The sequence below is a fragment of the Kitasatospora sp. NPDC001095 genome (genome assembly GCF_053598615.1).
Window position 1 is genome coordinate 1 of sequence record NZ_JBSFKQ010000032.1, and the last position, 55,111, is coordinate 55,111.

The following is a 55,111-nucleotide window of genomic DNA, read 5'->3' on the forward strand; positions in this document are numbered from 1 at the left end:
CGGTGACCAGCCAGGGGGCGTCGCCGTCCAGGCCGCCGGAGTCGATCACCTGCGCGGTGTAGAGCCCGTGGATGCGCTGGGCGTTGCTGACCTCCTGGGCGAAGCGGCGGCGGAACTCGCCGTCCTCGGCGAACTCCGGGCGCACCACCTTGAGCGCCACCGGGCGCCCGCCCGGGGTGTACGACAGGTAGACCCGGCCCATGCCGCCGGCGCCCAGCCGGGCGAACAGCCGGTAGCCGCCGACCTCCCGCGGGTCGTCCGGGAGGAGCGGCTGGAAGACCGGTGGGAGCTTTCCGGCGTCCCGAGGCGTGTCGGCGGTCATGTGGTGGTCCCCCTGGGAGAGCGGTGAGGCGGTACGGCCGTGGCGGTCGGGCGCGTGGACGGGCACCGGGGCCGCCGGACGGCGAGGCATAACCTACCGACCCGTCAGGAGCTCGCGCACCGCGGTTCCGCTTTGGTTGCAGAGCTGGGACCAAAAGGTCAGCGCACACGGACCCCTGACGGGCGGACGGGAGCGCCCGACCGGCGCGCGGGAACGCCCGCGGCCCCGCCCTCCGGTGGGAGGACGGGGCCGCGGGCGTGGAGAGTGCGGGCTTCAGCGCGTCAGAGCGCGAAGACCTCCTCGACCAGGGCCTGCTGCTCGGCGGCGTGCCGCTTGGCCGAGCCGACCGCCGGGGACGAGGCCGCGGTGCGGGCGACGCGGCGCAGACGGGCGTCGCCGCCGCTGCGGCCGATGACGACCTGCAGGTGGTCGACCAGGTTCATCGCGATGAACGGCCAGGCACCCTGGTTGGCCGGCTCCTCCTGCGCCCAGACGAACTGGACGTCGTCGCCGTAGCGGGCCAGCTCCTCCTGGAGCTCGGCCACCGGCAGCGGGTAGAGCCGCTCGACCCGGACGATCGCGGTGTCGGTGACGCCGCGCTCGGTGCGGGCCGCCTCCAGGTCGTAGTAGAACTTGCCGGCGGTGATGACCACCTTGCGGACCTGCGCCGGGTCGACGGTGTTGTCGCCGATGACCGGGCGGAACGAGCCGGACAGGAACTCCTCGGTCGCACTCGCCGCGGCCTTCAGGCGCAGCATCGACTTCGGGGTGAAGACGACCAGCGGCTTGTGGTGCGGGTTGTGCGCCTGCCAGCGCAGCAGGTGGAAGTAGTTCGACGGCAGGGTCGGCATGGCGACCGTCATGTTGTTCTGCGCGCACAGCTGGAGGAAGCGCTCCGGGCGGGCGGACGAGTGGTCCGGGCCCTGGCCCTCGTAGCCGTGCGGCAGCAGCAGGGTGACGCCGGAGTGCTGGCCCCACTTCTGCTCGGCGGAGGCGATGTACTCGTCCACCACGGTCTGCGCGCCGTTGACGAAGTCGCCGAACTGCGCCTCCCACATGACCAGCGCGTTCGGGCGGGTCAGCGAGTAGCCGTACTCGAAGCCCATGGCCGCGTACTCCGACAGCAGGCTGTCGTAGACGGTGTAGCGGGCCTGGTCCTCGGTGAGGTACTGCAGCGGGGTGTAGTCCTCGCCGGTCTTGCGGTCGATCAGGACGGCGTGCCGCTGGCCGAAGGTGCCGCGGCGGCTGTCCTGGCCGGCCAGGCGGACCGGGTGGCCCTCCATCAGCAGCGAGCCGATGGCGAGGGTCTCGCCCATCGCCCAGTCGATGGTGTTGTCCTCGACCGAGGCGGCGCGGCGCTGCAGCTGCGGCATCAGGCGCGGGTGGACGGTCAGCCAGTCCGGCAGGTTGACCTGCGAGGCGGCGATCCGCTTGACCATCTCCTGGGAGATGCCGGTCTGGATGGAGACCGGGAAGTCGGCGACCGGCTTGCCGGCGGTAGCGGCGGCCGGCGCCTGGGCCGCGTCGCGGACCTCGGCGAAGACCTTCTCCAGCTGGCCCTGGAAGTCCTGGAGCGCCTGCTCCGCCTCTTCCATGGTGATGTCGCCGCGACCGATCAGGCCCTCGGTGTACAGCTTGCGCACCGAGCGCTTCTTGTCGATCAGGTCGTACATCAGCGGCTGGGTGAACGACGGGTTGTCGGCCTCGTTGTGACCGCGGCGGCGGTAGCAGATGAGGTCGATCACGACGTCCTTGTGGAACGCCTGGCGGAACTCGAAGGCGAGCCGCGCGACGCGGACCACGGCCTCCGGGTCGTCGCCGTTCACGTGGAAGATCGGGGCCTCGATCATGCGCGCCACGTCGGTGGAGTACATCGAGGAGCGGCTGCTGGCGGGGGCGGCGGTGAAGCCGACCTGGTTGTTGACCACCATGTGCACGGTGCCGCCGGTGCGGTAGCCGCGCAGCTGCGACATGTTCAGGGTCTCCGCGACGACGCCCTGGCCGGCGAAGGCCGCGTCACCGTGGATCTGGATCGGCAGCACCGGGAAGGTGGTGCCGCCCTGGTCCAGGATGTCCTGCTTGGCGCGGGCGATGCCCTCGAGGACCGGGTCCACGGCCTCCAGGTGGGAGGGGTTCGCGGCGAGCGAGACCTTGATGGTCTCGCCGTCCAGGCCGGTGAAGGTGCCCTCGGAGCCGAGGTGGTACTTGACGTCGCCGGAGCCGTGCATCGACTTCGGGTCGAGGTTGCCCTCGAACTCGCCGAAGATCTTGCCGTACGGCTTGCCGACGATGTTGGCCAGCACGTTCAGGCGGCCGCGGTGGGCCATGCCGATGACGACCTCGTCGAGGCGGTGCTCGGCGGCGGCGTCGATCGTGGCGTCCAGCAGCGGGATGAGCGACTCGCCGCCCTCCAGCGAGAAGCGCTTCTGCCCGACGTACTTGGTCTGCAGGAAGGTCTCGAAGGCCTCGGCCGAGTTCAGGCGGCGGAGGATCCGCAGCTGCTCCTCGCGCTCCGGCTTGGTGTACGGCTTCTCCAGGCGCTCCTGCAGCCACTGGCGCTGCTTCGGGTCCTGGATGTGCATGTACTCGACGCCGACGGTGCGGCAGTACGTGTTGCGCAGCAGGCCGAGGATGTCGCGGAGCTTCATCATCTTCTGGCCGCCGAAGCCGCCGACCGCGAACTCGCGCTCCAAGTCCCACAGGGTGAGGCCGTGGGTGGTGACGTCCAGGTCGGGGTGCTTGCGCTGCTTGTACTCCAGCGGGTCGGTGTCGGCCATCAGGTGGCCGCGGACCCGGTAGGAGTGGATCAGCTCCATGACGCGGGCGGTCTTGTTGACCTCGTCGTCATGGGTGGTGGCGACGTCGGTGGCCCAGCGGACCGGCTCGTACGGGATCCGCAGCGACTCGAAGATCTCGTCGTAGAAGCCGTTCTCGCCGAGCAGCAGGCGGTGGATCTCGCGCAGGAACTCGCCCGACGCCGCGCCCTGGATGACGCGGTGGTCGTAGGTCGAGGTCAGCGTCATGATCTTGGAGACGCCCAGGCGGGCCAGGGTCTCCGGGGCGGAGCCCTGGAACTCGGCCGGGTACTCCATGGCGCCGACGCCGACGATGGTGCCCTGGTTCTGCATCAGGCGCGGCACGGAGTGCACGGTGCCGATGCCGCCGGGGTTGGTCAGCGAGACCGTGACGCCGGTGAAGTCGTCCATGGTCAGCTTGTTGGCGCGGGCCCGGCGGACGATGTCCTCGTAGGCCTGCCAGAAGCCGAAGAAGTCGAGCGTCTCGGCCTTCTTGATGGCCGCGACGACCAGCTGGCGGTCGCCGTTCGGCTTGACCAGGTCGATGGCCAGGCCGAGGTTGACGTGCTCCGGCTTGACCAGGAAGGCCTTGCCGTCCTCCACCTTGTAGCTGTGGTTCATGCCCGGGGCGGCCTTGATGGCCTGGACCAGGGCGTAACCGATCAGGTGGGTGAAGGAGACCTTGCCGCCGCGGGCGCGCTGCAGGTGGTTGTTGATGACGATGCGGTTGTCGATCAACAGCTTCGCCGGGACGGCGCGGACCGAGGTCGCGGTCGGCACCTCCAGCGAGGCGTCCATGTTGGTGGCGACGGCCTTCGCCGGGCCGCGCAGCTGGATCAGCTCGGGGCCGGTGGCGGCGGCGGGCGCGGCCGGCGCCGGGGCGGCGGCCTTGGGGGCCGGGGGCGCGGCGGGCGCGGCGGCGAGCGGAGCCGGGGCGGCCGGAGCAGCCGGGGCGGCGGGCGCGGCCGGAGCAGCAGCAGCGGCGGGCGCGGGGGCAGCGGCAGGGGTCGGCGCGGAGCCGGCCTGGGTCGCGGCCTGGGTCACTGGGGTCACCTCGGTACCGGGCTTGTAGTCGGCGAAAAAGTCCCACCAGGCTCGGTCGACCGAGTTCGGGTCCTGGAGGTACTGCTGGTAGATCTCGTCGACGAGCCACTCATTGGGGCCGAAGCCAGTGGAACTTGCCGAGCTGTTGGGGGTTTCAGGGGACTGTGGCGACACGGCGGCAACCGCCCTCTTCCGCTTCCTTTTGGGATGTTTGGACAGCGGGGATTAAGGCTACGCCCCTGACCAGTGATCGCGCAGTCCCCGAGGCCCAGGCGTCGCCCAGATCACAGTGTTGACCTGCACTTTGGCTGAAAAAGTGCGTTAGGAAGCCGCATCTGAGGGGAAGCGGTCGGCGCCGAACAGGGCCCATACCCGGACCAAACCGGACAAAAACTCGGTCGAATCCTTTAACGATCTTCGCATGCGTCTGTGTCGGATCTGTGACAAATGTCCCGACCGTCACCCTGGCGCTGCCCGGGCAGCCGGACCTCGATCCGGCAGCCGCGCGGGGACTCGGCCACCGCGATCCGCCCGCCGTGCAGGTCCACCGCCCAGCGGGCGATGGCCAGGCCCAGCCCGGTGCCGCCGTCCGCGCCCGGCCCGGCGGCGGTGGCGGTGCCGCTGCGGCCGAACCGCTCGAAGACCCGGGTGCGGTCGGCCGGCGGGATGCCGGGGCCCTCGTCCTCGACCTCCAGCAGCAGGCCGCCCGGCCCGCCCTCCGGTCTCGCCCGCACCGTCACGGTGCCGCCGGGCGGGGAGTGCTTGCAGGCGTTGTCGACCAGGTTGGCGACCACCTGGTGCAGCCGTTCGGGGTCCGCCACGCCGGTCAGGCCGGTCGGGCTGACCTCCAGGGCCAGCCGGACGTCCCCGCGCCGGGAGAAGGCGCCGCCGGCCGTCGCGCCGTCCACGGTGACCCCGCGCAGCACGCCGTCCAGGAACTCGCGCACCTCGAAGGGGCGGGCGTCCAGGTCGACCACGCCGTCGTCGATCTTCGAGAGGTCGAGCAGGTGGGTGACCAGCCGGCCGAGCCGCTCGGTCTGCTCCAGCGCCGCCTCCAGGGTGGCCGGATTGGGCTGGACGACGCCGTCCACCACGTTCTCCAGGACGGCGCGCAGCGCGGCGATCGGCGTGCGCAGCTCGTGCGAGACGTTGGCGACCAGCTCGCGGCGGTGCCGGTCGGCGGCCTGGAGGTCGGCGGCCATGGCGTTGAAGGCGGCCGCCAGCTCGCCGATCTCGTCGCGTGAGCTCGCCTCGACCCGGCGGCTGTAGTCGCCGGAGGCCATCGCGCGGGCGGCGGCCGTCATCTCGCGCAGGGGGGCGGTCAGCCCGTGCGCGAGGAACTGCATGAAGAGCAGCGAGGCGATCATGGAGAAGACCACGATGATCCGGATCTGGGTCTCGGACCGGATCGCCACGACCACCATCCCGGTGGCCAGGAACACGGAGACGATCACGAGCAGGGCGAGTTTGCCCTTGATCGAGCGGACCGGGTCGAGCGGCCGGATGTCGGCCCAGACCCGGCGGGCGGCGCGGGCGGCCAGGTTCTGCTGCCGCGTGCCGTCGGATTCCCCGTTGCGTTGCTGTGGAAAGGTCATTGTCCCCTGTGGTCCCGCGTTGTCCCCGCGTGGTGGCACGGCGTCGTCCGGACACGGGCCCCCCGGTGGCCCGTCGCCCGTGAGGCGAACGCTAGGAGAGCGGGGCCTCCAGCGCGTAGCCGACGCCGTGGACGGTGCGGATCCAGCTGGCGCCGATCTTCCGGCGCAGCGCCTTGACGTGGCTGTCGACGGTGCGGGTGCCGGAGGCGTCGGTCCAGTCCCAGACCTCGGCCAGCAGCTGCTCGCGGGTGAGCACGGCGCGCGGCTGGGCGGCCAGGCAGGCGAGCAGGTCGAACTCGGTCGGCGTCAGGTGGACGTCGCCCGAGGCCAGCCGGACCCGGCGCTGCACGTGGTCGATCTCCAGCTCGCCGAACCGCAGGCTGCCCAGGGCGGGCGTGCGGGCGGCCTGCTGGGCGCGCTCCACGCGGCGCAGCAGGACGTTGACGCGGGCGGCCAGTTCGCGCATCGAGAACGGCTTGGTCATGTAGTCGTCCGCGCCCACGCCGAGGCCGACCAGCAGGTCCGTCTCGTCGTCGCGGGCGGTCAGCATCAGGACGGGCACCGGGCGCTGGGCCTGGATCCGGCGGCACACCTCCAGCCCGTCGAAGCCGGGCAGCATGATGTCGAGGACGACCAGGTCCGGCTGCCAGGTGTGGAAGCCGTCGACCGCGCCGGGGCCGTCGTGGGCCACGGCGACCTTGAAGCCCTCGGCGCCCAGCCGGGCGGCGATCGACTCGGCGATCGTGGGCTCGTCCTCCACCACCAGTACTCTGCGCTGGCTGCTCACAGTGCCACCGGTGTGCTGGTTGTCCTGCTGGATTTCTGTCACGGTCACGCCACCGCCCCCAGGGCTGCGGGCCGGCCACCCGTGGGGATGGCGGGGCTCCGCTCGTAGTCTTGTTCCGTCGTGGACTGTGCCGGGTCCGCCGTCCCGCCGCGCGATCGGGAGACGGGGACGGATGGTCGGCCGCCCACTTCTCCCGCGCACTTCGCAGCGTACGGACAGCGGATGCTTCCCGGCAGGTGGACCGGACGTTTCCGGCCCGTGGGCCGGCTCTCGGGCCGCCCTCGGACCCACTGCACGAGTGGGCACGGGCCGATACCTTACCCGGCGAATTTTCTCTGCGTAACGGTACGTATGCAGTCCAGTTGACGCCGAGGCGCCGGTCAGAGGCCCTGCGCCTCCATCGAGGGGGAGAAGGTCTGGACCAATATCGGGAATCCGGCGGTCCGCCGCGGCGACGGTCTTCACGGGCTTTTCCCAGGTGTCTCCCAGAACCTCGACGTACCGTGGCCACGACAAGGCCCGACCGGGCGGAATCCGCGGCGCGCGCCGGTACGTTGGGCACCTGACGAGGAGTCGGTGGCTGCGGCGTGGAGCGGAGGCGGCATGGCGGGACTCGGGCGGGGCGCCGAGGGGTTCGGGGCCGCGCGGGCGCCGTACGGAATGCTCCGCCTGGGGCTGCGCGCCGGCGTCGTGGAATGGCTGATGGAACGGGTGCCGACACCCCGGAGAACGCCCTTCACCATCGGATACCTCGCCGTCGTGGGAGCCACCACGACCTTCGCCGGGCTCGCCGATCCTGAACTCGTCCAGCGTCTGCAGGAAGCCTCCAGTTCGGACGGGCACAACCTGCTCCAGCACCCTTTGCGCGCTCTTGTGCTGAGCGGATTCTGGGTGGCCGGCGAGGTGTGGATGCCGTACCTGTGGGGATTCGCCCTCACCCTCGCGCCGCTGGAGCGCAGGGTCGGTCCGGCCCGGGCGGCGGCGGTGTTCGCGGCCGGGCACGTCGCCGCGACGCTGCTCTCCCAGGGCGTGGTGATCACCGCGGTGGAGACCGGGCGGATGGCGCCCGAGGCGATGGACCACCTGGACATCGGGGTCAGCTACGGCGTGCTCGCCTGCCTGGGCGCGGTGGCAGGGCTGCTCTCCTGGCGCGGGCGGCTGCTGGCGCTGGGCGGTGCCGGGCTGATGATCGCCGAGCAGATCGCCTCCGACCGGGACGTGGTCACCGGGGTGGGGCACCCGGCCGCGGTGCTGACCGGGGTCGCGCTGTGGCGCTGGCTGCGCCGGGTCGAGCGGCGCCCGTCCAGGCCGCGTCCGGTCGCCGCGACGGCCTCCGGCGGTGCGCCGGCCCGGGTGCGGGCAGTGCGTTGACGCCGTCGCCCGGTCGGGGTTCACCCGGGGTCGGGCGCTCGGCTGTCAGGGCTTCCCCAGGAGCCCTCGGCCTCCTTTTGACGCGGTCACGGGAAGGGCCTTCCGCACCGAATCCCGTTCGCTCGCGGCGAACAGGCCGTCGGGAACATCCGGCGACCGCCAGGCCTTAGTCAGGTCGACTCAAGTTCGCTGACTGGGGAGAGATCATGGCATCGACGTCCACACCGCTCACCCTGCCCGTGCTGCCGCTCGACGACGAGGTCGTCCTGCCGGGCATGGTGGTCCCGCTGGACCTGAAGGACACCGAGGTGCGCGCCGCGGTCGAGGCCGCCCGGGCCGCCGCCACCGGCAAGCCGCAGGTCCTGCTGGTCCCGCGGGTGGACGGCTCGTACGCGGCGGTCGGCACGCTGGCCACCGTGGAGCAGGTCGGCCGGCTGGCCGACGGCCCCAACACGTTGTTGCAGTCGGCCGCGCTGGTGCGCGCCGTGCGCCGGCTCCGGATCGGGGTCGGCACCACGGGCCCCGGCGCCGCCCTCTGGGTGGAGACCACGCCGTTCCGGGAGTCCTCGGTGGGCACCCCGGTGGCCGGCCGGACCGCCGAGCTGGTCAGGGAGTACAAGGCGCTGTCCACCCAGTGGCTGCGCAAGCGCGGCGCCTGGCAGATCGTCGACCGGGTCGACCGGATCGAGGGCGTCGGCGAGCTCGCCGACAACATCGGCTACGCGCCCTTCGCCACCGCCGAGCAGAAGCTCAAGGTGCTGCTGGAGGCCGACCAGGTCGCCCGTCTGGAGTACGCGCTCACCCTGCTGCGCGACCACCTCGCCGAGGAGGAGGTCAACGACACCATCCGCAAGGACGTCGAGGAGGGCGTGGCCAAGCAGCAGAAGGAGTTCCTGCTCCGCCGCCAGCTGGAGGCCGTCCGCAAGGAACTGGCCGAGCTGAACGGCGAGGCCGCCGACGAGGAGGGCGACTACCGCGCCCGGGTCGAGGCCGCCGACCTCCCCGAGAAGGTCCGCGAGGCCGCGCTCAAGGAGGTCGACAAGCTGGAGCGCGCCTCCGACCAGTCACCCGAGGGCTCCTGGATCCGCACCTGGCTGGACACCGTCCTGGAGCTGCCCTGGAACGAGCGCACCGAGGACGCGTACGACATCGCCGGCGCCCGCGCGGTGCTGGACGCCGACCACGCCGGCCTGGCCGACGTGAAGGACCGGATCGTCGAGTACCTGGCCGTCCGCAAGCGCCGGGCCGACCAGGGGCTCGGGCCGGTCGGCGGCATCAAGGACGTTCGGGGCGAAGCCGTTCCCAAGAAGGGCGGCGGTGGGCGGCGGGCGGGAGGAGGCGCGGTGCTGGCCCTGGTCGGCCCGCCCGGCGTCGGCAAGACCTCGCTCGGCGAGTCGGTGGCCCGCGCCATGGGCCGCTCCTTCGTCCGGGTCGCGCTCGGCGGCGTCCGGGACGAGGCGGAGATCCGTGGCCACCGGCGCACCTACGTCGGCGCGCAGGCCGGCCGACTGGTGCGGGCGATCAAGGAGGCCGGCTCGATGAACCCGGTCGTCCTGCTGGACGAGATCGACAAGGTCGGCTCCGACCACCGGGGAGACCCGGCGGCCGCCCTGCTGGAGGTGCTGGACCCGGCACAGAACCACACCTTCAGGGACCACTACCTGGAGGTCGAGCTCGACCTCTCCGACGTCGTCTTCCTCGCCACCGCCAACGTGCTGGAGGCCATCCCCGAGCCGCTGCTCGACCGGATGGAGCTGGTCCGGCTGGACGGCTACACCGAGGACGAGAAGATCGTCATCGCCCGGGACCACCTGCTCCCGCGCCAGCTGGAGCGGGCCGGTCTGAACGGCGAGCAGGTCACCGTGGACGAGTCGGCGCTGCGCGGGCTCGCCGGGGAGTACACCAGGGAGGCAGGCGTCCGGAACCTGGAGCGCTCGATCGCCCGGGTGCTGCGCAAGATCGCCGCGCAGGCCGAGCTGGGCGAGCGCGAGCTGCCCGCCTCCGTCGGCGCGCAGGACCTGCGCGCCCTGATCGGCCGGCCGCACCACGTGCCGGAGTCCGCCCAGGAGCCGGCCGAGCGCCGCACCGCCGTCCCCGGCGTGGCCACCGGCCTCGCGGTGACGGGCGCCGGCGGCGACGTCCTCTACATCGAGGCCTCGCTGGCCGACGCCGAGACCGGCGGCACCGGGCTGACCCTCACCGGGCAGCTGGGCGACGTGATGAAGGAGTCCGCGCACATCGCGCTTTCCTACCTGCGCTCGCGAGGCGCCGAGCTGGAGCTGCCGGTCACCTCGCTGCGCGACCGCGGCGTGCACCTGCACATCCCGGCCGGGGCCATTCCCAAGGACGGGCCGAGCGCCGGCATCACCATGACCACGGCGCTGGCCTCGCTGCTCTCCGGCCGCAAGGTGCGCACCGACGTGGCGATGACCGGCGAGGTGTCGCTGACCGGGCGGGTGCTGCCGATCGGCGGGCTGAAGCAGAAGCTGCTGGCCGCCGACCGGGCCGGGATCACCACGGTGATCATCCCCAGGCGCAACGAGGCCGACCTGGACGACGTCCCGGCCGAGGTGCTGGAGCGGCTCGCCGTCCACCCGGTGGCGGACGTGCGGGAGGTGCTGGAGCTGGCGCTGGAGCCGGCCGGGGCCGCGGTGCTGGTGGCCGCCTGACCGGGAGCCCGGGCCGCCGCGGTGGCGGCCCGGGCATCCGGCGCGGGCCCGGGCGGACGGCGGCGATCTGACGGGCCGACGGCATCCCCGCGTGCGAGACTGCGGAGATGCCGTCACCCACGCAGCGCGCCCTGGCCCGGGTGCCCGACCGGCTGCGCCCCTTCGTGGTGCGGCACCGCCGGCTGGTGAAGTTCCTGCTGGTCGGGAGCGGCTGCTTCCTGCTCACCACGGTGATCAACCTGGAGCTCAAGCTCACCGTGCTGCAGCACAAGCCGGTGGTCGCGCTGACCGTCGCGACCGTGATCGGCACCGTCGTCTCGTACGTGCTGAACCGCCGCTGGGCCTTCCGGGCCGCCGGCAGCCGGCGCGAGGCGCTGATGTTCGTCCTGGTCAGCGCGGTGGCGATCGTCGTCAACGACGTACCGCTGGCGATCTCCCGGTACCTCCTGGACCTGCGCGAGCCGTACGTCGACCCGGTCGGGCAGGAGGCCGCGGACTTCCTCAGCGGAATCGTCGTCGGCACCTTCGTGGCGATGGTGTTCCGCTACTGGGCGATGCGGCGGTGGGTCTTCGCCCCGTCCGCCCGGACGACCCCGGGCCGGCCCGTCCCGGCACCGACGACGGCGCCCCCGGAACCCGGTTACGCTGCACCCGAGATGCCACGGGACGTGCCGTAGAGGGGCGAGGTGAGCCTTGTGCAGGAGCCGGACCCCGTTCGGACCGGGCCCGCCAGCCAGCAGGGGATGCGCCGGGCCAACCTGGCCCTGGTGCTCGGCACGATCGCGAGCGGACCGCGCTCGCGCGCCGAGGTGGCCGCCGGGACGGGGCTGACCAGGGCCGCCGTCTCCTCCCTCGCCGAACAGCTGATCGCCGCCGGCCTGGTGGTCGAGGAGGGCCCCGCCGCGCCCAGCGGCAAGGTCGGCCGCCCCGGCACCGCGCTCGGCCTCAACCCGGCCGGGCCCGGCGGCCTCGGGGCCGAGATCGGGGTGCGGCACCTGGGCGCCTGCGTGGTCGACCTGCGCGGGGAGGTCCGCGCCTGGCGGCGCCGGGAGGTCTCCAACCACGGCCGCGAGCCCGCCGCCGTGATGGCCGAGCTCGCCCACCTGCTGCACGAGGCCGTCGCCGCGTCGGGGCTGCGCCCGGCCGGACTCACCCTGGCCGTGCCCGGGCTGGTCGGCGGCTCCGGCGGGGTGCTCCGGCGGGCCGCCAACCTCGGCTGGCGGGACGTCCCGCTGGCCGCCGCGCTGCGCCCGGCGCTGCGGGGGGCCGGGCCGGGCCCGGTCGGTGACGGCCTGGCCGAGCTGCCGATCGAGGCGGACAACGAGGCCAACCTCGGCGGACTGGCCGAGCGCTGGCTGGGCGAGGGCCCGGAGGACTTCCTGTACGTCTCCGCCGAGGCCGGGGTCGGTGCGGCGATCGTGGTCGGCGGCCGGCTGCTGCGCGGGGCCGGCGGCTACGCCGGCGAGTTCGGCCACGTTCCGGTCCACCCGGACGGACCCCCCTGTGCCTGCGGGGCGCGCGGCTGCCTGGAGCAGTACGCGGGCGAGGCGGCGGTGCTGCGGGCCGCCGGCCTGACCGGAGCCCGGGGCGACTGGGTGACGCTGCTCGCCGACCGCGCCGGGGCCGGGGACACGGCCGCCCTCGCGGCGCTGGCCGGGGCCGGTGCGGCGCTCGGCACCGCGGCCGCCGGCGCGGTCAACCTGCTGGATCCGGCCGAGGTGGTGCTGGGCGGCGGCTACGCCCGGCTGGCGCCCTGGCTGCTGCCCGCGATGCGGGCCGAACTGACCGCCCGGGTGGCGGTGCGGCCCTGGTCCGGGGACCGGCTGACGGTCTCCCGGCTGGGCCGGCGGGGCCCGCTGCTGGGCGCGGCGGCGCGGGTCGTCCGGGCCGTCCTGGCCGACCCGGGAACGCTCGGGGCGGGCACGGGGGCCTGAACCGCAAGGGCCGGGAACGCGGGGCCCGGAAGACGGGGGCGGAACGCGTGCGAGCCCCCGGCTGTGGCGGCCGGGGGCTCGGTGACGATCAGTGGCGGGCGGCTCAGGCCTTGGCCGCGGCCTCGGTCCCGCTCTCGGTCCCGGTCTCCTCGGAGACCAGCTCGCGGCCGCCGGAGCGCGGGCCGCGCAGCACGGCCAGCAGGGCGACGCCGATGCCGATCAGCGCCCAGACCACCATGACCAGGATCGGCATCCCCAGGTTGGTGGAGTCGAAGTAGGCGATCGACTTGGTGGCGGTGGTGCCCGCGCCGTTCGGGAGCCAGGAGCCGATCGCCCGCCAGAACGGCGGCGTCATCGGAGCCGGGTAGACCCCGCCCGCGCTGGGGTTGCCGAGCACCACGAAGATCAGCACCGCGACGCCGATGCCGAGGATGTCGAACAGGCACTGCAGGGCCATGGTGAACGCGCCGACCGTGAACACCACCAGGGCGCCGATGGCGCTGAGGGCGAGGACCGAGCCGGGCAGGGCGTCCAGCACCGGCCCGGCGATCATCGTGCCGAGGGCGCCGGCCCCGATCGAGTACACCGCGAGGACGCCGAGTCGGATCAGCAGGCGGTGGACGTTGGCCGGCTTGGAGCCCGCGCTGATGCCGAGGATCGAGGCGACCAGGTAGCCGCCGACGCACCAGCCGATCACCAGGTAGAAGGAGGAGAGGCCGTTGTTGTCGCCCTTGGCGAGCGGCACCACGTCCTGGACCTTGACCGTACGGCCCTGGCTCTGGTCGATCGCGGTGGTGATGCTCTCGGCGGCCTTGGCGGCGGCGGTGCCGCGGGCGTTGGCCACCAGCAGGGTGTCCTGGGTGGAGGTCGGGTCCACGACCAGCGCGGCGTAGAGCTTCTGGTCCTTGATCTGCTGGATCGCCGTCTCGGCGTCCGGCGCGGTGACGGCCCGGACGGCGTCGTTCGGCACCGACTCCAGGGCGCCGACCAGCTTCGGGGTGACCTGCGGCGGGGCGACCACCGCGATGGAGAGGTTCTGCGGGGTCGGCTTGTGCAGCGCCCCGATGTAGGAGGTGATGAAGCCGAGCTGGAGCAGCAGCACGCCGATCACGAGCAGTGCCGCGCGCGGGGTGACCGCACTCTTCAGTTCGGCGACGAAACCCTGCCCCGGGGCTGCCATCCACATCTCCTTGCGTAACGGGGGAAAACGGTCCTTCCAGAACCGATACTTCATACCATGAAGTAGTTGGCTTGTCGCACCGGCCGCGCCGGACCGTGGCCGGTGCCACTGCGCGATACTGGCGCGGTGAGCGACGAGGAAGCCCTGGTGGCGGTGGAGCGCGAGGTCGCGCTGATGTTCCGGCGGGGCCGGGCCAGAGTGGCGGAACTCTCACGGCGGGTGCACCCCGGACTGGAGGGGATGGCGTACAGCCTGCTCGGCTACATCGAGCAGGCCGGGCCGGTGCGGGTGACCGACGTCGGCGTGCACTTCTCGATCGGCAAGGCGACGGTGAGCCGGCAGATCCGGACGCTGGAGGAGCTGGGCCTGGTGGCCCGGGAGACGGACCCGCTGGACCGCCGGTCCGCGCTGGTCTCGCTCACCGGGGACGGGCGGCGGCGCTACCTGGCCGCGCACGACGCCCGGATGCGGCGGGTGCGCGAGGTGATGGGCGGCTGGTCGCCGGAGGACGTGAGCCGCTTCGCGGGGCTGCTGCACCGCTTCAACGACGTGCTGGAGGAGCCGACGGCCGAGTGACCGGGCGGTCGTCGGCGGCGTGAGCGGGGTCCGCGCCCGCGGGCTTTACTTCCCCTTGAAGAAAGTTGCCTAACTCAACCATCTCGTCTTATGGTTGCTTACGGCAACGAAATTTCATGATCCGCGTATCCCGCGCGCCTCGCCGAAGGATCCAGATGACCGTGACCACCGAGGCCGCGAGCGGAACCGCCGCCGCGGCCGACAGTCAACAGATGACGCACCGGCAGGTGATGGAGGCCCTCTCCGGCCTGCTGCTCGGCCTCTTCGTGGCCGTGCTCTCCTCGACCGTCGTCTCCAACGCCCTGCCGCACATCCTGGCCGACCTGCACGGCGGCCAGTCCGCCTACACCTGGGTGATCACCGCGGCCCTGCTCAGCCTCACCGCCTCCACTCCGATCTGGGGCAAGCTCTCCGACCTCGTCAGCAAGAAGCTGCTGCTGCAGATCGCGCTGCTGATCTACGTCGGCACCTCGGCGCTGGCCGGCCTCTCGCAGAACACCGGCGAACTGATCGCCTGCCGCGCGCTCCAGGGCATCGGCGCCGGCGGTGTCGTGGCGCTCGGCCAGATCTGCCTGGCCGCGATGGTCCCGGCGCGCGAGCGCGGCCGCTACAGCGGCTACTTCGGCGCGGTCTTCGCGCTCGCCACCATCGGCGGGCCGCTGATCGGCGGCGTCATCGTGGACACCTCCTGGCTGGGCTGGCGCTGGTGCTTCTACGTCGGCATCCCGTTCGCGCTGGTCGCGATCCTGGTGGTGCAGCGCACCCTCAAGCTGCCGGTGGTCAAGCGCCAGGCGAAGATCGACTACCTGGGCGCGCTGGTCATCACCGCCTCGGTCAGCCTGCTGATGATCTGGATCACCCTGGCCGGCAAGAACTACGCCTGGCTGTCCTGGCAGACCGCGGCCATGGTCGGCGGCGGCGTCCTGCTGGGCGCCCTGGCCATCGTGATCGAGCGCCGCGCCGCCGAGCCGATCATCCCGCCGAGCCTCTTCAGGTACCGGACCGTCACCCTGGCCGCGGTCGCCAGCGTGCTGGTCGGCGTCGGGATGTACGGCGCGACCACCTTCCTCAGCCAGTACTTCCAGCTGGCCCGCGCCAAGTCCCCGACCATGGCAGGCCTGATGACCCTGCCGATGATCCTCGGCCTGGCGGTCTCCTCGGCGGTGGCCGGCCGACTGATCACCAAGTACGGCAAGTGGAAGGCCTACCTGGTCTCCGGCACCGCGCTGCTCGCCCTCGGCTTCGGCCTGCTCGGCACCGCCCGGGCCGACACCGACTACGTGCTGCTCTCCGTCTACATGGCGATCACCGGCGTCGGCCTCGGCCTGACCAGCCAGAACCTTGTGCTCGCGGTGCAGAACACGGTGCCCCGGCACGAGCTCGGCGCGGCCAGCTCCGTGGTCACCTTCTTCCGCACCATGGGCGGCGCGATGGGCGTCTCCGCGCTCGGCGCGCTGATGTCCGACAAGGTCGGCCACTACCTGGCCGAGAACCTGGCCGCGGCGCACGTCCCGGCGTCGCCCGCGGCCTCCGGCGGCGGCATCCCGGACCTGGCCAAGCTGCCGGCCCCGATCGTGCCGCTGGTGACGGACGCGTTCGGCCACGGCGTCGGCACCGTCTTCCTGTGGGCCGCCCCGTTCGCGGCGCTGGCCTTCGTCACCGTGCTGTTCATCCGGGAGACCGCGCTGAAGACCACCACCCAGGAGGGCTGACCGGCCGGCGGGACCGACCGGCCGTCGGGATACGCGAACGGGCCGGGGAGTGTGGAGACACTCCCCGGCCCGTTCTGCCGCGTCCGGCTGTGCGGTCAGTGGCCGGCGATCAGCGACAGCCCGTAGAGGACGGCCCCGCCGCAGAGCGCGAAGCAGACGTACGCGCCGGTCAGGGCGAGCTTGCCGCCGCCCGCTGCCCCCGCGGCGCCCTCGCACTCACGGGCGGCGCTCACCGCGGCCTCGCGGCGGGACAGCGCCAGGATGCCGAGCGCGAAGACGGTGACCACGGCGACGGTGATGCCGAAGCTGACCCCGGCGGTCTGGGCCAGGGCGTTCCACTTGATGTGCATGTGAGTGCTCCCTGCGCTCAGGCCGCGACGGTGGTCGAGGCGGGGGTGGGGACGTTCGCGGTACCGGCCGGTGCGACCTCGACCGGGGTGACGTCGACGTCGTTGACGTTGTCCGCGCCGACCGGCTGGCGGCGGGAGATCAGCCACATCGCGCCGGCGCCGGCCACCAGCACGGCGCCGACCAGGGCGACGCCCCAGCTGCCCTGCTCGGCCAGCAGGGCCGCGCCACCGGAGACCAGCGCGGCGGCCGGCAGGGTCAGGCCCCAGGTGTAGACCATGCGGCGGACCAGGCTCCAGCGCAGCTCGCCCTTCGGGCCGCCGAGGCCGGCGCCCATGATGCCGCCGGAGCAGACCTGGGTGGTGGAGAGGCCGAAGCCCATGTGCGAGGAGGTCAGGATGACGGTCGCGGCGGCCGACTCGGAGGCGAAGCCCTGCGGCGGGCGGATGTCCGCCAGGCCCTTGCCCATCGAGCGGATGATGCGCCAGCCGCCCATGTAGGTGCCGAGCGCGATCGCGGCGCCCGCGGAGACGATCACCCAGGTGGGGGGCAGCGCGCCGTGCGGCAGGGCGCCGACCGAGACCAGGGTCAGGGTGATGATGCCCATCGTCTTCTGGGCGTCGTTGGTGCCGTGCGCGAGCGAGATCAGGGAGGAGGAGAAGACCTGGCCGGTCTTGAAGCCCTTCTCGGTGGCCGCGGTGTTGCCCTTGCGGGTGATCAGGTACGCCATCTTGGTGGCGCCCCAGGAGGCCAGGCCGGCGACGAACGGCGAGGCGACGGCCGGGATGAGGATCTTGGTGATCACGGTGTCGAAGTTGACGCCGTTCATGCCGACCCCGACGATCGTGGCGCCGATCAGGCCGCCGTACAGGGCGTGCGAGGAGCTGGACGGCAGGCCGCGCAGCCAGGTCAGCAGGTTCCAGAGGATCGCGCCGGCCAGTGCGGCGAAGATGATCTCGGGGTGGACTCCGGCCTTCTCGTTGACGATGCCGCCGGAGATGGTGGTGGCGACCTTCACGGACAGGAACGCGCCCGCGAAGTTGAGCAGGGCCGCGATGGTGACCGCGACCTTCGGACGAAGGGCCCCGGTCGCGATCGCGGTGGCGGCCGCGTTGGCGGTGTCGTGGAACCCGTTGGTGAAGTCGAAGGCGAGCGCCGTGATGATCACAACGGCCACCAGGAACGAGATGTGTTCCATACCCAAACAATCGTCTTAGTTGTCGCACGGACGTTGATGACCTCGCGACCGTAGGTCTGCTTGGTAAACGGAAGGTGAACTGGACCGGGAATCAGGGTTCCGATGGTTGACTCGCGGTGACCATTGGCTTTCTTCGGAGTGACTTCGGTCGCGCTGAGCTGGACTTTAGCGAAGAACGCACCGGTTCGACCCGGTTTGCTGAGAGCTGTCTCACAGATCAATCGAGAATTAACCTCCCGGTCCGCCCGCGCCCTGTTTCCGACGAGTAACCCGTGGGAGGATCTGCGGGATCCGGATACCCGGGACAGGGGCAGTGCGCGGCGGGGAGGGCCAGGCCATGGGCGGGGCGGGACAGAGAGCGGAAACGGCAGGCGTACGGCCCTGGGTGCGGGCGGCGCTGCGCTGCGGAGCCGTCCTCGCGGCCGCGGCGCTCGCACTGCCGGTGGGCGCCCAGGCCGCCTGGGCCGCACCCGACCCGGGCACCGGCCAGGTGGCCGCCGACGCGGACCCGCTCGCCGCCGCCAAGGCCACCCTCGGCCCGCTGCTCGACCAGCTGCACGCGCTCTACCAGGGCGCCGAGGCCGCCACCGAGCAGTACAACGGCGCCGTCGCCAAGGTGGCGGAGCAGCAGACCTCGCTCACCGACCTCCAGGGCCGGCTGGAGCGCCAGCAGAAGCAGGTCGACGCCGGCACCGACATCGCCTCGCAGCTCGCCGCCGCGCAGTACCGCAACGGGGCCGCCTCGGCCTACGCCGAGCTGCTGCTCTCCAAGGACCCGTACGAGGCGGTCGTCATCGCCGAGCTGCTGGCCTCGGCCAGCCGCTCCCAGTCGGAGTTCCTGGACAAGCTGAAGAGCGACCGGGACGAGCTGGACGGGCTGAAGAAGCAGAACGAGGAGGCGCTGAAGACCTCCCAGGCGCTGGTCGCCCAGCAGGACGCGGCCAAGGCCAAGGCGGCCGCCGACCTCGCCTCGGTCGAGCAGCTGGTCTCCTCGCTGACCGGCGCCCAGCGGGCCGAGCTGGAGCAGCTGGAGAAGGCCAAGGCGGACGAGGCGCAGCTCGCGTTCCTCGCCTCCGGGGCGCTCGGCAAGGGGGAGCGCACGCCCTCGCTGCAGGGGCGCGGGGCCGTGGCCTTCGCGCTGGCGCAGCTGGGCAAGCCGTACCTGTGGGGCGGCACCGGCCCGGGCGCCTACGACTGCTCCGGCCTCACCTCGCAGGCCTGGCTGCACGCCGGCAAGCCGATCCCGCGCACCAGCCAGGAGCAGTGGGCGCAGCTGCCGCACGTGGCGCTCAACCAGCTGCGGCCCGGCGACCTGGTGATCTACTTCCAGGACGCCTCGCACGTCGGGATGTACATCGGCGGCGGGCTGATCGTGCAGGCGCCGCGGCCCGGGGCGTTCATCAAGATCTCGCCGATCGGCTCGATGCCGATCCTCGGGGCCGTCCGGCCCGACCCGTCCGGCACGGCGGACGACGCCGGCGGCGCGTGGAAGGTGCCGGACCTCCCGGCGGGCTGGGACTCCGTCACGCCGATCGCGCCGAGCCCGGCCAACCAGGTGCCGGCCCCGCCGGCCCCGGGCGGAGCGGTGACGCCGCCGGTCGTGCCGGGCACGCCGACCGGCCCGGCCACTCCGGGCGGGGCGGGTACGCCGACCGGCCCGGCCACGCCGACCGCGCCCTCGACCGGCACGCCGACCGAGCCGGGCACCCCGACGCCGACCCCGACCGGGACGCCTGGCACCCCGAGCGGGACCGGCACGCCCACCCCGACCGGGACGGGCACCCCGACGGAGGGCCCGAGCGGCACCGGCTCGGCGACCGCCTCGGCCCCGGGCAGCGCGACCGCCACGCTGCCGCTGGGCACCCCGACGCACTGACGGCCGCCAGGCCGGTACGAAGGCCGCCCCGCGTCACCGGACGCGGGGCGGCCTTCGCGTTCGTCCGGAGCCGGCGGACGCCTCAGGCGCCGCTGTCGGGGGCGAAGCGGATCACGACGGCCTTGGAGGTGGGGGTGTTGCTGACGTCGGCGGTGGAGTCGAGCGGCACCAGGACGTTGGTCTCGGGGTAGTAGGCCGCCGCGCCGCCGCGGGCGACGGGGTAGTGGACGACCCGGAAGTGCGGGGCGCGGCGCTCCACGCCGTCGCTCCACTCGCCGACCAGGTCGACGTACAGGCCGTCGGCGAGCCCGAGTTCGGCGGCGTCCGCGGGGTTGACCAGGACCACCCGGCGGCCGCCCTTGATGCCGCGGTAGCGGTCGTCGAGGCCGTAGATCGTGGTGTTGTACTGGTCGTGCGAGCGCAGGGTCTGGAGCAGCAGCCGGCCCGGCGGGACCTCGGGGGCGGTCAGCGGGTTGACGGAGAAGTTGGCCTTCCCGGTCGCGGTCGGGAAGGTGCGGGAGTCGCGGGGGCCGTGCGGCAGGGTGAAGCCGCCGGGGCGGCGGACCTTCTCGTTGTAGTCCTCGAAGCCGGGGACGACGCGGGCGATCCGCTCCCGCAGGGTGTCGTAGTCCTCGGCGAAGTCCTCCCACGGCACGGTGTCCTGCGGCCCGAGCACGCCGCGGGCGAGCCGGCAGACGATCGCGGTCTCGGAGAGCAGGCCGGGTGCGGGCGGGCGCAGGCCGCCGCGCGACGCGTGCACCTGGCCCATCGAGTCCTCGACGCTGACGAACTGGGCGCCGCGCGAGGTGACGTCCTTGTCGGTGCGGCCCAGGGTGGGCAGGATCAGGGCGCGGGCGCCGGTGACCACGTGCGAGCGGTTGAGCTTGGTGGAGACGTGGACGGTCAGCCGGCAGCGGCGCATCGCGGTCTCGGTGACCTCGGTGTCCGGGGTGGCCGCGACGAAGTTGCCGCCCATCGCGAAGAAGACCTTGACCTTGCCGTCGCGCATCGCGCGGATGGTGTCCACCGAGTCGAGGCCGTGCTCGCGCGGCGGCTCGAAGCCGAACTCCCCGCCCAGCGCGTCCAGGAAGGCGGTGGTGGGGCGCTCGAAGATGCCCATCGTCCGGTCGCCCTGGACGTTGCTGTGCCCGCGCACCGGGCAGACCCCGGCGCCGGGGCGGCCGACGTTGCCGCGCAGCAGCAGGAAGTTGACCACCTCGCGGATGGTCGGCACGGCGTGCTTGTGCTGGGTGAGGCCCATCGCCCAGCAGACGATGATCTTCTCTGACTTCAGGACCAGCCGGCCGAGCTCCTCGATCTGCTCCCAGGGCAGGCCGGTCGCGGCGAGCACCTCGGCGCGGTCGGTCGTCCGGGCCTGGGCCTCGAACTCCTCGAAGCCGTGGCAGTGTTCGGCGACGAACCCGCGGTCGACGCCGTCCTGTTCCAGGACGATCCGGTTCAGCGCGCGGAACAGCGCGAGGTCGCCGCCGAGGCGGATCTGCAGGAAGAGGTCGGTCAGTTTGGTGCCGTGGCCGACCAGGCCGCGCGCCTGCTGCGGGTTCTTGAACCGCTCCAGGCCCGCCTCCGGCAGCGGGTTGACGCTGACGATGGTGGCGCCGGCCCGCTTGGCGCGCTCCAGCGCGGAGAGCATCCGGGGGTGGTTGGTGCCCGGGTTCTGGCCCGCCACGATGATCAGGTCGGCCTGGTAGAGGTCCTTCAGGCTGACGCTGCCCTTGCCGACGCCGAGCGTCTCGGTGAGCGCCGAGCCGGAGGACTCGTGGCACATGTTGGAGCAGTCCGGCAGGTTGTTGGTGCCGAGCCGGCGGGCGAACAGCTGGTACGCGAACGCGGCCTCGTTGCTGGTCCGGCCGGAGGTGTAGAAGGCGGCGCCGTCCGGGGTGTCCAGGGCCTTCAGTTCCTCGGCCACCAGCGCGAAGGCCTCGTCCCAGGAGACCGGCCGGTAGTGGGTGGCGCCCTCGTCCAGCAGCATCGGCTGGGTGAGCCGGCCCTGCTGGCCGAGCCAGTAGCCGGAGCGCTCGGCCAGGTCGGCGACCGGGTGGGCGGCGAAGAACTCGGCGCGGACGCGGCGCTCGGTGGCCTCCTCGGCGACGGCCTTGGCGCCGTTCTCGCAGAACTCGGCGGTGTGGGTCCTGTCGGGCTCCGGCCAGGCGCAGCCGGGGCAGTCGAAGCCGTTCGGCTGGTTGACCTTGAGCAGGGTGGCCAGGGTGCGGCGGGCGCCCATCTGCTCGGCGGCCATCCGCAGGCTGTGGCCGACGGCGGGCAGCCCGGCGGCCGCGTGCTGGGGCGCGGACACCTCGGGGGCGTCCTGGGCCGGGTCGCTCTGCGGGGCCTGCTTGGCCATGGCCGCTCTCCTCGGGCTGCTGGTCCGGGCCGCCGCACCGTCGCGGGGCTCACCCGTGCATCCTTCCACCTGCTGCTCGAGAGGGGGAGGGCCGACTGCACGGCGGGGGAGGGCCGTCCCCGTCGCGGGGGGCGCGCCGTCGGTAGAGTCTGGGCGTCATGGCGGGAGGGGAGAGGGCGCGTGCGAGTCGGGGACGTCCTGGACGGCCGGTACGAGCTGGTGGAGAAGCTCGGGCAGGGCGGGTTCGGGGTGGTGTGGCGGGCGCGGGACACCCGGATGGGGCGGCCGGTGGCGGTCAAGGTCATCGGGCACCACGGCGGTGACCGGGCGAAGGCCGCGCTGCGGTTCGTCCGGGAGGCCGGCGCGGCCGGCAACCTCTCGCATCCGCACATCGTCACGGTGCACGACCTCGGGCAGTGCGAGCTCGGCGGCGAGGAGGTCACCTATCTGGTGATGGAGCTGCTCGCCGGCCGCACCCTCACCGAGGTGCTGCGGGCGGGGGTGCCCGGGCCGGCGCTCAGCCTGCGCTGGGGGCGGCAGATCAGCGGCGCTCTGGCGGCGGCGCACGACGCGGGCATGGTGCACCGGGACATCAAGCCGGACAACGTGATGATCACCGACGCCGGGCACCTGAAGGTGCTGGACTTCGGCATCGCCCAGCTGGACACCGGCGCGGGCGGGCTGACCACCACCGGGACGATCGTCGGCAGCCCGGCGTACATGGCACCCGAGCGCTGGACCGGCGGCCGGGTGGACGGGCGGGCCGACCTCTACGCGCTGGGCTGCGTCCTGGTCGAACTCTTCACCGGGGCGCGGCCGTTCGGCGGGGACTCGACGCCGGTGCTGATGTACCAGCACCTCAACGAGGTGCCGCCGCCGCTGGACCCGGCGCAGTTCGGGCTGCCGCCGCAGGTGGCCGGGCTGGTCGCGGAGCTGCTGGCGAAGGACCCGGCGGACCGGCCGGCCGACGCCCGTACGGTCGAGCGGCGGCTCGCCGAGCTGGCCGGGTGGCAGGGCGGCCACGCGGCGGCGCCGGCGCCACCGCCCGTGCCGACGGTGGTGGAGCGCCCGGCGCCGCCCGTGCCGCCACCGCCGAGCGCCCCGCCGGTCGTGCCCGCGGTGCCGCCCGCCGTGCCCGCGGTGCCGCCCGCCGTGCCCGTGCCGGTCGTGCCGCCGGTCGTCCCGTCGGTGCCGCCCCCGGTCTCCTCGGTGCTGCCGCCGCTGACCACGCCGCCGGTGACGGCCGCGCCGCCGGCCGAGTCGGTACGGGCCGCGCTGAGCGAGCGCCGCTCGGCCGCGTACCGGGCGGCGACCGCCGGCGAGTCGGCGATGCTGCTGCAGGCCGTCGCCCAGGACTGCGTGACCGCGCTCGGCCCGAGCGACCGGGACACCCTGTGCACCTGGCGGGACTTCGCCTGGTACCTCAGCCGCACCGGTGACCTGGACGGCGCGATCCGGCTGCTGACCGCTCTCGTGGCCGACATGCGCGCGGCCCTCGGCCCGATCGACCCGGACACCCTCGGCGCCCGCTACCACCTGGTCTGGTGCGTCGGCGAGAGCGGTGCGCCCGTCACCACGGTCCGGCTGATGAACGAGCTGCTGCCCGACCTGCACGCCGCCTGGGGCCCGTACGACTCGCGGGTCCTGAAGGCCCGGCACGACCTCGCGCTGCACCACGCCAACCGGGGTGACCTCCAGGGCGCGGTGATCCAGCTGCACGGGCTGCTGCCGGACCTCGCCCGGGTGCTGGGCGAGCACCACCCGAGCACCGTGCAGGCCTGGCAGGACCTGGCCGGCTACCAGCAGCAGCTGGCCCAGGCCGGCCGCAAGGGGCCGGGGCCGCGCCGCCGGACCCCGCGGATGAGCCCGATGGAGGCGCTGGTGCTGGTGCGGCGGCTGCGGGTGTGGGACTTCGCCACCGACGCGGAGGCCCGGGCCTGCATGGACGCCCTGGACCGGGGGATCGGCCTGAAGGGTGTCGCGGACGTGGTGTTCGAGGCCCCCGACCACGTCTCGGACGAGGACCTGGTGGAGGAGATCTTCGGCGCCTGAGTGCTCCTCGACGCCGGGGTGCCGACGCCGCAGCCCTCATGGCTCTCATGCCGCCAGGGCCCGGGCCGTCGGCAGGGCGGCCAGGGCGTGGAGCAGGGCGCGGGCGGCGGCGTCGTTCTGGCGGAAGGCCGGGGCGTCGGTGCGGGGGCGGGCGAAGGCGGCGGCCGCGCGCAGGCTGGTGTGCGGGCCGAGGGCGGTGCGGCGCGGGTGCGGGGCGCCGCCGAGGGCCGGGTCGAGCAGCCGGCTGTCGGCGGGGGCGATGGTGACCAGGCCAGAGCGGTGGGTGTGGTCCGGGTCGGTGACCACCTCCTCGACGACGCGTCCGGTGCGGTGCAGCTCGCCCAGCAGCGGGTCCAGGGTGCGGGCCAGCGCGTGCTTGGGCAGGTACGCCTCGACCAGCGCCGTCGCGGTGACGTGGTGGCCGGGCACGGTGGCGCCGGAGGCCCGCCAGGTGCCGCTCTCCTCGTCCCGCTCGATCCGGACGTCCGCGCCGAGGAAGCGCACCACCCCGGCCTCGGAGAGGGCGAGCAGCTGGCGCAGCCGGAAGCCGGGCGGGCCGGAGGCGAGGAAGCCGAAGTAGCCGAAGAACCACTCGTCCACCTCCTCGGCGATCGAGCGGGCGGTGAGCCGGCCGCTCGCCGTCACCCGGGGGAGCTGGCCGAACAGCGACAGCAGGGCGAGGAAGGCACCGAGGTCGGCGCTGTGGGCGGGGTCGGCGCGGCGGTCGGCGTCCGCGCCGATGTACCCGCGCAGGTACTCCTGGAGTTCCTCGTCGCTGCCGAGTTCGAGCCCGGCCAGCGGGTGGTCGAGCCGCTCGAAGTCGATCCGGTCGGCGGGGTCGGGGACGGCCTCGGCGACCAGGGCGGCGCGTTCGGGGGTGTACCAGCCGTGCCGGTCGTAGCGGGCGAGGAACTCCGGCCAGGGCAGGGTGGTGCGCTCGGGGTGGGCGTGGAACAGCTCGTGGTAGTGCCCGAAGGCGATCTCCTTGGCCATCAACGGCCAGAAGTCGCGCCGCAGTTCGAGCTGTCCGCCGGTGGCGAGCACGGTGTCCACGGCCGCCGCGTCGAAGTACCGGGGGAGCGGGGCGGGCGGCCCCTGGAGGCGGTAGCCGGTCTTGGAGTGGTACGGGACGCCGCGCCGGGAGCCGAGGTGCAGCACCGGCTCCCGGCCGGACGGCAGGTAGCGCAGCGCGGGCCCGGCCCCGGTGGGTTCGAAGCGGCCGCCGCGGCCCTCGGTGAGCAGGGCGACCAGGTCCACCGAGGCGAGGCCGAGACCGCGCAGCACCACCGGCTCGCCGGGGGCGAGGGCGGCCAACTCGGCGGTCACGTCGGCGGAGTAGGCGGGCGGGAGGTGGAAGCGGCCGTGCCGGGCGGCGAACTCGGCGTCGGCCGCGTAGCGCGGGTGGGGGGCGGAGTCGAGGTGGCCGAGGGTGAGCACCACGTGGTCGGCGGTGAGGGTCCGGTCGCCGAGGTGGACGGTCTGCGGGCCGTCGGTCGGGCCCTCGATCCGCCGGACGGTGTCGCGGTGGACGGTGACCGTGATGTGCGCCGGCAGGTCGGCGACGGCGCGGCGGAACACCCAGTCCAGGTAGGCGCTCTGGGCCCGCCGGGTGGGGAAGTCGGTGGGCGCGAGGGTGCGCAGCTCGGCCCGGACGGCCGGGTCGGCGACCTCCCGGTAGGGCGTGAACTCCCGCTGTCTGCGGGCCCATTCGGCGAGTGAGGGGCCGGGGCGAACCGGTCCTTCGAGGGTGGAGCGCTCGTCGGTGAACATGGTGACGTCCTCGGCCATCGAGTTCATCCGTAGCAGCGGGGACTGGTCGTGGCGCCAGATCCGGCCCGCGCCGGGCGGGTACGGGTCGACCAGGTGGATCGCCAACGGCCGGTCGGCGGGCAGCAGTTCGGCGGCGTTGGCGGCGATCCGCTCCAGCAGTCCGGTGCCGCGCGGGCCGGCGCCGACGATGACGAGCGACGACGTCATGCCCGCACCGCCCTGGCGAGGGCCGCGCGGGCCCGTTGCAGCGGGGTGGGTGGCAGGCCGTCGCGGGTCGCGCCCCGGGCGAAGCGCCGCTCCACGTAGTACTGGCCGACGGACAGCAGGGTGGTGACCACCAGGTACCAGAGGGTGGCGACCATCAGCATCGGGATGACCTGGTACGACTGGAGGTAGACCAGCTGTACCGAGTAGAGCAGGTCGGAGACGGCCAGCACGCTGACGATGCTGGTGCCCTTGAGCGCGCCGATCAGCATGTTCCCGGCGCTCGGCACGATCGCCCGCATCGCCTGCGGCACCACGATCCGGCGCAGCACCCGCCACCGGCCGAGTCCGAGCGCGGCCGCCGCCTCCAGCTGGCCGCGGTCCACGGAGAGGATGCCGCCGCGGATCACCTCGGCGGCGTACGCGGTCTCCAGCAGGGTGAGGCCGATGACGGCGGTCAGGGTGGGGCCCATCAGGTTGACGGTCCTGACCGTGACGAACTCGGGGCCGAACGGGAGGCCCAGGCCGAGGGTCGGGTAGAGCGCGCCGATGTTGAAGAAGAACAGCAGCTGCACCAGCGGCGGGGTGGAGCGGAACACCCAGACGTAGCCCCAGCTCAGCGTGCGCAGCACCGGGTTGGCGGACAGCCGCATGGTGGCGAGGAGGGTGCCGAGCACGAAGCCGAGGGCGAGGGTGGCGGCGGTCAGCCACAGGGTGAGGGCGAGCCCGTTGAGCACGGACCGGGCGGTGAACCAGTCGGCGACCACGCCCCACTGGAAGGCCTCGTTGCGGATCACCGAGTTGACCGCCATCGCGGCCAGCAGCAGGGCGACGCCGGCGGCGGCCCACTGGCCGGGCCTGCGCCGGGCGACGATCCGGGCCTCGGGGTCGGGCGGTGCGGCGGGGCGGTCGAGCGGGGAGGGGGCGGGCAGGACGTCCTGCGGGGTGGCCATGGCGGCGGCTCCTGGGCGGAGTGCGGGCGGGAAGGTACGGCGGTGGTCACGTACGCGGGCGCGGCCCGTGTCCCTCAACACGGCCGGCGCGTGGCACTGCACTCCGCGCCGATCGTACGCATGCGCGATCGACGGCTGTCAAGGGTGATCGGGGCGCCGGGAGGGCCGGTCCGGGGCGTGTCGGAGAAGTGACAGGAGATCGCAACAGTGCGGCAATGATGGACGGTTGACGGACCGATCGGCCGACTGCTCAACTTGAGGCCATGTACGTCGAGCAGCCCCTGGTCAGCCGCGACCACATCGACTTCGGTCGGGTGTGGTCCGCGGCGTGTCGCGGCTGACCTGGCAGCGGGCCGTCCGTCCGGCCTGAACTCCCGGTGGGGTGCCCTCCCTCGGCTCGCCCCGTCGTGGCCCGGATCCGTCGTCGGTGGCCGACGACGCGTCACGTCCTCGCTGTCGCAGACGACTTCGCACTGCGCTCCGGCTCTCCCGCACTCCGGCAGTCCCTCCCGTACGCCCTCGCGTCACCCGTCACCCGTCCGACGGTCGCCCCGCCGCGGCCGCCTCCGGTCAGTCCACCCGCAGCCCGCTTGCGGCCCGCCCGCAACCCGCCCGCGGCCCGACGGGCTTGCGCCCACCCGAAAGGTTCCGCCATGCCCGTCGAATTCCTCGGCATCGCCGCCACCGGCGACGGTTCGGAGACCACCGCCCGCACCACCGCCGCCTTCGACCGCGACTACACCCTGCGGCTGGCCCGGGCGCACGAGGACCACGGCTGGGACCGGGTGCTCTTCGCGTACGGGGCCGGCACCCCGGAGCCGGCGGCCGCGGCGGCCTACCTCGCCTCGCACCTGGAGCGCCTGCAGATCCTGCTCGCGCACCGGCCGAACGTCTCCTACCCGACCTTCGCGGCCAAGACCTTCGCGACCCTCGACCGGATCAGCGACGGCCGGCTGACCGTGCACTTCATCACCGGCGGCAACGACCACGAGCAGCAGCGCGAGGGCGACTTCCTGGCCAAGGACCAGCGCTACGAGCGCACCCGCGAGTACATCGGCATCGTCAAGAAGGCCTGGACCAGCCGGGAGCCCTTCGACCACGAGGGCCCGTACTACCGCTTCAACGACTTCGTCTCGGACGTCTTCCCCGTCCAGCAGCCGCGCCCGGCCGTCTCCTTCGGCGGCTCCTCGGACGCGGCCTACGCGGCCGGCGGAGCCGAGGCGGACATCTACTGCCTCTGGGGCGAGCCGCTGGCCCGCACCGCCGAGCAGATCGAGCGGGTGAAGGAGGCGGCGCGGGCCGCCGGGCGCACCGACGTGCCGCGGATCCAGGTGGCGTTCCGGCCGATCATCGCGCCGACCGAGGAGCTGGCCTGGGAGAAGGCGCACCGGACGGTGGCCGCGATCAGGGCCCGCCGGGGCTCCGGCCGGCCGGGGGCTCCGGGCACCGCGGCGCCCGATGCCGGGACGCCCGGGGCCGCGGCACCCGAGAACGCCGGCTCCCGGCGGCTGCTGGAGATCGCCGAGGCCGGCGAGCGCTACGACCGCGCGCTGTGGACCCCGACGGCCGCCGCCACCGGCGGGGCGGGCAACTCCAACGCCCTGGTCGGCACCCCGGAGACGGTCGCCCAGGCACTGCTCGACTACTACGACCTCGGCGTGGACATCCTCTCCGCGCGCGGCTACGACCTGCTGGACGACGCGATCGACTTCGGCCGGTACGTCATCCCGATCGTCCGCGAGGAGGTCGCCAAGCGGGACGCCGCCGCGGCCGAGCGCGCCGAGCGCGACCGCCACCAGCTGATCGCGGCGCAGGCGTGAGCGCGGCCGCCCGGTCCGGGTTCCGCCGGGCCGCGATCGACGACCCGCTGGTCGAGCCGCTGCTGCGCGAGCTCACCCACGAGTACGTCACCCGGTACGGCCCCGAGGGCCGCGAGGAGATGACCCGCTACCCGGCCGAGGCCTTCGCCGAGCCGCACGGTGTGCTGCTGCTCCTGCTGGAGGACGGCGAGCCGGTGGCCGGCGGCGCGTACAAGCGCTACGACGAGCACACCGCCGAGGTGAAGCGGATGTGGACGCACTCCGCGCACCGCCGCCGGGGCCTGGCCCGCCGGGTGCTGGCCGAGCTGGAGCGGACGGCCGCCGCGGTCGGCTACACCCGGATCCACCTGACCACAGGGCCGCGCCAGCCCGAGGCCGTGAACCTCTACCTGGCGGCCGGCTACGCCCCGCTGTTCGACGTCTCGGCCGACCCCCTGACCATCGGCCCGCTCCCCTTCGAGAAGCGGCTGCCCGCCGGCGCGGCGCAGCCGCCCGTCCTGGCCCCGACCCCCTGAAAGGCCCCCCGTGAGAACCAGCACCGCCCGCCGCCGCCTGCTCGCGACCACCGCCCTGCTGCCGGTCCTGGCCCTGACCCTGGCCGCCTGCGGCTCGGACCCGAAGATCGCGGGCGCGGCGGTGGCGGGCGGCCCGTCCGCCGCCACCGAGGACCTCGTCTCCGGCCTCACCAGGTCGGACGCCGCCGCCGCGCTGCTGCCCGAGGAGGTCCGCAGGGCCGGCACGCTGAAGTTCGGCTCGTCCTTCGGCACGCCGCCCAGCGCCTTCTACCTCGACCAGGTCACCAAGAAGCCCGCCGGGATCGACGTGGACCTCACCGACGCCGTCGCCCGGCTGCTCGGCCTGACCGTGCAGCGCGAGGAGGCCGCCTTCGAGACCATCCTGCCCGCCCTGGACAGCGGGAAGTACGACGTCGGCACCGGCAACTTCGGGGTCACCGCGGCCCGGCTGAAGACCATCGACTTCGTCACCTACATCGACGACGGCCAGGGCTTCGCGGTGCGCAAGGACAACACCGCGATCCAGCCGGTCACCGACCTGGTCCAGCTGTGCGGACTGACCGTCGGCACCGGCGCCGGCACCACCTTCGAGACCACCCTCAACAGCCGGCGCGGCGTCTGCGCCGACGCCGGGAGGAAGCCGTACGAGGTCAAGGCGTTCAGCGAGAGCGGCGCCCTGCTGACCAGCCTCCAGCAGGGCCGGGTGGACGTCGAGATGTCCACCATCAACGGCCTGCGCCACCAGGCCGCCCAGGAGGCCTCCGGCACCCGCTTCCTCGGCGAGTTCCACCGCCTCGACGTCGGCTTCGCCCTGAAGAAGGGCTCGAAGCTCGCCCCGGCGCTGCAGGCGGCGGTCAACCAGCTGATCAAGGACGGGACGTACGAGCGGATCCTGCGCAAGTGGGGGGTCACCGAGTCGGCGATCACGGAATCGCGGATCAGCCCGCCCGAGCACGCCTGAGCGCCGCCCCCGTCCGAGGAGACCTCCGATGACCGTCAGCACCGAAGCACCGCCCGCCCCGTCGAGGCCGGCGGCCGCCCCCGACCTCGACGAACTGGCCGGCCTGCGGACCGTCCCGGCCCGGCACCCCTGGCGCTGGGCCCTCGGGATCGCCGCGCTGGTCGTGCTCGCCCAGTTCGCCCACGGCCTGGCCACCAACCCCGGCTGGGACTGGGCCACCTTCCGGCTCTACTTCACCGCCGACACCATCCTCCGGGCGATCGGGCGGACCCTCGAACTCACCGCCTACGGCACGGTGCTGGGTTTCCTGCTGGGCACCGTGGTGGCCGCGATGCGGCTGTCCCGCAGCGCGATCCTGCGGTCCGTCGCCTGGGCCTACGTGTGGGTGTTCCGCTCGATCCCGCTGATCGTCCAGCTGGTGTTCTGGTTCAACCTCTCCTACCTGTACAAGCGGTTCGGCATCGGCATCCCGTTCGGCCCGACCTTCGGCGACGTGGAGACGGTCGGGGTGCTCGGCGCGCTCGGCGCGGCGGTGCTCGGCCTCGGGCTGCACCAGGCCGCGTTCGCCGCCGAGATCATCCGCGGCGGCATCATCGCGGTGGACGCCGGCCAGCGGGAGGCCGCCGCCGCGCTCGGCATCCCGCGCTGGCGCCAGGGGTGGCGGATCGTGCTGCCGCAGGCCATGCGGGGCATCCTGCCGGCCGCCGCCAACGAGGTGATCTCCCTGCTCAAGGGCACCTCGGTGGTCTACGTGATGGCCATCGGCGAGCTCTTCTACCAGGCGCAGGTCATCTACGGCCGCACCGGCCGGGTGGTGCCGCTGCTGATGGTCGCCACCGTCTGGTACGTGCTGCTGACCACCGTGCTCTCGATCGGCCAGTACTACGTCGAGCGCCACTTCGCCCGCGGCGCCGAACGCACCCCGCCGCCCACTCCGTGGCAGCGCGTCCGGGCCTTCGCCCGGAGCCTGCCCGACCGCACCCGGCCCGCCGCCGCCCGTACCTCCGGAGGACAGTCGTGACCGCCCTGACGAAGCCCGCCCCGGCCCCGGCCGCCCCGATGGTGCAGGTCCGCGGCCTGCACAAGAGCTTCGGCCGGCTGGAGGTGCTGCGCGGGGTCGACCTGGACGTCCCGGCCGGCTCGGTGACCGTGGTGCTCGGCCCGTCCGGCTCCGGCAAGTCCACCCTGCTGCGCGCGATCAACCACCTGGAGAAGCTCGACCGCGGTCACGTCGCCATCGACGGCGAGCTGATCGGCTACCGGCGCTCCGGCGACCGGCTGTACGAGCTCAGGGAGCGCGAGGTGCTGCGCCAGCGCACCGGCATCGGCTTCGTGTTCCAGAACTTCAACCTGTTCCCGCACCTCACCGTGCTGGAGAACCTGGTCGAGGCGCCGGTCGCCGCGCTGCGCCGCCCCAGGGCCGAGGCCAGGGCGACGGCGCTGGCGCTGCTGGAGCGGGTCGGGCTGGCCGACAAGGCCGCCGCCTACCCCCGGCAGCTGTCCGGCGGGCAGCAGCAGCGGGTGGCGATCGCCCGGGCGCTGGCGCTGGAGCCGAAGGTGCTGCTGTTCGACGAGCCGACCTCGGCGCTCGACCCGGAGCTGGTCGGCGAGGTGCTGGACGTCATCAAGGACCTGGCCCGCAGCGGCACCACGATGATCGTGGTCACCCACGAGATCGGCTTCGCCCGCGAGGTCGCCGACACCGTGGTCTTCATGGACGGCGGCGTGGTGGTCGAGCAGGGCCCGCCCGCCGAGGTCCTGGACCGGCCGCGGCACGAGCGCACCCGGGCCTTCCTGGCCAAGGTCCTCTGACCCTCCGCCCTCTCTCAATCCCCTTTCACCGAACAGGAGTTCGCCATGTCCCTACCCCGTCGCGCCCTGGTGGCCGCCGCCGGCGCGCTCGCCGCCGCCCTCGTCCTGGCCGGCTGCGGCGGCAGTGCCACCGGCGCGGCGGGCCCCGCCCCGGCCAAGGGCAGCACCGCGCCGAACGGCACGGTGGTGAACCTGTCGCCGAACCAGAACCGGGTCACCACCCCCAAGGTCGACGCGATCGCCGCGCTCGTCCCGGAGGAGATCAGGAAGAAGGGGACGCTGGCCGTCGTCGGCTCGGTCGGCAGCATCCCGCCGCTGGGCTTCTACGCCGACGACGACAAGACGATCATCGGCGTCGAGCCGGACCTCGCCTCGCTGATCGGCGACGTCCTGGGCCTCAAGGTCGCGTACGACACGGTCTCCTGGGAGAACATCTTCGTCGGCCTGGACAGCGGCAAGTACGACGTGGGCGTCTCCAACATCACCGTCACCGAGGAGCGCAAGGAGAAGTACGACTTCGCCACCTACCGGCTGGACGTCCTGGGCTTCGAGGCGAAGAAGGGCAGCGGCCTCAAGGTCACCGGCGCCAAGGACCTCGCCGGCAGGTCGGTCGGCGTCGCCACCGGCACCAACCAGGAGAAGCTGCTGGTCTCCTGGAGCGAGGAGAACGTCAGGAACGGCCTCAAGCCGATCGACATCAAGTACTTCCAGGGCACCGAGTACTACCTGGCGCTCGCCTCCGGCCGGATCGAGGCCTACAGCGGCCCCAACCCCAGCCTGGCCTTCCACGCCGTGCAGACCGGCGAGACCGAGGTCGTCGGCACCTACTCGGGCGGCGGCGCGGACGTCCTCGGCAAGATCGCGGCGACCACCCGGAAGGACAACGGGCTGGTCAGGGCGCTGAACGGGGCGATCGACGAGGTGATCGCGAACGGCACGTACGGGCAGGTGCTCAAGCGCTGGGGCCTGGACGGCGAGGCGGTGCGGAAGTCCGAGATCAACCCGCCCGGCCTGCCCAAGGCCAAGCCGTAGCGGGATCCGGGCACACCGGCCCGCGGTCGTTCACCCGTTCGTCCCCACCCGCCGCTATGGTGACCCCTCCGACGGCGAACGCCGGGCGGACGCGGTCGAGTTGGGGGAGGGCATGGAGAAGGGCGAGGTGCTCGGCGGTCGCTTCCGGCTGGAGCAGCAGCTGGGCAGGGGCGGGTTCGGCGTGGTCTGGCGGGCGACCGACACCACCATCGACCGGGAGGTCGCGGTCAAGGTGCTGCTCGCCGAGCACGCCACCGACCGGGAGGCGGTCAGCCGCTTCGTCCGCGAGGCCCGGACGGCCGGCGGCCTCAACAATCCGCACATCGTGACGGTGTACGACTACGGGTGGACCGAGACCGGCTCGGGGAAGATCCCGTACCTGGTCATGGAGCTGGTCCGCGGCCGGGCGCTGTCCGAGGTGCTCAAGGCCGGCCGGCCGGACCACAAGCAGGCGCTGCGCTGGATGCGGCACGTGTGCAAGGCGCTGGACGCCGCGCACCGCTCGGGGATCGTCCACCGGGACATCAAGCCCGAGAACGTCATGATCGCGCAGGAGGGGGAGCGGGCCAAGGTCCTGGACTTCGGCATCGCCCGACTGGTCACCCAGACCGTCCGGCTCACCTCCACCGGCAACGTGGTCGGCACCGTCCCGTACCTGGCCCCCGAGTGCTGGTCCGGCGGCACGGTGGACGGCCGGGCCGACCTCTACGCCCTCGGCATCATGCTGTACGAGGCCTGCACCGGCGCGCGCCCGTTCCGCGCCGCCTCGGCCGCCGAGTACATGTACAAGCACCTGGAGGAGGTCCCGCCCCCGGTGCGCGGCAAGGACCCGGCACTGGCCGGGCTGATCGCCGAGCTGCTCGCCAAGCGGCCCGAACAGCGGCCGGCCGGCGCCGCCGAGGTGCTGGAGCGGCTGCGTGGCATCCGGCCCGGGATGCTGCGCCCGGAGGATCCCAGCCCGGAGCAGCTGCGCCGGCGGGCCGACCGGGCCTGGCGGCACGGCGAGGCCGGCGAGACGGCGGAGGCGGTGGAGATCCTTACCGCGCTCGTCCCCGCCTTCGCCCGGATCTGCGGCCCGGAGGACCCGCGTACCCTGCGCACCTGCCACGACCTGGCCCTCTGGCTGGCCGCGGACGGCAGCCCCGGCGCCGCCGTCGACCTGCTGGACGAGCTGACCCGGGCGCCCGGCGCCACCCCGGAGGCCCGGGCGGACGCTCGGCGCGACCTCGCGCACTGGCAGCGGGAGGTCGCGAGGTCGGGACCGGGCCGGCCGCGGGCCGGCGAGGCGGCGAGCCTGGGGGCGCTGCTCGGCGGGTGACCGGGGCCGGCGGCCCGCGGCGCGGAATCCGCCCGGTGGGCCGCCGCGGGCCGCCCCGACCCCCGGGACGGGGCCGGGGGCCTCACTCAGCCGCCGAGCACCGCCCGCAGCCGCTCCGCCCGCTCCGGCCGCGGCCCCTCCAGCGCCAGCACCCCCGCCAGCACCTCGGCCGTCTGCGGGTCGTGCAGCGCCGTCGCCGCCGCCATCGCGGTGAACTGGTCCACCAGCCAGTCGCGCAGCTCCGCCACCGGCAGTGCGCGGCCCTCGTCCAGCCAGCTCAGCGACGCCCCCTCGACCACCGCGATCCAGGAGCGCACCAGCAGCGTCAGCCGCGGACCGGCCTCCCGCACGCCCAGGTGGCGCAGCGTCCGGCGCAGCGCCGCCCGCCGGACGTCGTCCACGATCGCCGAGGTGCGGGCCGTCTCCACCACCGAACCGCCGCGCAGCAGCGCCGAGTAGCCCGCGTCGTGCTCGGCGACGAAGGCGAAGTAGCCGTCCAGCACCGTCGACAGCTGCTCGGACGGCGTCCCGCTCACCCGGACCGCGAAGCGGCGGGTCAGCTCGTCCGCCGCGGTGCGCAGCGCGGCCTCGTACAACTGCTGCTTGCCGCCCGCGAAGTAGCGGTACACCAGCGGGCGGGAGGCCCCGGCGGCCTCGGCGACGTCGTCCAGGCCGACCTCCTCGGGCGGCCGGGAGGCGAACAGCTCCAGGGCGACCGCGATCAGCTGCTCGCGCCGCTGCTGGACCGGCAACCGCCGGTAGCCGGTGCGGCGCGGACGCGGCTCGGACGCGGCCGGAACGGGTGCCTGACCTGCCGAAGTGGGGCTGGCTTCCATGGCGGCCAAGCGTAATCGGCGTCGGGCCGATCCGGTCCTGTCGGGCCGAACGGATTTTCGCAGACGAACCCCGCTCGCAAAGGGGTTGCAAAGCAGCGGTGCCACGCAATGATGGCGGAATGTCTGAAGAACTGATCACCGCCGACGGCGCCACCCCCCGCCGCATCGCCGACGACCACGTCCGCGAACTGGCCGACCTCGACCCGCTGACCGCGGTCTACCTCGGCCTCAACCTCGACGACGACCGGCTGCCCGACCTCTCCCCGGCCGGCCCCGAGGCCGTTGCCGACCTCGCCCGCCACACCCTGGCGAAGCTCGACGAGGCCGAGCGGGCCGGTGCCGCCGAGGACGAGGCGGAGCGCCGCTGCGCCCGGCTGCTGCGCGAGCGGCTGTCCGCCGAACTCGCCGTCCACGACGCGGGGGAGAGCTTCCGCTCGCTGCGCAACCTCGGGTCCCCGGTGCACGACCTGCGGGAGTCCTTCACGCTGATGGGCACCGACACCGAGGCCGAGTGGCAGGTGATCGGCCGCCGCATGGCGAGGATCCCGGTGGCGTTCGAGCAGTACCGGCGGACGCTGGCCGAGGGCGTCGAGCGCGGGCTGCTGTCCGGCCCGCGCCAGGTGGCCACGGTGCTCGGGCAGTTCGCCGAGTGGCTGGGGGAGGACGCGCCCGCGCAGGAGCGGATTCCCGGTGCGTGGTTCGGTCAGTTCGTCCAGGGCGCGCCGGAGTCGCTGCGGCCCGAGCTGTCGAAGCACGCGGTGGCCGCCGCCGACGCGCTGGCCGAGCTGCGCGACTGGCTGCGCGACGTGTACGGCCCGGCCGTGGCCGGCGCCCCGGACACCGCGGGCCGGGAGCGCTACGCCCGCTGGGTGCGCTACTGGACCGGTGCCGACCTGGACCTGGACGAGGCCTACGCCTGGGCGTGGAGCGAGTTCCACGACCTGCTGGCGCAGATGGAGGTCGAGGCCGAGAAGGTCCTGCCGGGCGCGGGCCCGCTGGCGGCGATGCAGTGGCTGGAGTCCGACGGCCCGGCCATCGAGGGCGCCGAGGCCGCCCGGGAGTACCTCCAGGGCCTGATGGACCAGGCCATCGGGGACCTCCAGGGCACCCACTTCGACCTGGCCGAGCCGGTCACCAGGGTCGAGTCGAGGATCGCGCCGGCCGGCAGTGCCGCCGCGCCGTACTACACCGCGCCCTCGCTGGACTTCAGCCGCCCGGGGCGGACCTGGCTGCCGCTGGTCGGCCGGGACCGCTTCCCGGTCTGGGACCTGGTCTCCACCTGGTACCACGAGGGCGTGCCGGGCCACCACCTCCAGCTCGCGCAGTGGAACTACGTCGCCGACCGGCTCTCCACCTACCAGGTGAGCCTCGGCGGGGTCAGCGCCAACCTGGAGGGCTGGGCGCTGTACGCCGAGCGCCTGATGGACGAGCTCGGCTACCTCACCGACCCGGGCCACCGCCTGGGCTACCTCAACGCGCAGATGATGCGCGCGCTGCGGGTCATCGTCGACATCGGCATGCACGTGGGCATGGACTTCCCGGCGGACTCCCCGTACCGGCCGGGCGAGCCGGTCGGCCCCGAGCACGCCCGGGAGTTCTTCGGCCTGTACTGCGGCCTGTCCGCCGAGTTCCTGGACAGCGAGCTGGTCCGCTACCTGGGCCTGCCCGGCCAGGCGATCGGCTACAAGCTCGGCGAGCGCGCCTGGCTGCGGGGGCGGGCGGCGGCGAAGGCGGCGCACGAGGCGCGCGGCGAGGAGTTCGACCTCAAGGCCTGGCACATGGCGGCGCTCTCGCAGGGTTCGCTGGGGCTGGACGACCTGGTCGAGGAGCTGTCGGCGCTGTGACCGGTGCGCCCCGGTGACGGTGCGCTGAGCGGGCCGGGGCACACGCGGTGGCCGCGATCGGGGGAACCAGGCCCCCGGGACTCGGTCCGGAGCCCCGGGGGGCCGGTTCTTTTGTCCCAAAGATCCGGTTTGGAGAGGTTTTGCCTTGCGGTCCGTCCCGGCCGGAGTTTGGCTGGAAGGCGAATGCGTGACCTCTCCGCCCCCACACCGGAAGGCCCGGCCTGTGACTGCGCAAACCGTCACCGGTCATGAGGACGCGGACCGTCGCCGCTGGTGGGCGCTGGCCGTCATCGCCACCGCCCAGCTCATGATCGTCCTCGATGTCACCATCGTGAACATCGCGCTGCCGTCCGCCCAGCGGGAGCTGGGCATCTCGGACGCCGACCGGCAGTGGGTGATCACCGCCTACACGCTCGCCTTCGGCGGTCTGCTGCTGCTCGGTGGCCGGCTGGGCGACCTCTTCGGCCGCAAGCGCGTCTTCACCGTCGGCCTGCTGGGCTTCGCCCTCGCCTCCGCCCTCGGCGGCGCCGCGGTCGGCCCCGCCATGCTCTTCGGCGCGCGTGCCCTCCAGGGAGCGTTCGCCGCCCTGCTCGCGCCCTCCGCGCTGGGGCTGCTCTCCACCACCTTCTCCGATCCGCGCGAACGCGGTACGGCCTTCGGCGTCTTCGGCGCGATCGCCGGCGGCGGCTCCGCGATCGGCCTCATCGCCGGCGGTCTGCTGACCGAGTACCTGGACTGGCGCTGGTGCCTGTTCGTCAACGTGCCGATCGCCGTCGTCGCCGCCTTCGCGGCGTTCGACCTGCTGAAGCGCGACCACGTGGAGAAGGGCCGCCGGATGCCGCTGGACCTGCCCGGGGCGCTGCTCGGCTGCGGCGGCCTGCTGGCGATCGTCCACGGCACCTCCGAGGCCGTGACCAGGGGCTGGGGCGACGCTCTGGTGATCGGCTCGCTGGCCCTGGGCGTGCTGCTGCTCGCGGCGTTCGTCCTGGTCGAGCGGCGCACCGCGCACCCGCTGCTGCCGGTGCACATCGTCGCCGACCGCAATCGCGGCGGCGGCGCGCTCTCGGTGGGCCTGGCGATGGTCGGCATGTTCGGCACCTTCCTGTTCCTGACCTACTACCTCCAGGCCATCAAGCACTTCTCGCCGGTCGTGTCCGGGCTGTCCTTCCTGCCCATGACGGTCTCCGTCGTGCTGACTTCGACGGGCTTCGCGGCCCGGATGATGACCAGGGTGCCGACCCGGGTCCTGGTCGGCCCCGGGCTGCTGCTGGCCGCGAGTGGCATGGCCTGGCTGACCCGGATGCGGGTGGACAGCCCGTGGGCCGCCCTGGTGCTGCCGGCCGAGTTGCTGATCGGCATCGGCATGGGCCTGGTGTTCACGCCGGCGATGAGCCTGGCCACCCTCGGGGTCGCCCCGAACGAGGCCGGCGCGGCCGCCGCCACGCTCAACTCGGCTCAGCAGGTGGGTGGTTCGGTCGGCACCGCGCTGCTGAACACGGTCGCCGCGAGCGCCACCGCGAGCTTCCTGGCCACCCGGATCGCCTCCGACCCGGTGGTGCGGGCCCAGGGCGCCGTGCACGGCTACGTGGTCGCGATCTGGGTGGCGATGGGCGTCCTGCTGGTGGCCGCGCTGGTCGCGGTGCTGATGATCGACCACCGGCCGACGCCCGGCGAGGCCGCGGTCGTCCCGGTCGGTGCGCAGGCGGAGGCGGCGGAGACGGCGTCCACGGCGCACGTGGTGGAAGGACCACCGATCGACTGAAATTTGCAGCAAGTCTTGCAGTCAGCCTCCGGTGCCTGCTTGACTCCCGGCACCGTTCAGGATCAAGGAGGCGCCATGCTGCCCGAGTTCGACCTGCTCGTCGTCGGCGGCGCCGGGGTGGACACCATCGTCCGGGTCGAGCGGCTGGAGATCCCGCCCGGGGACTCGCAACTCGTCGAACCGGTGCGGGACTACGTCGGCCACACCGGCAACGGGGTCGCCCTCGGCGCCCACCACCTCGGGCTGCGCACCGCGTTCGTCGACTTCCTCGGCGACGACGCCCAGGGTGACCTGATCCGCGCCCACTACGCGCGCCACGGCCTGCACTTCGCCCACCTGGTGAGCCCGCACGGCACCCCGCGCGGGGTCAACCTGGTGGACGCGGACGGCCGCCGGTTCTCCTTCTTCGACGGCCGCCACCCCGCCGACCTGCGGCTGCCGCGCGACCTCTACCTGCCGTACGCCGAGCGCAGCCGGCACGTCCACCTGTCCATCACCGGCGTCAACCGGGACATGTACGGCGACCTGCGCCGCCTCGGCCGCACCACCTCCACCGACCTGCACGACTGGGACGGCGTCGACCCGTACCGCCGCGACTACGCGTTCGGCTCCGACCTGGTCTTCCTCTCGGTGGCCGGCTGCCGCGGCCGGCACGAGGAGGTGATGCGCGCGATCCTCGCCGAAGGGCGCGCACAGGTGGTCGTCGCCACCGCCGGCGCCGAGGGCTGCCACCTGCTCACCCGGGACGACCCCGCGCCGCGCCACCTGCCCGCCGTCGACCCGGGCCGTCCGGTGGTGGACAGCAACGGCGCCGGCGACGCCTTCGTGTCGGGATTCCTGTACGCGTGGTTCCGGGGTCGCTCGCCGCTGGACTGCGCCCGGGCCGGTACGGTGGCCGGGGCCTTCGCCTGCACCGCCGCCGGGACGCACACCGCCTTCGTCGGAGCCGACGAACTGGACGCGGTGCTCGCCGGATCCTGACACCGGGGGGGCGCGGGCGGTCGACGGGTTTCTCATCGAGCTCCCAGGAGCCCGTCACATCGCTACCAGGCTGAGGCGCCATAGTCGTTGGTCGAAGGCCGCCCCCCGACCGCCCCGGCAGGAGAAACAGGCATGGGCAAGCACCGCCGCCAGACGTCGCGCCGCCGCCGCGGACTGCTGGTCCCGTCCCTGTTCACCGCGCTGTCCGCGGTGGTGATCGCCGTCGCGCTGACCGGGACGCACGGGCCGGACCTGTCCGACACGACGGCCGCCGGGAAGGCGGCCCGCAGCACCCGGGCCGCCGCCGCTCCGCCCCCGGCCACCGACCCGGCGGCCTCCGCCCCGCCCGCCCCGGTCGCGGCCCCGGCGCCCTCCTCGGACGCCGCCCCGGCGGCAGCCCCCGCGACGGCCACCCCCACCCCGGACGTCGCCCTCGGCACCACCCGCTCGGCCCCGGCCGGCGACCGCGAGTCCCGGACCGTCGGCGCGCTGTTCAGCGGCGCCCCGGAGGCCGGCGACCACTTCTGCACCGCCAGCGTGCTGCACAGCCCCACCGGCAACCTGCTGCTGACCGCGGCGCACTGCCTCAGCAGCACCGACGGTGTCACCTTCGCCCCCGGCTACCGCGACGGCTCCGCCCCGTACGGCACCTGGCAGGTGACGGCGATCCACACCACCGCCGACTGGTCCCGGAAGGGCGACGTGGCCGAGGACTTCGCGATCCTGGAGACCGCCCCCAGCAACGGCCGCAACGTCGAGGACGTGGTCGGCGGCAACCGGCTGGGCGCCGACGAGCCCTTCGACGCGACCGTCCGCCTCTACGGCTACCCCGCCGACTCCGAGGAGCCGGTCCTGTGCACCAACGCCACCGCGCAGCAGAGCGCCTCCCAGCGGGTCGTGCACTGCCCGGCCTACCCGTCCGGCACCAGCGGCGGCCCCTGGATCGACACCGCCACCGGCGACGTGGTCGGCGCGATCGGCGGCTACCAGCAGGGCGGCGACACCGACGACATCTCGTACAGCGCCTACTTCGACCACACCATCGCCGAGCTGTACGCCCAGGCCGAGGCGGCCGCCTCCTGAGCCCACGGGGCCGTCCCGGACGGGCCGGACGGGCCCGGAAACACGACGAAGGCCCAGGTCGGTGGATCAACTCCACTGAACTGGGCCTTGGTTACACTCTCGCAATCGCTGCGTGAGTGCCCCCGGTAGGATTCGAACCTACGCACCCGCCTCCGGAGGGCGGTGCTCTATCCCCTGAGCTACGGGGGCCTGTTGGCCTGTCGGTCGCTCGCGCTTCCGACGTGGAGAACACTACCAGGCTTCGGACGCGGTCCGTGCACGGGTTTCCGGAAGACCGTCCGGGCGTCGCCGGCGGCGTCGCGGGGCGGGGGAGCGGAAGTGCCCAAAGGCCGGACGGGGCGGCGGGGCCGCCGATACCCTCGGTGAGGTGTCGGGAGTGTCCGGGCGGGTCCTCGTGGTGGACGACAGCGAGGTGATCCGCCAGCTGATCAGGGTCAACCTGGAGCTCGAGGGCTTCGAGGTGGTGACCGCCGCCGACGGCGCCGAGTGCCTGGAGGTCATCCGCCGGGTGCAGCCCGACGTGGTCACGCTGGACGTGGTGATGCCGCGACTGGACGGCCTGCGGACGGCGGCCCGGCTGCGCGCCACCCCGGACACCTGCCGGCTGCCGATCGCGATCGTGAGCGCCTGCACCCCGGCGGACCTCGACCTGGGGGAGACGGTCGGGGTGGACGGCTATCTCGGCAAGCCCTTCGACCCGGCCGATCTGGTGGCCCTGGTCCGGCGGCTGATGCGGCTCGCGGGGCAGCCGGGCGGACCGCCCGAGGCAGTTCGCCCTGAGCGAACAGAACGCACGGATCACGGCTGAGACCCCGTAACGACGGCGCGGCGGCGTCCCGACAGGTAAACCGAGTGGCGGGCGGGCACCCCGTCTCGCCTACGCTTGGCGTCGTGACCCCCGCAGACCTTTCCCAGGCAATCCAGGCCGCCGTGAGCTCCGCCGTCGAGGCGGGCGAGCTGGCCGTCGCCGTGCCCGAGCACGTGACGGTCGACCGGCCCAAGAACAGGGACCACGGCGACTACGCGACCAACGTGGCCCTCCAGCTCGCCAAGGCGGCCGGCAAGCCGCCGCGAGCCGTTGCCGAACTGCTGGTCGAGCGCCTGCGAGGGATCACCGGCGTCGCCAAGGTCGACATCGCCGGTCCGGGCTTCCTGAACATCACCCTGGACACCGCCACCGCCGGTGCGCTGGCGCGCACCATCGTCGAGGCGGGCGAGGCCTACGGCCGCAACGACGCCCTCGAGGGCTTGAAGATCAACCTGGAGTTCGTCTCCGCCAACCCGACCGGCCCGATCCACATCGGCGGCGTCCGCTGGGCCGCCGTCGGCGACTCGATGGCGCGCGTGCTGCGGGCCTCCGGCGCCGACGTCACCACCGAGTACTACCTCAACGACGCCGGTGTGCAGATCACCAAGTTCGCCGCCTCGCTGCAGGCCGCCGCGAACGGCCGCGAGGTGCCCGAGGGCGGGTACGTCGGCGAGTACATCGTCGACATCGCCAAGGCGCTCACCGAGGCGGTCCCCGGCGTGCTCGACCTGCCCGAGGCCGAGCAGCTGCAGGTCTTCCGCACCGAGGGCCTCAAGCTCATGATCGCCGAGATCAAGCGCTCGATGGACGAGTTCGGCACCCACTTCGACGTGTGGTTCTCGGAGAAGACGCTGCACGACTCCGGCGCCGTCGAGAAGGCCATCGACCGGCTGCGCGACCAGGGCCACGTCTTCGAGCAGGAGGGCGCGGTCTTCCTGCGCACCACCGACTTCGGCGACGACAAGGACCGCGTCCTGATCAAGGCCGACGGCGACAAGACCTACTTCGCCGCCGACGCCGCGTACTACCTGTCCAAGCGGGACCGCGGCGCCGAGGTCGCGCTCTACATGCTGGGCGCCGACCACCACGGCTACGTCAACCGCCTCAAGGCCATCTCGGCCTGCGCGGGCGACGACATGAACCGCAACATCGAGGTGAAGATCGGCCAGTTCGTGAAGATGCTTCGCGACGGCGAAGAGGTCCGCATGTCCAAGCGGGCCGGCAACATCATCACGATCGACGACGTGGTCGAGTGGATCGGCGTGGACGCCGCCCGCTACACCCTGGCGCGCTCCTCCACGGACTCGACGATCACGCTGGACATCAACCTGCTGACCAGCCAGACCACCGAGAACCCGGTCTTCTACGTCCAGTACGCCCACACCCGGATGTGCGGCGTGGCGCGCAAGGCCGCCGAGCTGGGCGTGGACAAGGGCACGGCCGAGCAGTTCAAGCCCGAGCTGCTGGCCACCGAGTGGGAATCCGACGTGCTCGGCCACCTCGCGGAGTTCCCGCGGGTGCTGGCCACGGCCGGCGAGCTGCGCGAGCCGCACCGGGTGGCGCGCTACCTGGAGGAGCTCGCGGGCAAGTACCACCGCCTGTACGAGAACTGCATGTTCCTGCCCAAGGGCGACGAGGAACTCACCGACACGCACCGCGCCCGCCTCTGGCTGGTCGAGGCGACGCGCACCGTGCTCGCCAACGGCCTCACGCTCCTGGGCGTGACGGCGCCCGAGCGGATGTAGGCACCACCCCCAAGCGCACAGCGGGGGCGGCTGACGGTCAACGGGGACCGTCGCCGCCCCTCGCCATAGGTCTCGAAGGAACCCAGCACCATGAGCCGTTCCGCACACCCCGCAGGCCCCCGCCACGGCGACGTCCTGCCCGAGGGCCACTACCAGGCCCCGCCCGCCGACCTGAACGCGCTCGACCCCAAGGTCTGGTCGCGCACCGTCGCCCGCGACGCCGAGGGTGTGGCCACCGTCGGCGGCATCGACGTCAAGCGGCTGGCCGCCGAGTTCGGCACCCCCGCCTACGTGCTGGACGAGGAGGACTTCCGCTCCCGGGCACGCGCCTGGCGGGACGCCTTCGGCGCCGACGCGGACGTCTACTACGCCGGCAAGGCGTTCCTCTCCAAGGCCGTCGTGCGCTGGCTGCACGAGGAGGGCCTCAACCTCGACGTGTGCAGCGCGGGCGAGCTCGCGGTCGCGCTGGCCGCCGGGATGCCGCCGCAGCGGATCGCGCTGCACGGCAACAACAAGTCGGCGGACGAGCTGGAGAACGCCGTGAAGACCGGCGTCGGGCACATCGTGCTCGACTCCTACGAGGAGATCGAGCGCCTCGCCGCGATCGCCGCCCGCCAGGGCGTGCGCCAGCCGGTGCTGATCCGGATCACCGTCGGCGTCGAGGCGCACACCCACGAGTTCATCGCCACCGCGCACGAGGACCAGAAGTTCGGGCTCTCCCTCAACGGAGGGGCGGCCGCCGAGGCGGTGCGCCGGGTGCTCGGCCACGACAGCCTGGAGCTGCGCGGCATCCACTCGCACATCGGCTCGCAGATCTTCGACATGGCCGGCTTCGAGGTGGCCGCCCGCCGGGTGGTCGGCCTGCTGGCCGGGATCCGCGACGAGCACGGCGTCGAGCTGCCCGAGATCGACCTCGGCGGCGGCCTCGGCATCGCCTACACCAGCGAGGACGACCCGCGCGAGCCGGCCGAGATCGCGGCCGCGCTGGCCGAGATCGTCCGCCGCGAGTGCGCGGCCGCGAACCTGAACGCCCCCAGGCTGAGCGTGGAGCCGGGCCGGGCCATCGTCGGCCCGACGGCGTTCACGCTGTACGAGGTCGGCACCGTCAAGCCGCTGGAGGGCCTGCGCACCTACGTCAGCGTGGACGGCGGGATGTCCGACAACATCCGCACCGCGCTGTACGACGCCGAGTACTCGGTGGCCCTGGTGTCGCGCACCAGTGACGCGGAGCCGATGCTGGTGCGGGTGGTCGGAAAGCACTGCGAGTCCGGCGACATCGTCGTCCGGGACGCCTTCCTGCCGGCCGACCTGGCCCCGGGCGACCTGATCGCGGTTCCCGCCACCGGCGCCTACTGCCGGTCGATGGCGAGCAATTACAACCACGCCCTCAAGCCCCCCGTGCTCGCCGTCAAGGACGGTGCGGCGCGGGTGATCGTCCGGCGCGAGACGGAGGAGGATCTCCTGCGTCTGGATATCGGATGACGAAATTCTCGTCTCAGATCATGGAACGACCGTAGATCCGTACGGAAAGTCCCGGAGACTGGTACGGACCGAAGTTTCCGGCGGTCCAGGAAAACCCGCCGGAAATACCGAAGCACGAATGAATGCAGAGCGGAGTCGGATGATGCGTACGCGCCCGCTGAAGGTGGCGTTGCTGGGTTGTGGTGTGGTGGGCTCCGAGGTGGCGCGCATCATGACGACGACGGCCGACGACCTCGCCGCTCGCATCGGTGCTCCGGTCGAGCTGGCCGGGATCGCGGTCCGCCGCGCCGGGCGGACCCGTCCGGGCGTCCCCGAGCACCTGGTCACCACCGACGCCGAGGCCCTGGTCAACCGGGGCGACATCGACGTGGTGGTCGAGGTGGTGGGCGGCATCGAGCCGTCCAAATCGCTGATCCTGTCGGCCTTCCGGCAGGGCGCCTCGGTGGTCAGCGCCAACAAGGCGCTGCTCGCCAAGGACGGCACCGAGCTGCACGCCGCGGCCGCCGAGGCCGGGGTGGACCTGTACTACGAGGCCGCGGTGGCGGGCGCGATCCCGCTGCTGCGCCCGCTGCGCGAGTCCCTCGCGGGCGACAAGGTCAACCGGGTGCTGGGCATCGTCAACGGCACCACCAACTTCATCCTCGACAAGATGGACACCACCGGCGCCGGCTACTCGGAGGCGCTGGAGGAGGCCACCGCGCTGGGCTACGCCGAGGCCGACCCGACGGCCGACGTCGAGGGCTTCGACGCCGCCGCCAAGGCCGCGATCCTGGCCGGCATCGCCTTCCACACCAAGGTCACCGCGGTGGACGTCTACCGCGAGGGCATCACCGAGGTGACCGCGGCCGACATCGCCTCCGCCAAGGAGATGGGCTGCGTGGTCAAGCTGCTCGCGATCTGCGAGCGGGCCGCGGACGGCGAGTCCGTCACCGCGCGCGTCCACCCGGCGATGATCCCGCTGTCGCACCCGCTGGCCTCCGTCCGCGAGGCGTACAACGCGGTGTTCGTCGAGGCCGAGGCGGCCGGCCGGCTGATGTTCTACGGCCCCGGCGCGGGCGGCTCGCCGACCGCCTCCGCGGTGCTCGGCGACCTGGTCGCGGTCTGCCGCAACAAGCTGGCCGGCGCCACCGGTCCCGGCGACTCGGTGTACACCCGGCTGCCGGCCAAGCCCATGGACGAGGTGGTCACCCGCTACCACGTCAGCCTGGACGTGGACGACCGCGCGGGCGTGCTCGCCCAGGTGGCGTCCGTCTTCGCCGAGCACGGCGTGTCCATCGACACCGTGCGCCAGCAGGGCCGCGACGGCGACGCCTCGCTCGTCGTGGTCACCCACCGTGCCACCGACGCCGCGCTGTCGGCGACGGTCGACAAGCTCCGCGCGCTGGACAGCGTGCGGGACGTGGCCAGCATCATGCGGGTCGAAGGGGAATAAGGAACAGCCATGAACGCCGTTGCCGAGAACGTCGTCCGAGGCGCGCACACCCACCAGTGGCGCGGCCTGATCGAGGAGTACCGGGACCGTCTGCCGGTCACCGCGGCCACCCCGGTGGTCACCCTGTTGGAGGGCGGCACGCCCCTGGTCCCCGCCCAGGTGCTGTCCGAGCGCACGGGCTGCGAGGTCTACCTCAAGGTCGAGGGCGCCAACCCGACCGGCTCCTTCAAGGACCGCGGGATGACGATGGCCATCTCCAAGGCCAAGGAGGAGGGCGCGCAGGCGGTCATCTGCGCGTCCACCGGCAACACCTCGGCCTCCGCCGCCGCCTACGCGGTGCGGGCCGGGATGGTCTGCGCGGTGCTCGTCCCGCAGGGCAAGATCGCCCTGGGCAAGATGGGCCAGGCGCTGGTGCACGGCGCCCGGATCCTCCAGGTCGACGGGAACTTCGACGACTGCCTCACCCTTGCGCGTGAACTGTCCGAGAAGTACCCGGTGGCGCTGGTCAACTCGGTCAACCCGGTGCGGATCGAGGGCCAGAAGACCGCGGCCTTCGAGATCGTCGACATGCTCGGCGACGCCCCGGACATCCACGTCCTGCCGGTCGGCAACGCGGGCAACATCACCGCGTACTGGAGGGGGTACCGCGAGTACTCCCGCCCGTCTCCCGCCGCCATCCCTGATGGAGGCGCTACGCGCCCCGTCCTCCCTGCCCTCGCCACCCGCACCCCGCGGATGTGGGGCTTCCAGGCCTCCGGCTCCGCCCCGATCGTGGACGGCGCGCCGGTGCTCAAGCCGCAGACCATCGCCACCGCGATCCGGATCGGCAACCCGGCCTCCTGGGACTTCGCACTCGCCGCGCGGGACGAGTCCGGCGGCCTCATCGACAAGGTGACGGACCGTCAGATCCTGTCCGCCTACCGGCTGTTGGCCTCGCAGGAGGGCGTCTTCGTGGAGCCCGCCTCGGCCGCCTCGGTGGCCGGTCTGCTGGCCAAGGCGGAGGCCGGGCTCGTCGACCCGGGCCAGCGGATCGTCTGCACCGTGACCGGCAACGGCCTGAAGGACCCGGACTGGGCGGTGGCCGGCGCGCCGCAGCCGCAGGTCGTCCCGGTCGACCCGGAGGCGGCCGCCCGCAGCCTCGGACTGCTCGACCGGTAACGGGGCCTGACACTCCGACGGGCCGCCCCTTTCGGGGGTCGGCCCGTCGGAGTTCCCCGTTGACACTTTTGAGTCGACCGGGCTTCACACCGCGATCCCTTTCCGCCCCTCCCCCGGCGGGGAGGGGTGCGCATTCCGGCCAGAACCGGCAACACACCAGATCGAAGGCCCACGGGGTGTACCGCTGGGGAACCTCTCTTCGATACTCTGGCCTCGGCCGTGTGGCACATGCCCCGGGCCCGGGCGGATCCGGGCCGCGCCGACCGCCGTGACCGCCCGCCCCCGAGGGGCCTCGGTCCGTTCCCCGCCCTCGCACCGACGACGCGCTCCGCGCCGCCCGATTTCCCCAGGAGAGTCCACCGCATGGCCGGTCCCGCGTTCCGTGCCGCCGCCGTCCGGGTCAGGGTTCCCGCGACCAGCGCCAACCTCGGCCCGGGCTTCGACGCCTTCGGGCTCGCGCTGGGTCTGTACGACGACGTGGTCGTCCGGGTCGCCGACTCCGGCCTCTCCGTCGACATCGCCGGTGAGGGCGCCGACACGCTGCCGCGCGACGAGCGCCACCTGCTGGTCCGCTCGATGCGCGCCGCCTTCGACCGGCTCGGCGGCCAGCCGCGGGGCCTCGAAGTGGTCTGCGCCAACCGGATACCGCACGGCCGCGGCCTTGGCTCCTCCTCGGCCGCCATCTGCGCCGGCATCGTGGCCGCCCGCGCGGTCACCATCGGCGGCCCGTCCGCGCTGGACGACGACGCGCTGCTGGCCCTCGCCTCCGAGCTGGAGGGCCATCCCGACAACGTCGCGGCCTGCCTGCGCGGCAACTTCACCATCGCCTGGACCGACGAGGAGTCGGCCAAGGCGATCGCGTTGGAGCCGTCCGAGCGGGTCGTCCCGGTGGTGTTCGTGCCGGCCGGCGAGGTGCTCACCGAGACCGCGCGCGGGCTGCTGCCGAAGACCGTCCCGCTCGCCGACGCGGCCGTCAACGCCGGCCGCTCCGCACTGCTGGTGGAGGCGCTGACCCGGCGCCCCGAACTGCTCCTCGCCGCCACCGAGGACCGGCTGCACCAGGACTACCGAGCCTCCGCCATGCCGGACAGCGCCGCCCTGGTCGGCGCGCTGCGCGCCGAGGGCGTCCCCGCGGTCATCTCCGGGGCCGGCCCGACCGTCCTGGCGCTCACCGACGAGGCGGGCGCCGACAAGGTGCTCGCCTTCGCCGGGCACCACGGCCACGGCGGGGACCCGGCGTTCGCCGCGCACCGCCTGGACGTCGACCGCACCGGGGCCGTCGTGCTCCCGCTGGACGTCTGAGCAGCACGAACGGGCCGCTCGGGGCCCGGCACCGGCGTCCTGCCGAGCCGGGTCCGGCGGACACGATTGGCAACCGCAAGGCTGGGGAATGTCTGAGGGGGTCGGTAGTGTTAACCTCATTGCTGCACCAGGTGCCCTCCGGGGCTAGGTGCGCCGCGTCCCGATCCCAGCGCTCCACGGCAGTGGAGTCCCGGCGATGCACGGGGCGACGATTCTCCGGGAGCCCACCGCAGCGCGTACGCAGCCTGCCTGCGCGACATGCGGCCGCATCCCGAAGCCGTGACGGCACCTGACTCCCACCCGCGGCCTCCCACCTGGAGGCCAGGACGGGCGGAGCGCGGGCCACCGTCACGCGACGGGGGCCCGGGATTCGCAGGGAGCGTGGGGGTTACGCCCTCAGGGGAGGTCGACACACGACCGGCCCACGCGCCACTCAGCACCACCGTGCTTCATGCACCGCACCTCGTACGTAGCTCTCCCTCGACGGGCTCCCGCCATTCGAGGGACCACCGCCTCGGACCGACGCAGTCGAGCGTTGGTCAGGACAGCACAACCGGTCGCCGAGCCAGACAGGCCGACGTCCGCTCCAGGGAAGGACCCTTAGTGAGCGACTCCACCGATCTGATGGGCGCGCGCCCGGACGCCGACGCGTCGGACGCAGCCGCCGCCCCCGCTGCCCCGGCGCGGCGCCGCCGCAGTGCCGCCGCGGGCCTGGACGGCATGGTCCTGGCCGAGCTCCAGAAGCTCGCCGCGGACCTTGGCATCACCGGTACCGGGCGCATGCGCAAGAGCCAGCTGATCGAGACCATCAAGGAGAAGAGCGGCGGGGACCCGCTGCTCGCCGCCGGTGGCACCGCCCCGGCCGCCAAGCGCACCGCCGCCAAGGCGGACGCCGAGGCCCCGGCCGAGAAGCCGGCCCGCCGCGCCAAGGCCGCCGCCAAGGCCGAGGCCCCGGCCGCCGCCGAGCCGCAGGCCCAGATCGAGATCCCGGTCCAGGCCGCCGCCGAGACCGCCGCGCCGGCCCGTACCGAGCGCACCCGCCGCCGCGCCACCTCGGCCGCCGGCGCGCCCGGCGCCCCGGCCGCGGAGGCCGCCGCCGAGGCCACCGTCGCCGTCGCCGAGTCGAAGCAGGCCGAGGCCCGCCCGGCCGAGACCCGCGGCTTCGAGGGTCGCGAGGACGGCCGCGAGAGCCGTCGCGACCGCCGTGAGCGCCGTGAACGCCGCGAGGGCGGCGAGCGTACTGAGCGCACCGACCGCCAGGAGGGCGGCGAGGCCCAGGACGGCGAGGGCCGCGAGTCCCGCCGCGACCGCCGCAACCGCCGCGAGCGCGCCGACCGCCAGTCCCAGCAGGGCGGCGGCCAGCAGCAGGCCGGCCAGGGCGAGCAGCAGGGCCGCCAGGCCCCGCAGGCCCAGCAGCCGCAGGCCCAGCAGGGCGGCTACGAGGACGACGAGTTCGGCGAGGGCCGCCGTGGCCGCCGCGGGCGCTACCGCGACCGCCGTGGCCGCCGCGGCCGCGACGGCTTCGAGGCCGGCACCGTAGAGCCGCAGATCGGCGAGGACGACGTCCTGATCCCGGTCGCGGGCATCCTCGACATCCTCGACAACTACGCGTTCGTGCGCACCTCCGGCTACCTGCCGGGCCAGAACGACGTCTACGTCTCGCTCGCCCAGGTCCGCAAGAACGGCCTGCGCAAGGGTGACGCCATCACCGGTGCGGTGCGCCAGCCGCGCGAGGGCGAGCGCCGCGAGAAGTTCAACGCCATGGTGCGCCTGGACTCCGTCAACGGCATGGACCCGGAGAGCGGCCGCGGCCGCCCCGAGTTCAACAAGCTCACCCCGCTGTACCCGCAGGAGCGGCTGCGCCTGGAGACCGACCCGGGCGTGCTGACCACCCGGATCATCGACCTGGTGTCGCCGATCGGCAAGGGCCAGCGCGGTCTGATCGTCGCGCCGCCGAAGACCGGCAAGACCATGGTGCTCCAGGCGGTCGCCAACGCGATCACCCACAACAACCCCGAGTGCCACCTGATGGTCGTCCTGGTCGACGAGCGTCCGGAAGAGGTCACCGACATGCAGCGGTCGGTGAAGGGCGAGGTCATCTCCTCGACCTTCGACCGCCCGGCCGAGGACCACACCACCGTCGCCGAGCTGGCCATCGAGCGCGCCAAGCGCCTGGTCGAGCTGGGCCACGACGTGGTCATCCTGCTGGACTCGATCACCCGCCTCGGCCGCGCCTACAACCTGGCGGCGCCGGCCTCCGGCCGCATCCTGTCCGGTGGTGTCGACTCGACCGCGCTGTACCCGCCGAAGAAGTTCTTCGGTGCCGCGCGCAACATCGAGAACGGCGGCTCGCTGACCATCCTGGCCACCGCGCTGGTCGAGACCGGCTCGCGCATGGACGAGGTGATCTTCGAGGAGTTCAAGGGCACCGGCAACATGGAGCTCAAGCTCGACCGGAAGCTCTCGGACAAGCGCATCTTCCCGGCCGTCGACGTGGACGCCTCCAGCACCCGCAAGGAGGAGATCCTGCTCGGCAGCGAGGAGTTGGCCATCGTCTGGAAGCTGCGCCGGGTGCTGCACGCGCTCGACTCGCAGCAGGCGATCGAGCTGCTCCTGGACAAGATGAAGCAGACCAAGAGCAACGCCGAGTTCCTGATGCAGATCGCCAAGACCACCCCCGGCTCCGGCGACTGACCGTAGCCGGACGGCTGTCGAAGCACGGAACCCCGGATCGCGCGAGCGGTCCGGGGTTCCGCGCGTCCGGGCCGCTTTGTTCCAGACTCGGGACAACTTGAGACCGTTTGGATCATGTTGTCCGATTTACTCTGGGCCGTATGGCCGAACACAAGAGGGTTACGAGTCGCCGCCGCAGGCTCCTTCGGACGGCCGCCTGCGCGTTCGCCGCGTTCGTCGTCGGCGGCGCCCTCCTCGGCTACTTCAGACTCGACGGCAACATCAAGAGCGTCGACATCGACGGCGGGCTCGGTGACGCCCGGCCGCCGGCCGCCACCGACGGCTCCTTCAACATCCTGGTGCTCGGCTCCGATTCGCGCGGCGGCGACAACGGCTCATTGGCCGGCGGCGACACCGGCGCCACCGCCCGCTCGGACACCGCCATGGTGGTGCACATCAACCAGGACCACTCCCGCGCCCAGGTCGTCTCGATCCCGCGCGACACCCTGGTCACCCGCCCCGACTGCACCGACCCGAGCGGCCGGACGGCGCCCGGCGCCAAGCGCGCGATGTACAACAGCGCCTTCGAGACCGGCGGCGCGGTCTGCGCGGTCAAGACCACCGAGCAGCTCACCGGGCTGCGGATGGACCACTACCTGCAGGTCGACTTCGCCGGCTTCGCCCGGGTCGTGGACGCGATAGGCGGGGCCACCGTGACCACCACGGTGGCCATCCACGACAAGGACAGCGGGCTCGACCTGCCGCCCGGCGAGCACCGCCTGAACGGACAGCAGGCGCTGGCCTTCGTGCGCACCCGGCACGGCGTCGGCGACGGCAGCGACCTCGGCCGGATCGAGCTCCAGAAACAGATGGTGAAGTCGCTGCTGCAGCAGGTCGGGGGGAGCGGGATGCTCACCAACCCGGTCAAGCTGTGGTCCGTCGGCGACACCGTGACCAAGAGCATCACCACCGACTCCGCGCTCGGCTCGGTGAACTCGCTGGTGGGGCTCGCCCAGGAGCTCAAGGGGATAGGCCCGGACCAGCTGAGCATGGTCACCCTGCCGGTGGAGACCGCCCCCGGCGACCCGAACCGGGTGGTCCCGCAGCAGCCGGCGGCCGGGCAGGTCTGGACGGCGCTCAGGGCCGACCGGCCGTTCCCGCCGGCGGTCGTCGCCGCGCAGCCGGAGAACCCCGCCCAGGCGGCCCCCACGGCCACGCCGTCGGCCCCGGCGCGGACCACGGGGAAGCCGGGCGCGAAGGCCACCACCACGCCCTGACGGACACCGCCGCCGGGCGCGCGGGGGGCCCGGAATATCCCGGAACGCGACCCGGTTTGGGAAGATGCGGCCGGTCCTGGCAGACTGGTCCGTCGGTCCCGGTTCACGTGCGGCGCTCCAGCCGCCGACCCGGTGCCCTCCCGAAACCTAGGAGAACCCCTTGAAGCCCAACGTTCACCCCGAGTACGTGGTCACGCGCGTGACCTGCACCTGTGGCGCCGAGTTCACCACCCGCTCGACCGAGACCAGTGGCGAGATCCGCGCCGAGGTCTGCTCGCAGTGCCACCCGTTCTACACCGGCAAGCAGAAGATCCTCGACACCGGTGGCCGCGTGGCCCGCTTCGAGGCCCGCTTCGGCAAGCAGCACAGCGCGAAGGCCTAGCGCTCCCTCGGCGCCGGTTCCCGGCGTCCCCGTACTCGTTGTCGGGGGCGCTTGGGGGCCGGCGCCGTTCGCGTCCCCCGCGAGTGCGCGCCCCCGCGAGTCCCCACCCCCCACACGTTTCCGAGTCCCCGGGAAGAAGGCCACCCCATGTTCGAGGCAGTCGAAGAGCTCCTCGTCGAGCACGCCGACCTCGAGACGAGGCTGGCCGACCCGTCCGTCCACGCGGACCAGAACAACGCCCGCAAGCTGGCCAAGCGCTATGCCGAGCTGACCCCGATCACCCGGGTCTACCGGCAGTGGCGGCAGGCCGGCGAGGACATCGAGGCCGCGCGCGAACTCGCGGCCGAGGACCCGGAGTTCCTCTCCGAGGTGAAGGACTCCGAGGCGCGCCGCGACGAGCTGACCGAGGAACTGCGGCTGCTGCTCGTCCCGCGCGACCCGAGCGACGACAAGGACGTCATCCTGGAGATCAAGGCGGGCGAGGGCGGCGAGGAGTCCGCGCTGTTCGCCGGCGACCTGCTCCGGATGTACCTGCGCTACGCCGAGCGGATCGGCTGGAAGACCGAGATCATCGACTCCAACGAGTCCGACCTCGGCGGCTACAAGGACGTCTCGGTGGCCGTGAAGACCAAGGGCAGCACCGAGCCCGGCCAGGGCGTCTGGGCCCGGCTGAAGTACGAGGGCGGCGTGCACCGCGTGCAGCGCGTCCCCGCCACCGAGTCGCAGGGCCGCATCCACACCTCCGCGGCGGGCGTGCTGGTCACCCCCGAGGCGGAGGAGGTCGAGGTCGAGATCCTCGCCAACGACCTGCGGATCGACGTCTACCGGTCCTCCGGCCCCGGCGGCCAGTCGGTCAACACCACCGACTCCGCGGTCCGGATCACCCACCTGCCGACCGGTATCGTGGCGTCCTGCCAGAACGAGAAGAGCCAGCTCCAGAACAAGGAGCAGGCGATGCGCATCCTGCGTTCGCGGCTGCTGGCCGCCGCGCAGGAGGAGGCCGAGCGGGAGGCCTCGGACGCGCGCCGCAGCCAGGTCCGCACGGTGGACCGCTCCGAGCGGATCCGCACGTACAACTACCCCGAGAACCGCATCTCGGACCACCGCACCGGATTCAAGGCGTACAACCTGGACCAGGTCCTGGACGGCGACCTGAACGCGGTGATCCAGTCCTGCGTCGACAAGGACGCGGCGGCCAAGCTCGCCGCGGCCCAAGAGAACTGAGACCGGCGCGCCCCAGCCCGCGTTTCGCCCGGAGCCGGAGAGACAAGAGGTCGTACGGATGAACCTGCTGCTCGCCGAGGTGGCCCAGGCCACCCAGCGGTTGGCCGCGGCCGGCGTGCCGTCGCCGCGCTTCGACGCGGAGGAGCTCGCCGCCTACGTCCACAACGTCAAGCGCAGCCAGCTGCACACGGTGAAGGACGCCGACTTCGACGCCCGCTACTGGGAGGCGGTCTCCCGCCGCGAGGCGCGCGAACCGCTCCAGCACATCACCGGGCGGGCGTTCTTCCGCTACCTCGAACTGGAGGTCGGCCCCGGGGTGTTCGTGCCCCGGCCGGAGACCGAGACGGTCGTCGAGTGGGCGATAGACGCGGTGCGCGACATGGACGTGGCCGAGCCGCTGGTGGTGGACCTGTGCTCCGGCTCCGGCGCGATCGCGCTCGCCCTGGCCCAGGAACTCCCGCGCTCGACCGTGCACGCCTTCGAACTGGACGAGGGCGCGCTGGAGTACACCCGGCGCAACATCGAGGCCAGCCCCGACCGCGCCCGGGTCACCCTGCACGCCGGTGACGCCACCAGGGCCTTCGAGGACGACCGCTCCTGGGACGGCCGCTTCGACCTGGTCATCTCCAACCCGCCGTACATCCCGCTCACCGAGTGGGAGTACGTCGCGCCGGAGGCCCGCGACCACGACCCGCAGATGTCGCTGTTCTCCGGCGAGGACGGCCTGGACACCATCCGCGGCATCGAGCGCGTCGCGGCCCGGCTGCTGCGTCCGGGCGGCGCGGTGGTGATCGAGCACGCCGACCAGCAGGGCGGCCAGGTGCCGTGGATCTTCAACGAGGAACACGGCTGGACGGACACCGCCGACCACCGGGACCTGAACAACCGGCCGCGCTTCACGACCGCCCGAAGGGTC

Annotated in this window: 40 protein-coding genes, 1 tRNA gene and 1 pseudogene; 30 read left to right on the forward strand and 12 right to left on the reverse strand. The window is 73.2% G+C overall.

Annotated features, from left to right (window positions below):
* The 4 genes and pseudogenes from ACWDBB_RS23925 to ACWDBB_RS23940 all read right to left on the reverse strand — a co-directional run.
* Window positions 1–322 (reverse strand): annotated as a pseudogene (locus ACWDBB_RS23925) (serine/threonine protein kinase); the annotation flags it as partial.
* A gap of 281 nt (window positions 323–603) precedes the next feature.
* Window positions 604–4,335 carry a multifunctional oxoglutarate decarboxylase/oxoglutarate dehydrogenase thiamine pyrophosphate-binding subunit/dihydrolipoyllysine-residue succinyltransferase subunit gene (locus ACWDBB_RS23930; RefSeq protein WP_449791550.1) on the reverse strand — a complete coding sequence of 1,244 codons (3,732 nt, stop codon included), beginning with the start codon at window positions 4,333–4,335 and terminating at the stop codon, window positions 604–606.
* 233 nt (window positions 4,336–4,568) lie between these two features.
* The gene (locus tag ACWDBB_RS23935; RefSeq protein ID WP_449791551.1) at window positions 4,569–5,756 is read right to left on the reverse strand and encodes a sensor histidine kinase; all 1,188 of its coding nucleotides are present in this window, start codon (window positions 5,754–5,756) and stop codon (window positions 4,569–4,571) included.
* Between the two features lie 91 nt (window positions 5,757–5,847).
* The gene (locus tag ACWDBB_RS23940) at window positions 5,848–6,585 is read right to left on the reverse strand and encodes a response regulator transcription factor (RefSeq protein WP_392874216.1); all 738 of its coding nucleotides are present in this window, start codon (window positions 6,583–6,585) and stop codon (window positions 5,848–5,850) included.
* Between the two features lie 561 nt (window positions 6,586–7,146).
* On the opposite strand from ACWDBB_RS23940, the gene ACWDBB_RS23945 reads away from it, so the two are divergent.
* From ACWDBB_RS23945 to ACWDBB_RS23960, 4 genes are all read left to right on the forward strand, one after another.
* The gene (locus ACWDBB_RS23945) at window positions 7,147–7,914 is read left to right on the forward strand and encodes a rhomboid-like protein (RefSeq protein WP_449791552.1); all 768 of its coding nucleotides are present in this window, start codon (window positions 7,147–7,149) and stop codon (window positions 7,912–7,914) included.
* A gap of 206 nt (window positions 7,915–8,120) precedes the next feature.
* A complete protein-coding gene (lon, locus tag ACWDBB_RS23950; protein WP_449791553.1) occupies window positions 8,121–10,583 on the forward strand; it encodes an endopeptidase La in 2,463 nt (820 codons plus the stop codon).
* A 107-nt stretch (window positions 10,584–10,690) separates the two neighbouring features.
* The gene (locus ACWDBB_RS23955) at window positions 10,691–11,260 is read left to right on the forward strand and encodes a GtrA family protein (RefSeq protein WP_449791554.1); all 570 of its coding nucleotides are present in this window, start codon (window positions 10,691–10,693) and stop codon (window positions 11,258–11,260) included.
* Between the two features lie 66 nt (window positions 11,261–11,326).
* On the forward strand, window positions 11,327–12,517 hold the full coding sequence (locus tag ACWDBB_RS23960; RefSeq protein ID WP_449791603.1) for an ROK family transcriptional regulator: 1,191 nt from the start codon (window positions 11,327–11,329) through the stop codon (window positions 12,515–12,517).
* Between the two features lie 103 nt (window positions 12,518–12,620).
* Here the strand turns inward: ACWDBB_RS23960 and ACWDBB_RS23965 are convergent, their stop codons facing one another.
* On the reverse strand, window positions 12,621–13,697 hold the full coding sequence (locus tag ACWDBB_RS23965; protein ID WP_449791555.1) for an ABC transporter permease: 1,077 nt from the start codon (window positions 13,695–13,697) through the stop codon (window positions 12,621–12,623).
* Window positions 13,698–13,823: 126 nt separating this feature from the next.
* On the opposite strand from ACWDBB_RS23965, the gene ACWDBB_RS23970 reads away from it, so the two are divergent.
* Window positions 13,824–14,273: a MarR family winged helix-turn-helix transcriptional regulator gene (locus ACWDBB_RS23970; RefSeq protein WP_449791556.1), complete on the forward strand. Its 450-nt coding sequence runs from the start codon at window positions 13,824–13,826 to the stop codon at window positions 14,271–14,273.
* A gap of 155 nt (window positions 14,274–14,428) precedes the next feature.
* On the forward strand, window positions 14,429–15,985 hold the full coding sequence (locus tag ACWDBB_RS23975) for an MDR family MFS transporter (protein WP_449791557.1): 1,557 nt from the start codon (window positions 14,429–14,431) through the stop codon (window positions 15,983–15,985).
* A gap of 95 nt (window positions 15,986–16,080) precedes the next feature.
* On the opposite strand, the gene ACWDBB_RS23980 is transcribed toward ACWDBB_RS23975, so the two are convergent.
* Window positions 16,081–16,335, reverse strand: a complete 255-nt coding sequence (locus ACWDBB_RS23980; RefSeq protein ID WP_449791558.1) for a hypothetical protein — start codon at window positions 16,333–16,335, stop codon at window positions 16,081–16,083.
* Between the two features lie 17 nt (window positions 16,336–16,352).
* A complete protein-coding gene (locus ACWDBB_RS23985; protein WP_449791559.1) occupies window positions 16,353–17,531 on the reverse strand; it encodes an anion permease in 1,179 nt (392 codons plus the stop codon).
* A gap of 337 nt (window positions 17,532–17,868) precedes the next feature.
* Here ACWDBB_RS23985 and ACWDBB_RS23990 point away from each other — a divergent pair, with 337 nt between their 5' ends.
* Window positions 17,869–19,407: an NlpC/P60 family protein gene (locus ACWDBB_RS23990; RefSeq protein WP_449791560.1), complete on the forward strand. Its 1,539-nt coding sequence runs from the start codon at window positions 17,869–17,871 to the stop codon at window positions 19,405–19,407.
* 82 nt (window positions 19,408–19,489) lie between these two features.
* On the opposite strand, the gene ACWDBB_RS23995 is transcribed toward ACWDBB_RS23990, so the two are convergent.
* Window positions 19,490–21,769, reverse strand: a complete 2,280-nt coding sequence (locus tag ACWDBB_RS23995; RefSeq protein ID WP_449791561.1) for an FdhF/YdeP family oxidoreductase — start codon at window positions 21,767–21,769, stop codon at window positions 19,490–19,492.
* 180 nt (window positions 21,770–21,949) lie between these two features.
* Here ACWDBB_RS23995 and ACWDBB_RS24000 point away from each other — a divergent pair, with 180 nt between their 5' ends.
* A complete protein-coding gene (locus ACWDBB_RS24000) occupies window positions 21,950–23,821 on the forward strand; it encodes a protein kinase domain-containing protein (RefSeq protein ID WP_449791562.1) in 1,872 nt (623 codons plus the stop codon).
* A 45-nt stretch (window positions 23,822–23,866) separates the two neighbouring features.
* Here the strand turns inward: ACWDBB_RS24000 and ACWDBB_RS24005 are convergent, their stop codons facing one another.
* Window positions 23,867–25,798 carry an FAD/NAD(P)-binding protein gene (locus ACWDBB_RS24005; protein WP_449791563.1) on the reverse strand — a complete coding sequence of 644 codons (1,932 nt, stop codon included), beginning with the start codon at window positions 25,796–25,798 and terminating at the stop codon, window positions 23,867–23,869.
* The gene (locus ACWDBB_RS24010; RefSeq protein WP_449791564.1) at window positions 25,795–26,748 is read right to left on the reverse strand and encodes an amino acid ABC transporter permease; all 954 of its coding nucleotides are present in this window, start codon (window positions 26,746–26,748) and stop codon (window positions 25,795–25,797) included. The genes ACWDBB_RS24005 and ACWDBB_RS24010 overlap by 4 nt, the downstream gene beginning before the upstream one ends.
* 653 nt (window positions 26,749–27,401) lie before the next feature.
* On the opposite strand from ACWDBB_RS24010, the gene ACWDBB_RS24015 reads away from it, so the two are divergent.
* From ACWDBB_RS24015 to ACWDBB_RS24045, 7 genes are all read left to right on the forward strand, one after another.
* A complete protein-coding gene (locus tag ACWDBB_RS24015; RefSeq protein WP_449791565.1) occupies window positions 27,402–28,568 on the forward strand; it encodes an LLM class flavin-dependent oxidoreductase in 1,167 nt (388 codons plus the stop codon).
* Window positions 28,565–29,083 carry a GNAT family N-acetyltransferase gene (locus tag ACWDBB_RS24020; protein ID WP_449791566.1) on the forward strand — a complete coding sequence of 173 codons (519 nt, stop codon included), beginning with the start codon at window positions 28,565–28,567 and terminating at the stop codon, window positions 29,081–29,083. Before ACWDBB_RS24015 ends, ACWDBB_RS24020 begins: the two co-directional genes overlap by 4 nt.
* 10 nt (window positions 29,084–29,093) lie before the next feature.
* Entirely contained in the window at window positions 29,094–30,044 is a 951-nt protein-coding gene (locus tag ACWDBB_RS24025; protein ID WP_449791567.1) for an ABC transporter substrate-binding protein, read from the forward strand.
* Between the two features lie 28 nt (window positions 30,045–30,072).
* Window positions 30,073–31,065, forward strand: a complete 993-nt coding sequence (locus ACWDBB_RS24030; protein ID WP_449791568.1) for an amino acid ABC transporter permease — start codon at window positions 30,073–30,075, stop codon at window positions 31,063–31,065.
* A 38-nt stretch (window positions 31,066–31,103) separates the two neighbouring features.
* Window positions 31,104–31,856 (forward strand): amino acid ABC transporter ATP-binding protein, encoded by a 753-nt coding sequence (locus ACWDBB_RS24035; protein WP_402401846.1) that lies wholly within the window; start codon window positions 31,104–31,106, stop codon window positions 31,854–31,856.
* Between the two features lie 45 nt (window positions 31,857–31,901).
* Window positions 31,902–32,888, forward strand: a complete 987-nt coding sequence (locus ACWDBB_RS24040; protein WP_449791569.1) for an ABC transporter substrate-binding protein — start codon at window positions 31,902–31,904, stop codon at window positions 32,886–32,888.
* Between the two features lie 112 nt (window positions 32,889–33,000).
* The gene (locus ACWDBB_RS24045) at window positions 33,001–34,206 is read left to right on the forward strand and encodes a protein kinase domain-containing protein (RefSeq protein WP_449791570.1); all 1,206 of its coding nucleotides are present in this window, start codon (window positions 33,001–33,003) and stop codon (window positions 34,204–34,206) included.
* A gap of 86 nt (window positions 34,207–34,292) precedes the next feature.
* Here the strand turns inward: ACWDBB_RS24045 and ACWDBB_RS24050 are convergent, their stop codons facing one another.
* Window positions 34,293–35,042 carry a TetR/AcrR family transcriptional regulator gene (locus tag ACWDBB_RS24050; protein WP_449791571.1) on the reverse strand — a complete coding sequence of 250 codons (750 nt, stop codon included), beginning with the start codon at window positions 35,040–35,042 and terminating at the stop codon, window positions 34,293–34,295.
* 119 nt (window positions 35,043–35,161) lie between these two features.
* Here ACWDBB_RS24050 and ACWDBB_RS24055 point away from each other — a divergent pair, with 119 nt between their 5' ends.
* The 4 genes from ACWDBB_RS24055 to ACWDBB_RS24070 all read left to right on the forward strand — a co-directional run bounded on the left by ACWDBB_RS24055 (window position 35,162) and on the right by ACWDBB_RS24070 (window position 40,712).
* The gene (locus ACWDBB_RS24055; protein WP_449791572.1) at window positions 35,162–36,886 is read left to right on the forward strand and encodes a DUF885 domain-containing protein; all 1,725 of its coding nucleotides are present in this window, start codon (window positions 35,162–35,164) and stop codon (window positions 36,884–36,886) included.
* Window positions 36,887–37,109: 223 nt separating this feature from the next.
* The gene (locus ACWDBB_RS24060) at window positions 37,110–38,648 is read left to right on the forward strand and encodes an MFS transporter (RefSeq protein ID WP_449791573.1); all 1,539 of its coding nucleotides are present in this window, start codon (window positions 37,110–37,112) and stop codon (window positions 38,646–38,648) included.
* Between the two features lie 75 nt (window positions 38,649–38,723).
* Window positions 38,724–39,629: a carbohydrate kinase family protein gene (locus ACWDBB_RS24065; protein ID WP_449791574.1), complete on the forward strand. Its 906-nt coding sequence runs from the start codon at window positions 38,724–38,726 to the stop codon at window positions 39,627–39,629.
* A 132-nt stretch (window positions 39,630–39,761) separates the two neighbouring features.
* Window positions 39,762–40,712 (forward strand): trypsin-like serine peptidase, encoded by a 951-nt coding sequence (locus ACWDBB_RS24070; protein ID WP_449791575.1) that lies wholly within the window; start codon window positions 39,762–39,764, stop codon window positions 40,710–40,712.
* 117 nt (window positions 40,713–40,829) lie between these two features.
* On the opposite strand, the gene ACWDBB_RS24075 is transcribed toward ACWDBB_RS24070, so the two are convergent.
* Window positions 40,830–40,901 (reverse strand) — tRNA-Arg (locus tag ACWDBB_RS24075).
* 187 nt (window positions 40,902–41,088) lie between these two features.
* Here ACWDBB_RS24075 and ACWDBB_RS24080 point away from each other — a divergent pair.
* The 11 genes from ACWDBB_RS24080 to prmC all read left to right on the forward strand — a co-directional run.
* Window positions 41,089–41,520, forward strand: a complete 432-nt coding sequence (locus ACWDBB_RS24080; protein ID WP_449791604.1) for a response regulator — start codon at window positions 41,089–41,091, stop codon at window positions 41,518–41,520.
* Window positions 41,521–41,603: 83 nt separating this feature from the next.
* Complete coding sequence (gene argS / locus ACWDBB_RS24085; RefSeq protein WP_449791576.1) at window positions 41,604–43,265, forward strand: arginine--tRNA ligase; 1,662 nt, start codon at window positions 41,604–41,606, stop codon at window positions 43,263–43,265.
* Between the two features lie 90 nt (window positions 43,266–43,355).
* Window positions 43,356–44,747: a diaminopimelate decarboxylase gene (gene lysA, locus ACWDBB_RS24090; RefSeq protein WP_449791577.1), complete on the forward strand. Its 1,392-nt coding sequence runs from the start codon at window positions 43,356–43,358 to the stop codon at window positions 44,745–44,747.
* A 139-nt stretch (window positions 44,748–44,886) separates the two neighbouring features.
* Complete coding sequence (locus tag ACWDBB_RS24095; protein WP_449791578.1) at window positions 44,887–46,179, forward strand: homoserine dehydrogenase; 1,293 nt, start codon at window positions 44,887–44,889, stop codon at window positions 46,177–46,179.
* A gap of 9 nt (window positions 46,180–46,188) precedes the next feature.
* Complete coding sequence (gene thrC, locus ACWDBB_RS24100) at window positions 46,189–47,337, forward strand: threonine synthase (protein WP_449791579.1); 1,149 nt, start codon at window positions 46,189–46,191, stop codon at window positions 47,335–47,337.
* Between the two features lie 363 nt (window positions 47,338–47,700).
* Entirely contained in the window at window positions 47,701–48,639 is a 939-nt protein-coding gene (thrB, locus tag ACWDBB_RS24105) for a homoserine kinase (protein ID WP_449791580.1), read from the forward strand.
* Window positions 48,640–49,242: 603 nt separating this feature from the next.
* Window positions 49,243–51,333 carry a transcription termination factor Rho gene (rho, locus tag ACWDBB_RS24110; RefSeq protein ID WP_449791581.1) on the forward strand — a complete coding sequence of 697 codons (2,091 nt, stop codon included), beginning with the start codon at window positions 49,243–49,245 and terminating at the stop codon, window positions 51,331–51,333.
* Window positions 51,334–51,473: 140 nt separating this feature from the next.
* Window positions 51,474–52,589, forward strand: a complete 1,116-nt coding sequence (locus tag ACWDBB_RS24115; protein ID WP_449791582.1) for an LCP family protein — start codon at window positions 51,474–51,476, stop codon at window positions 52,587–52,589.
* Between the two features lie 160 nt (window positions 52,590–52,749).
* A complete protein-coding gene (gene rpmE, locus ACWDBB_RS24120; protein ID WP_030057539.1) occupies window positions 52,750–52,971 on the forward strand; it encodes a 50S ribosomal protein L31 in 222 nt (73 codons plus the stop codon).
* Between the two features lie 147 nt (window positions 52,972–53,118).
* A complete protein-coding gene (gene prfA, locus ACWDBB_RS24125) occupies window positions 53,119–54,195 on the forward strand; it encodes a peptide chain release factor 1 (RefSeq protein WP_449791583.1) in 1,077 nt (358 codons plus the stop codon).
* A 58-nt stretch (window positions 54,196–54,253) separates the two neighbouring features.
* The coding region (prmC, locus tag ACWDBB_RS24130) for a peptide chain release factor N(5)-glutamine methyltransferase (RefSeq protein WP_449791584.1) at window positions 54,254–55,111 on the forward strand (858 nt) is incomplete at its 3' end.

What these genes read in the sequence shown, in the direction of transcription:
- ACWDBB_RS24035 (WP_402401846.1), top strand. Translation starts at nt 31,104, where the DNA reads ATGGTGCAGGTCCGCGGCCTGCACAAGAGCTTCGGCCGGCTGGAGGTG.
- ACWDBB_RS24015 (WP_449791565.1), top strand. Translation starts at nt 27,402, where the DNA reads ATGCCCGTCGAATTCCTCGGCATCGCCGCCACCGGCGACGGTTCGGAG.
- lon (WP_449791553.1), top strand. Translation starts at nt 8,121, where the DNA reads ATGGCATCGACGTCCACACCGCTCACCCTGCCCGTGCTGCCGCTCGAC.
- ACWDBB_RS23935 (WP_449791551.1), bottom strand. Translation starts at nt 5,756, where the DNA reads ATGACCTTTCCACAGCAACGCAACGGGGAATCCGACGGCACGCGGCAG.
- ACWDBB_RS24065 (WP_449791574.1), top strand. Translation starts at nt 38,724, where the DNA reads ATGCTGCCCGAGTTCGACCTGCTCGTCGTCGGCGGCGCCGGGGTGGAC.
- ACWDBB_RS24050 (WP_449791571.1), bottom strand. Translation starts at nt 35,042, where the DNA reads ATGGAAGCCAGCCCCACTTCGGCAGGTCAGGCACCCGTTCCGGCCGCG.
- ACWDBB_RS23955 (WP_449791554.1), top strand. Translation starts at nt 10,691, where the DNA reads ATGCCGTCACCCACGCAGCGCGCCCTGGCCCGGGTGCCCGACCGGCTG.
- prfA (WP_449791583.1), top strand. Translation starts at nt 53,119, where the DNA reads ATGTTCGAGGCAGTCGAAGAGCTCCTCGTCGAGCACGCCGACCTCGAG.
- ACWDBB_RS24040 (WP_449791569.1), top strand. Translation starts at nt 31,902, where the DNA reads ATGTCCCTACCCCGTCGCGCCCTGGTGGCCGCCGCCGGCGCGCTCGCC.
- ACWDBB_RS23980 (WP_449791558.1), bottom strand. Translation starts at nt 16,335, where the DNA reads ATGCACATCAAGTGGAACGCCCTGGCCCAGACCGCCGGGGTCAGCTTC.
- ACWDBB_RS24010 (WP_449791564.1), bottom strand. Translation starts at nt 26,748, where the DNA reads ATGGCCACCCCGCAGGACGTCCTGCCCGCCCCCTCCCCGCTCGACCGC.
- ACWDBB_RS24005 (WP_449791563.1), bottom strand. Translation starts at nt 25,798, where the DNA reads ATGACGTCGTCGCTCGTCATCGTCGGCGCCGGCCCGCGCGGCACCGGA.
- ACWDBB_RS23960 (WP_449791603.1), top strand. Translation starts at nt 11,327, where the DNA reads ATGCGCCGGGCCAACCTGGCCCTGGTGCTCGGCACGATCGCGAGCGGA.
- thrC (WP_449791579.1), top strand. Translation starts at nt 46,189, where the DNA reads ATGAACGCCGTTGCCGAGAACGTCGTCCGAGGCGCGCACACCCACCAG.
- ACWDBB_RS23985 (WP_449791559.1), bottom strand. Translation starts at nt 17,531, where the DNA reads ATGGAACACATCTCGTTCCTGGTGGCCGTTGTGATCATCACGGCGCTC.
- ACWDBB_RS24045 (WP_449791570.1), top strand. Translation starts at nt 33,001, where the DNA reads ATGGAGAAGGGCGAGGTGCTCGGCGGTCGCTTCCGGCTGGAGCAGCAG.
- ACWDBB_RS23990 (WP_449791560.1), top strand. Translation starts at nt 17,869, where the DNA reads ATGGGCGGGGCGGGACAGAGAGCGGAAACGGCAGGCGTACGGCCCTGG.
- ACWDBB_RS23945 (WP_449791552.1), top strand. Translation starts at nt 7,147, where the DNA reads ATGGCGGGACTCGGGCGGGGCGCCGAGGGGTTCGGGGCCGCGCGGGCG.
- ACWDBB_RS24030 (WP_449791568.1), top strand. Translation starts at nt 30,073, where the DNA reads ATGACCGTCAGCACCGAAGCACCGCCCGCCCCGTCGAGGCCGGCGGCC.
- ACWDBB_RS24070 (WP_449791575.1), top strand. Translation starts at nt 39,762, where the DNA reads ATGGGCAAGCACCGCCGCCAGACGTCGCGCCGCCGCCGCGGACTGCTG.
- ACWDBB_RS24055 (WP_449791572.1), top strand. Translation starts at nt 35,162, where the DNA reads ATGTCTGAAGAACTGATCACCGCCGACGGCGCCACCCCCCGCCGCATC.
- ACWDBB_RS24095 (WP_449791578.1), top strand. Translation starts at nt 44,887, where the DNA reads ATGATGCGTACGCGCCCGCTGAAGGTGGCGTTGCTGGGTTGTGGTGTG.
- ACWDBB_RS23965 (WP_449791555.1), bottom strand. Translation starts at nt 13,697, where the DNA reads ATGGCAGCCCCGGGGCAGGGTTTCGTCGCCGAACTGAAGAGTGCGGTC.
- lysA (WP_449791577.1), top strand. Translation starts at nt 43,356, where the DNA reads ATGAGCCGTTCCGCACACCCCGCAGGCCCCCGCCACGGCGACGTCCTG.
- ACWDBB_RS24115 (WP_449791582.1), top strand. Translation starts at nt 51,474, where the DNA reads ATGGCCGAACACAAGAGGGTTACGAGTCGCCGCCGCAGGCTCCTTCGG.
- ACWDBB_RS23995 (WP_449791561.1), bottom strand. Translation starts at nt 21,769, where the DNA reads ATGGCCAAGCAGGCCCCGCAGAGCGACCCGGCCCAGGACGCCCCCGAG.
- thrB (WP_449791580.1), top strand. Translation starts at nt 47,701, where the DNA reads ATGGCCGGTCCCGCGTTCCGTGCCGCCGCCGTCCGGGTCAGGGTTCCC.
- ACWDBB_RS23975 (WP_449791557.1), top strand. Translation starts at nt 14,429, where the DNA reads ATGACCGTGACCACCGAGGCCGCGAGCGGAACCGCCGCCGCGGCCGAC.